This is a genomic window from Bradyrhizobium dasycarpum (assembly GCF_042019905.1).
GTDB classification, from domain to species: Bacteria; Pseudomonadota; Alphaproteobacteria; order Rhizobiales; family Xanthobacteraceae; genus Bradyrhizobium; species Bradyrhizobium japonicum_B.
Genome location: NZ_CP169574.1, coordinates 4005001 through 4060855, shown reverse-complemented (window position 1 = coordinate 4060855; position 55855 = coordinate 4005001). Strand labels below are relative to the sequence as shown.

Below are 55855 nucleotides of genomic sequence, written 5' to 3'. Positions count from 1 at the left end.
GGCGCTGCTGATCGCCATTCCCGTCGGCGTCTACGCCGCGACGAAGCCCTATTCGCTGTTCGACCAGGTCGCGAACACGCTCGCCTTCGTCGGTTTCTCGCTTCCGACCTTCTTCACCGGCATTCTGTTCATCCTGATCTTCTCGATCACGCTGGACTGGCTGCCATTCGTCTACACCACCGACATCAAGGCGACCGGTATCCGCTGGGTGCTGGAAATGATCCGCCAGGCGATTATGCCGGTGGCGGTGCTCGGCCTGTTCCAGGCGGCGTCGATGACGCGCTTCGTGCGCTCGGCGATGCTCGACGTGATCCGTCTCGATTATGTCACCACGGCGCGCGCCAAGGGCCTCGGCCAGGCCAAGGTCATCGTCAAGCACGTCATGCGCAACGCCATGATCCCGGTCGTGACCCTGATCGCCTTGCAGATGCCGGCGGTGTTCGGCGGCGCGATCGTCACCGAGCAGATCTTCCGAATCCCCGGCATCGGCTCGCTGCTGATCTCTTCCATTCTTTCCAACGACACGCCGGTTGTGATGGCCGTCACCTTCGTCTTCGCGTGCCTCGTCGTTCTGTTCAACCTCATCGCGGACGTGCTCTATGGCTGGCTTGACCCTCGCATCTCCTTCCGCTGAGCGGCGCGTCTACTCGCCCTGGCGCGAGACGTGGCGGCGCTATAGCCGGCACAAGCTTGCGGTGGTGAGTGCGGTCCTGCTCCTCGTTCTGATCCTGGCAGTGGTGCTCGGCCCCTTCGTCTGGCGCGTCAAGATGGACGACATCGACATCGTCGCGGGCATGCAGGGGCCCTCGCTGGCCCATCCCTTCGGGACCGACGATCTGGGGCAGGACATCCTCGCCCGCATGATCTATGGCGGGCGCATCTCGCTGGCGGTCGGACTTGCCGCCATGCTGGTCTCGGTCCTGGTCGGCGTGCTGATCGGCGCGCTCGCCGGCATGTCGCGCGGTGCGCTCGGTCATGGCCTGATGTGGCTGACCGACCTGTTCCTGTCGCTGCCGCAGCTGCCGTTGCTGCTGCTGCTGATCTATCTGTTCCGCGACGGGCTGAAGCAGGCGTTCGGACCCGAGGGCGGCATCTTCATCCTGATCGTGCTCGTGATCGGCGGCCTGCGCTGGATGCCGGTGGCCCGGCTTGTGCGCGCGCAGTTCCTGTCGATCCGCGAGAAGGAGTTCGTCGAAGCTGCACGCGCGCTCGGCGCCAGCCCGGTGCGGCAGGTGGTGCGCCACATCCTGCCCAATGCGCTCGGCCCCGTGATCATCGCCGGCACCATCGACGTCGCCGCCGCCATCATCGCGGAATCGACCCTCTCCTTCCTCGGCCTCGGCTTCCCGCCGGACACCCCGACCTGGGGCCGGCTGCTGTACGACGCCAAGGACTTTCTCGACATCGGCCCGCACTGGGCGCTGTTTCCGGGCGGCGCCATCTTCATCGCGGTGGTCGCCATCAACTTCATCGGCGACGGCCTGCGTGACGCGCTCGATGCGCGACGGGTGATCTGATGGCGCCGCTGCTCGAGATCAAGGGTCTGAAGACCCACTTCTCCACCGACGACGGCATCCTGCAGGCCGTCGACGGCGTCGATATCTCCATCAACCGCGGCGAGACGCTCTGCGTCGTCGGCGAGTCCGGCTGCGGCAAGACCGTCACCGCGATGTCGATCCTGAAGCTGATCGCGATGCCGCCGGGCCGGATCGCGGCTGGCCAGATCATCTTCGAGGGACGCGATCTGGTGCCGCTGACCAGCAATCAGCTGGACGAGATCAGGGCCAAGGAGATCGGCTTCATCTTCCAGGAGCCGATGACCTCGCTCAACCCGGTGCTCACCATCGGCGAGCAGATCGCCGAAAGCCTGCGCCGGCACGAAGCGCTGACCAAGAAGCAGGCGCTCGAGCGCACCATCGAGATGCTGAAGCTGGTGCAGATCCCGAACGCGGAAGGCCGCGTGCACAACTATCCGCATCAATTCTCGGGCGGCATGCGCCAGCGCGTGATGATCGCGATGGCGCTCGCCTGCAAGCCGAAGCTGATCATCGCCGACGAGCCGACCACGGCGCTCGACGTCACCATCCAGGCCCAGATCCTCGATCTGCTCCAGGACATGAAGGACCGCTTCGGCATGGCGGTGATGCTGATCACCCATGCCATGGGCGTCGTCGCCGAAACCGCCCAGCGCGTCGTCGTGATGTATGCCGGCAAGGTGGTCGAGGAAGCCCCCGTAGACGATCTCTTCGGCGATCCCCGCCATCCCTACACCCAGGGCCTGATCCGCTCGATCCCGCGCATCGATCTCGACAGCGAGCACAAGACGCGGCTGGAGGCGATCGGCGGCTCGGTGCCGATCCTGATCAATCCGCCGGTCGGCTGCCGCTTCGCGCCGCGCTGCAAGTTCGCCATGAATGTCTGCACCGAAAAGGAGCCGCTGCTGCGCGAGATCGCGCCGGGCCACCGCATGGCCTGTCACTTGGGAGATCTGAGCGTGGGAGCTGCGTCATGAGCGAACCCTTGCTCCGCGTCAGCGGCCTGAAGAAACATTTCCCCGTGCTCGGCGGCCTGTTGTCGCGTCAGGTCGGCACCGTCTATGCGGTCGACGGCGTGTCGTTCTCGGTCAACCGCGGCGAGACGCTCGGTCTCGTCGGGGAATCCGGTTGCGGCAAGTCGACCACGGGACGCTGCGTGCTGCGCCTGATCGAGCCGACCGACGGTGAGGTCACCTTCGACGGCCAGGACGTGCGCAAGCTGGGCGGCGATGATCTGCGCGCGATGCGGCGGAACATGCAGCTGGTGTTCCAGGATCCGTTCGCCTCGCTCAATCCGCGCATGACGGTCGGTGCGATTCTCGGCGAGGCGCTGGTCATCCACAAGCTCGGATCCTCGGCAAAGGAGCGCGAGGAGCGCGTCGCCAGCCTGCTGGTCAAGGTGGGGCTCAAGGCCGAGCACATGCGGCGCTATCCGCACGAATTCTCCGGCGGCCAGCGCCAGCGCATCGTGATCGCGCGGGCGCTCGCGGTCGAGCCGAAGCTGATCGTCTGCGACGAGCCGGTGTCGGCGCTCGACGTGTCGATCCAGGCCCAGGTCATCAATCTGCTGGAAGACCTCCAGGCTGAGCTGAACCTCACCTATCTCTTCGTCGCGCACGACCTCTCGGTGGTCGAGCACATCTCCGACCGCGTCGCGGTGATGTATCTCGGACGCATCGTGGAGCTGGCGAAAGCCAGCGATCTCTACCGCAATCCGCAGCATCCCTACACCAGGGCGTTGTTGTCGGCGGTGCCGGTGCCCGATCCCAAGCTGAAGCGCGAGCGCATCCGTCTCAAGGGCGACGTGCCGAGCCCGATGAAGCCGCCCTCGGGCTGCCACTTCCACACCCGCTGCCCGATCGCCCAGCCGCGCTGTGCGGAGAGCGCACCGGCGCTGAAGGAGGGGGCGAACGGTCACCTCGTGGCCTGCCACCTGGCGTGAAGGTGCGGCGCGACTGCCTTGCGGGGACGAACCTGCGATGGCGCTCAGCGAGGCGTGCCGTTCGTCGTCCGCAGTGACTGGACGAAATCGATCACCGCCAGGATCACCACGCCCACCACAATGACGATGAGGGGAACGGCCTTGATCCAAACCAGCAGGATCCCAAGAAAGGTGATCATGAGCGCGAGGCCGATGAGTCCAGTGATCAGATTGGTCATCGCACGTTCCTTTTCTCCGCGCGGGGAGTCGAATTCGTCCCGGCGCCCGGCACGTTGCGCCGAGCGCTGCCACGCGTGCGCCCGATCGTCTTGACGAGCCAGCGCGCCGTGCGCAAGAGGCGGGCATCGTTGCCGCGGCGGCCGACGAGCTGCACGCCCAGCGGAAGGCCGGCTTCGGAACGCATCAAGGGCAGGCTGATGGCGGGCACGCCGAGATAGGTCCAGAGCGTGCAGAAAACCGGGTTGCCGGTCGTTTCAATGCCGGGCGCCGCACCCGGCGCCGCAGGCGTCAGGACGGCGTCGTATTCGTCGAAAACATGGTCCAGAGCCTGGTTGAGCGGCGCAATCCCGGCCAGAGCGCCGCAATAATCCACCGCAAGATGCGCGCGGCCGCGCTCGATCGCCTGGCGCAGGCGCGTGCTCAGTTTGTCGCCGCCTCGCTGATAGTCGCGCCGCAGATTGTGCGCCATATCGGCTTCCATGATGATGCGGTGCATATCGACGGCTCTGTCGAAGCTCGGCCCGAGCTCGACTTCGCTGCACGCCTCGCCCAAAGCCTCGACAAGCTCGGCAAAGGCCTCACCTGTCGCCGGCTCGGCCTGATCCCAGACCGGAGAGCGCACGAAGGCAAATCGCGGCGGCAACGGCGGCTCGCTCGCCGCTACCGCAGAGAATGGCGGGCGCGCAACAGGCCGCGTGTCCAGATCCTCCGGGTCGAGGTCGACCATGACCTCGGACAGCAGGGCCACGTCCTCCACGCTGCGCCCGAACACGCCGACATGGTCGAGCGTGCGCGACAATTCGAGCGCGCCGCTGCGCGGGATGAGGCCATGCGAGGGCTTGAAACCGACCACGCCGCAGAAGGCGGCAGGACGGATCACCGAGCCGTTGGTCTGCGAGCCGACAGCACCCGGTACCATCAGCGCCGCGACGGCCGCGGCCGAGCCCGAGGACGATCCGCCGGGCGTGTGATCCGGGTTGTGCGGATTTCGGGTCTTGCCCGGATTGTAGTACGCGTACTCGGTGGTCACCGTCTTGCCGAGGATCACGGCGCCGGCCGCCCGCAGACGCGCCACGGCCGCCGCATCGCGCCGCGGCGTGCGTCCGGCCCACAGCTCCGATCCGAACTCCGTCGGCATGTCGCCGGTGTCGAATATGTCCTTGATGCCCACGGGCACGCCATGCAGCGGGCCTATGGCCTTGCCGTGCTTGCGATGATCGTCAGCAGCCTCGGCCTGCCGCATCGCGTGGTCGCGATCAAGAAACGCCCACGCCTGGATATCGCGATCGACCGCGTCGATGCGCCTCGAGGCAGTCGCCGACGAGCTCTTCCGAACTGAATCGGCCGTCGCGGATGCCGGCCGCGGCTTCGATGAGGCCGAGCGCGCTGAGACTCATGCGCGGCCTCTCGGCGGTCTGCCAGGCGCGCTCATCGCGATCCATAGAGATAGGTGGGCAACCACAATGCGATCCCCGGGAAGATGTAGACCAATGCCATGGTGAGGAAGACCAGGCCGACGAAGGGGAGCGCGCCGGAGAAGATGTCGGTCAGCTTCACCTGAGGCGGTGCCACGCCCTTCAGGTAGAAGGCCGCCATCGCGACCGGCGGCGTGTTGAACGCCGTCTGCGTGTTCAGGGCCACCAGGATGCCGAAGAAGATCGGATCGATGCCGTATTGGGGCAGCAGCGGCAGGAAGATCGGCACGAAGATGATGATGATCTCGGTCCATTCCAGCGGCCAGCCGAGCAGGAAGATGATCACCTGGGTCAACAGCAGGAAGCCGATCGGCGACAGGTTCAGCGCGGCGAAGAACTGCTCGACCACGGTCTGTCCGCCGAGGACGGCAAACACTGCCGAGAACGTCCACGATCCGATGAACAGGTAGCAGACCATCGCGGTGGCACGCACGGTCAGATAGACCGATTCGCGCATCATGGTGAAGTTGAGCGAACGATAGGCGGCGGCCAGAACGATGCTCATGAGGGCGCCCACCGCGGCTGCCTCGGACGGCGTCGCCAGGCCGAACAGGATCGCGCCGAGCACCGAAACGATCAGCAGCGCCAGCGGCAGGAACGATGTGGCGAGCGCCCAGATGACCGTGCTGAGCGGCACGTTGGTCTGCTCAGGGGGCAGCTTCGGCGCCAGCGCGGGATTGATGATCGCGCGCGACATCGCATAGAGGACGTAGAGTCCGGCCAACAGGAACCCCGGAAAGAAAGCGGCCGCATAAAGTTTGACCGCCGAAACGCCGGCGGTTGCCGCATAGACGATCAGCAGAATGCTCGGCGGAATCAGAATGCCGAGGCAGCCGCCGGCGCAGACGACGCCTGCCGACAGCTTGGTGTCGTAGCCGGCGCGCAGCATCGCCGGCAAGGCCAGCAGGCCCATCAGCGTGACGACGGCGCCGACGATGCCGGTCGCGGTCGCGAACATCGCGCAGGTGATCAGCGTGGCCACCGCCAGCGCGCCCGGCACGTTCTTCATCGACAATTGCAGCGAGTAGAACAGACGATCGAGAATGTTCGCGCGCTCGATCAGATAGCCCATGAACAGGAACAGCGGAACCGCAACCAGCACATCGCTGGACGTGACCTCGAACGTCTTCTGCACCAGAAGCGTGAAGATGCGGTTCTGGAAGAAGTCCTGGCCGGGGGTGTAATAGGCGTAGTAGCCGAACGAGACGCCCATCGCCATCAGCGTGAAGGCGATCGGGAAGCCGAGCATGATGATGAAGATGAAGAGGCCCAGCATCAACATGCCGAGTTGAGGATCGGTCATGCGCCTGGTGCCTTCTCGCTCTGCGGCTCGGCCGCGTGCTGCTGATGTTCGCGGATGACGAGGCTCTCGGTCTCCTCCACGTCGTGCAGGCGTTGCGGCCATCGGCCGGTGCGGATGCACAGCACACAGCGAATGATCTCAGCGACCCCTTGCAGAAACAGGAGGAAGCCGGTGAGCGGAATCAGCGCCTTCAGCGGAAACACCGGCACGCCGGCCGGACTGAAGATGCTGACCTCGCGGAAGCGCACCGACATCTGGGCGTAGTTCCAGCCCGAATACATCAGCGCGGCGATCGCCGGCAGGAAGAACAGGATATACAGGACGAGGTCCATCGTCGCCTGGGTGCGCGGCGACCAGAGGCGGTAGACCACGTCGGCACGCACATGGCCGTTGCGCGAGAGCGTATACGCGCCGGCCATCAGGAACATCGCGCCATAGGTGATGTAGCTGATATCGAAAGCCCAGGTGGTCGGCGCACGCAGCACGTAGCGCACGAAGACCTCGTAGCTGACACCCAGTGTGAGGACGAGAATCAGCCAGGCGAACGCCTTGCCCACCCACGTGCTGAGCTCATCGATGAAGAACAGGAATTTCGTCATGCGAGCTGAACTCGCTGCGAGCAGACCATCCGGATGTCCCCCTCCCAAGTCGCGGGCGGCGCTTCAATTGCGCCGCCCCTCACGATACGGCCCGATGCGATGCGCTGCGACAGCGGTCAGACCTTGAGCACGCCCGGGAAGTGATGCTCGAAAGCGCCGCGGTAATCCGTCGCGTTGTTCATGTTGTAGTAGACGACGCGGCGCACCCATTCCTTCTGCGAATCCATCACCTTCTTCATGAACGGATCCGAGCCGAGCTGGGCAATCAGGCCGTCCCAGGCCTTGATCTGCGCGTCGAACACCGACTTCGGCGTCCGCTGGACGTTGACCTTGTCCTTGTTGATCAGCTCCTGCAGGTCCTTGGAATAATAATCCATGGCCTTCCATTCGTTGGCGGAGGACACGGCTTCGGCGGCGTATTGCAGGATCGCCTGCTGTTCCTTCGGCAGCGCGTTGAACTTGGTTCGGTTGAACATGATCTCGAAATATTCCGTCGCCTGATGGTGGCTGCCCATCATGTAGTTCTTGGCGACGTCCTGTGCGCCGAAGCGCCGGTCGGAGGTCGGATTGTTGAACTCGAACCCGTCGATCACGCCGCGCTCCATCGCGGGCACGATCTCGCCGCCCGGTAGCTGCGCGACGGATGCACCCATCGCCTGGAAGAGATCGGCGGCAAGGCCGACCGTGCGATATTTCAAGCCCTTGAGATCGGCGTCGCTGGTGATCGGCTTCTTGAACCAGCCGAGCGGCTGGGTCGGCATCGGCATGGCGAAGAAGCTCTTGATGTTGACGTTCATGATCTTGGTCTGGAGCTCCTCAAACAGCTCCTTGCCGCCGCCGTTGTGGATCCAGCCGAGGCCTTCGTTGGCGTTAAAGCCGAACACGGGACCTGTCCCGAACAGCGACGCTGCCTTGTGCTTGCCGTACCAATAGACCGTCACCGTGTGGGCCGCGTCGATCTGGCCGCCATGAACGCCGTCGAACACCTGGAACGGATGCACGACCGACCCGCCGACCAGATAGTCGATGCGGAGCCGGCCCCCGGCCATCTCGTTGACGCGCTTCACATAATCTTCGGCCATCTCGTTGAAGACATCGGCCTTGCCCCACGAGCCCTGCATCTTCAAGGTCGCTGTCTGCGCCCGGCTCACTTGGGGCATGGCGATGGCAGCAGCGCCAGTCGCGCCGGCGGTCAGCAGGAATTTGCGACGAGTCGTTCTGGTCTTTTCAGACTTAGCAGTCATGGACGTCCTCCCTGGCGGCCTGGATTGTTCGAATGCGCTTGGTGCGCTTCGTTTATGACCGCTGGAGGTATGCCGCATTCCAGCGACTTTGATCACAGTTTGGACGCAATGCCGGCATCCGACAAGCTGCGCGATGTCGCATTTTGGATGTCGGCGAGATTTTTGTTTGCGGGAGCCGCATATTCGTCGCGTGTCGCAGCGCAGCAAATGCAGACGCTCTCTCAGGCCCGGGAGAGGTCTTCGGCTTGGAGACGTCTCAGACTTGGAGACGTCAGACTTGGAGACGTCAGACTTGGGAAAGCTGCGTGTGCACCGCCGAAACGGACCAACGGAGGGTCGATGGCAATGACGTTCGAAGGCGAGCCCTTCAGCGTCACCCGCAGCTGCGCCGGCAAGGGCAGCATTCGCTTCGGCCGGTGAGCGTCGTCATTCCTCCAGCGTGAAGCCGACGCGCAGCGTGACCTGATAATGGCCGACCGCACCGTTTTCGATATGGCCACGAGTCTGCACCACCTCGAACCATTTCATCTCGCGAATGGTCTTCGAGGCGCGGCTGATCGCGTTCTGGATTGCGTCCTCGATCGAGGTCTCCGACGATCCGACCAGATCCAGAATCTTATAGACATGATCTTTTTCAGCTGCAGCCATGATGGCCTCCAAGGGTTGTGCTGCGGCACGCATCGATGCGTGAGCTCAATTTGAACGACCGCCAGGCGGTCCGGTTCCGTTCTGCGCGATGGCCCGCATGCGCCGGCCGAGGTGGAGCGGGCCGCGCCGGGCTGCTAAGCGGTACCGATGGATCCGGCACGACGCGACAGGACGATCGGCTCTCTCTGCCTCGGCGTGACGGCGTTCGGCTGGGCATTGAACTGGCCGCTGATGAAGCTGCTGCTCCAGCAATGGCCGCCCTTGTTCGCGCGCGGGCTTGCGGGCGTTTGCGCCTCGCTCATTCTCGGTACCCTGGTGCTGAGCCGGAAGGAATCGTTCGCCGTTCCGCGCGAGGCGATTCCGCGGCTGGCGTTCGCGACCTTCACCAATGTCTTCGCATGGATGGGCCTCGGCACGGTCGCGATGAAATATGTGACGGTGAGCGAGGGCGCTCTGCTCGCCTACACCATGCCGATCTGGGCGATGCTGTTCGCCTGGCCGGTGCTGCACACGCGGCCGACGCCGCGCGATATGTTCGGGCTGGTCCTCGGCGTTGCCGGCGTCACGCTGCTCTTGAGCGGCAACGGTTTTGCGTTCAGCGCCGACAAGCTGATCGGGATTGCGCTGGCGCTGCTCTGCGCCATCCTGTTCGCGCTCGGCAACGTGCTCAATCGCAAGCCGCTGCCGATGCCCCCGCTGGTCGTGGTCGCCTGGCAGGTCGGCCTCGGTTGCGCCGCGATGCTGGTCCTCGGCATGCTGTTCGAGGGTCCCGACGTCACCGCGATCACCCCGCTGGGGCTCGGCTGCTTTGTCTACATGACATTGGTGCCGATGGGCGTCTGCTACGTCACCTGGTTCGAGACGCTGCGCCGTCTGCCGCCGACCACGGCTTCGACCGGCATGCTGATCGTTCCCGTGATCGGCGTGGTCTCCGCCGCGATCATTCTCGGCGAGCCGCTGGGCTACCGCGAATGGGCGGCGATGGCGCTCACGCTCGGCGGCGTGACGCTGGCCTTGCAGCGAGGATGAGGCGAGAACTGGCGCCCCTTACGGATCCAGTTCCGTATCCCAGTACAGATAGTCGAGCCAGCTGTCGTGCAGGTAGTTCGGCGGAAACAGGCGGCCGTTGCGGTGGAGCTGGTGCACGGTCGGCGCGAATGCGTTCTGGCGCGGAAACATCTTGGCTTGCGCCGGCGTCAGGTTGCCCTTGCGCAAGTTACAGGGCGAGCACGCCGCGACCACGTTCTCCCAGGTGGTCTGGCCGCCTTTGCTGCGCGGGATGATGTGATCGAAGGTGAGGTCCTCGGGCGAGCCGCAATATTGGCAGGCGAAACGATCGCGCAGGAAGACGTTGAACCTGGTGAAGGCGGGGTGGGTGGTCGGCTTGACGAAGGATTTGAGCGAGACGACGCTCGGCAGCTGCATCTGCAGGGTGGGACTGTGGACCGCCTGGTCGTAGTGAGCGACGATGTTGACGCGGTCGAGGAACACCGCCTTGATCGCGTCCTGCCACGACCAGAGAGACAGCGGGTAGTAACTCAGCGGCCGGAAGTCCGCATTCAGCACCAACACCGGCCAACTGCCTTGCGAGACATGTGCGTTCAAGTAACGCTCCCGGCCTCCAATATACGCTGCGAAGCAGCATGTGTTGACATACTACATGCAGCGTGACGGGATTGTGAAGCCTGTTGAGCGACTTATTCAGGCGCAAGCAATGCGGCGCCGGGGTGGCAAAGGCGCTCAAAACGCCGCGATCTGGGGCGAGCACGGAACTGCTTTTGTCCCCGAAGGCGTGGCGTGCCGCTGCGGCTACTCCCGTACCCGCTCCAGCTTCTGCAAGCACCGCGTTGCGCGCACGACGGCCGGCATCTCCTGGTCCGGAAAGCTGGTCTTCCAGTCGGTGACGCCGACCTCGCCGACATAGATATCGCCCCGCGAATCCAGCGCGATGCCATGGGGCGCCAGGAATTTGCCGCTGGCGACGCCCGGACCGGCCTCGCCGCCGAGCCGCGCGATGCGCTCGCCCCTGTCGTTCACGATCGACAGCCGCGGGCCGAGATTGGGCACCTTGCGGTTGACGGCCAAGCCGGGGCCGAGTTCGCCGATCACGAAAGTCGGGTTCTTCGCCCCGCCGCAGCAGCAAAGCGCACAGGGCCGGTGAAGGTTATTCCACTGCGTCTCGTACCTGCCCTCGCCATCGAACACCTGGACGCGATGGTTCTCGCGGTCGGCGACATAGACCCAGCCGTCGGCGTCGGTGGCGATATTGTGCACGATGTTGAACTGGCCGGGATCGGTGCCGGGCTCGCCCCAGCTCTTGATGAGCTTGCCGTCCGGCGTGAATTTGTGCACGCGCGCATTACCATAGCCGTCGGAGACGTAGATCTCGCCCTTCGGCGATAGCGCCGTATGCGTGCAGCGGTGGAACGGCTCGCCGCTCATGAACGGCGACGGCTTCTCGGGAATGCCGATCGTCAGCAGCACCTTGCCGTCGGTGGTGCATTTGCGCACGGTGTGGTCGCCGTCATCGGTGCAATAGAGATTGTCGTCCGCATCGATGTGCAGGCCGTGCGCGCGCGTGAACAGGCCTTCGCCAAAACTGCGCAGGAAATTGCCCTCGCGGTCCAGCACCACCATCGGATGGGCGCCGCGGTTGAAGACGTAGATGCGATCCCTGCTGTCGACGGCGACCGACGCGACGTCGGTGAGCTGCCAGCCGTCAGGGAGCTTTGCGAAGTTTTCGACGACGCGATAGCGGTGCTCGCCGCTGCCGAGAATCGCTGGCATCAATCTCTCCTCCTGTCATTCCGGGGCGCGACGAAGTCGTGAGCCCGGAATCCATCGGGCCGCGGGTTCCGGAGTTGCATGGATTCCGGGTTCGCGCTGACGCGCGCCCCGGAATGACGATTGTGGTTACGACCCGCCCAAAATCCCTTCCTCGATCGCCTTGATCTGCAGCGCCAGATATTTCGAGTTGATGCGGCACTGCGCCAGGCTGCCGGCGATGAACCAGAGCCCGGGCTGCCTGGTGCGCGCATACATGTTGCGCAGCTCGAAGCCGTCGCCAAAGCCCCAGATCGGTCCGACGCGGTCGGCCACGGCATCGCCGAACAGCTTCCGAACGAGATATTCCTGCGGCTTGTAGCCGGTGGCGAGCACGATGAGATCGGCCGCAATGGTGGAGCCGTCCTTCATCCGTGCACCTTCCCTGACGAAGTTTTCGATGTCGTCGAACTGCCTGAGCTTGACCTTGCCCTCGACGATCAGGTTGGAGCAGCCGACGTTGAAATAATAGCCGCCGCCGCGGGTGAGATATTTGAATTGCCAGCCGGTGCCGGCCTCGCCGAAGTCGAGCTTGAAGCCGACGCGGGCAAGGCCGTCGAGCAGCTCCTTGTCGAGCTGCTTCGATTGCTCGGTCAGCATGACATGCGTCTTCTTCGCGAGCGGTGTCGGCATCGAGGCCGCGATCAGGTCGTTGTCCTCGAGCGTGCCTTCATTGTAGGTCGCATAGGCGAGCTGCGCCGAGGGCTCGATATTGGTGACGAGTGTGGGCGAACGCTGCACCAGCGTCACCTCGGCGCCGCTGGAATACAGATCCTGGGCGATGTCGTGACCACTGTTGCCGGTGCCGATGACGATCGCGCGCTTGCCGGCCCAGCTCTCGCCGTCCTCATAGCGGCTGGAATGCAGCAGCGTCCCCTTGAAATTGGCGAGGCTCGGAATCTCCGGAATGTTGGCGATGCCGCTGACGCCCGTCGCCATGATCACGTGGCGCGGATGCATGGTCTGCTCGCTGCCGTCGGCGCGGCGCAGCGTGACGGTCCAGCGTCCCTTCGCCTCGTCATAGGCGCCGCCCTCGAATTCGGTGCCGGTCCAGAAGTTCAGCTCCATCGCATCGACGTAAGCCTCGAACCAGTTGGCGAGCTTGTCCTTGGGAATATAGGTCGGCCAGCTCGGCGGAAATGGCATGTAGGGCAGGTGATTGACCTGCACCTGGTTGTGCAGCGTCAGCGCATGATAGCGCTTGCGCCAATTGTCGCCGATCCGCGTCTCGCGATCGACGATCAGCGTGTCGACCTGCAACTGCTTCAGCCGCGCTGCAATCGCAAGTCCGGCCTGGCCCCCGCCGACCACCAGCACGGCCGGATCACGGTCAGCATAATCGCGCGAGGCGTTGCGCAAATCGAGCCAATTCGGTCCGCGGAAATCGCGCGAATAGGCCTGGCCGCGCGGGCGCGAGGTGCCGAGCTGCTCCTCGAAGCCCTTGAGTTCATCGAGCGCAGTCAGCAACGTCCAGGCTTTCAGACCGTCGTCGTCGGTGCCGTCGGGTGCGAGCCGGACGATGCCGCTGCCGCGCCCGATCGCGGTTTCGAAATCGAAGATCACCTCGACGCAGTTGCGGCCGGCGCGCGTGACCCAGCGCGGCGGTGCGCGGTGGGGCGCGATCTTGAAATTGGCTGGTGCCGCCTTGGGCGCGAGTACGGCCAGCGCTTGGGCAATCGGGTCGCGGCCGGCGAGCGTCTGCAGGTTCCAGCTCAGCGCCAGCACGTCGCGCCAGAAGCTGTCGGCGAGGAAGAGATGGTCCAGCGCGGCGGGCTCGGGCTCGCTCAGCGTTCGCTCGAACGCGTCGAGCCAGCCCTGCGCGGATGCGGCAATATCCTTCGTCCTGTCCAGCATGCGCGACCTCGTGGCCGTCTTCGCGGCGTTTCCTCTGGTCGAGGCTATACGCTTTCGCAGACCGCCGACAGCCGGTCACCCGAGCAATGGCGGCATATCGCCCTGCCTGGACGGAATAGGCCGCTGACGCTTGAATCCACCTTAGAGGGCTGCCGGAGGCGGTCCACCCGGCTTGCCGTCGGTCCAGTAGGGATCGCGCAGCTTACGCTTGAAGATCTTTCCGGTCGCCTCGCGGGGCAGCGCATCCAGGAACTTGATCTCCTTCGGCACCTTGAAGTTGGCCAGCCGCTCGCGCAGGAAGGCCTGCACAGCACCGGCGGAGAGCTGCGCGCCGGTGTCGGGCTCGATGCAGGCGCACAGTCGCTCGCCATATTCCGCGTCGGGGATGCCGAACACGGCGCAATCGCGCACACCAGGCATTCCAATCATCACGCTCTCGATCTCGGCGGGATAGATGTTGACGCCGCCCGAGATCACCATGTCGCGCTTGCGGTCGCACAGGAACAGATAGCCGTCCTCGTCGAGATAGCCGACGTCGCCGACGCTGACGAGGCCGTCGCGCCCCGCCTCCGCTCGGGCCTGCGCCTTGCCGTGATAGTCGAAGTCGGGCACCGCGGTCTGTCGCATGAAGATCTCGCCGACCTCGCCAGCGCCGCAGCGGCTGCCGTCGTCGCGAAAGATCTTGACGATGCCGCCCTCGATGGCGCGGCCGACCGTGCCGGGCTTCTTCAGCGCCTCCTCGGCCGAGTGCCAGACCGGGATGCCGGTCTCGGTCGAACCAAAATATTCGTTGATGACCGGTCCCCACCATTCGATCATGGCCCGCTTGATCTCGGGCGGGCAGGGCGCGGCGCCGTGCACCACGAAGCGCAGCGACGACAGGTCGTAGCGCTGCCTGACCGTTTCGGGCAGGCGTAACAGGCGGACGAACATGGTCGGCACCATGTGGATATGTGTCACACGGTGGCGCTCGATCAGCGCCAGCAGTTCCTCGGCGTCGAAGCGCGGCTGAAGCACGATGGTGCAGCCGTTGCGGAAGGCCATCATGCCGTAGGAATGCGGCGCCGAGTGATACATCGGCCCGTTGATCAGCACGACCTGGTCCTCGCGCGGCTTGATGCCGTAGGCGATCGCGCCGACCCGCTCGGAGGCGGCAGCCTGCTCCGGCTGCATCGGCATGCGCCGCACACCCTTCGGCATGCCCGTGGTCCCCGACGTGTAGATCATCGCCGCGGCCCGGCGCGGCGGCTCCTGCGTTTCCGGATGGCCGTCGCGCCAGTGGTCCCAATCCATCAGTCCCGAGGGGATTTCCGTCAGCGCGGCGGGCAGGGCGAACGTCGCCGCGAGTTCGGGCGGCGTTCGGACCACGAGAAGACCGACCTCCTCCGGCACGCCGGAGCAGAATCTGCGGCAGCAGGTCGGCGTGGCAGACCAGGATCTTCGCGCCGCTATCGGTCAGGATATAACGGACCTCCTCCGCCTTGAGATGCCAGTTGATCGGCACCACCGGGCTGCCCAACGCGGCCGAGGCCGCAACCACCTCGAACAGCGCGAAGTCGTTGCGCAGCATCATGGCGACCGGGGCGCCCTCGACGAGACCGAGCGCGCGAAACCCGCTTGCCGCGCGTCTGATGCGCGCCTGGATCTCGTCATAGCCGATCCGGCGTTCGCCGCTGATGATCATGGTCTGTCCTATTCCGTTCGAAGCTAGCGATCGTCCAGCACGTCGCCGAAGCCCACCCAGCTCTTGCCGTTGAAGCGCCGGAGCTGAAGCTGCTGGAATGGCAGATAGTCGTCTGGCCCGGTCGAAACGGTGATGCCCGGCAGCAGCAGCGGCAGCTTCACGTCCTTCAACGAGGCCGCCTGGCGCATGATATTGTCGCGGCTGAAATCACCCTTGCAGGCCTTCAGCACGGTCATGAGCAGCGTCGCGTAGTGGTAGCCGGCCCCGTAGTTGGAGTTGGAGAGGTCCGCGTTCGGCATGTATTGCTTCATGAAGGCGAAATACTCCTTCACGCCGGGATCGCTGGCCCATTGCGGATCCATCGTGTCCTTCTGGTTGCTCGACGAGATCAGGCCGACGGCGTTGTCGAGCCCCGCCGGCTCCAGGAACGAGATCGACGAAGCTGACGTCGGCACGAAGAACAGATCGGGCTTCCAGCCGATCTCGGCCACGCCCTTGATCATCTGCGAGGTGAACTTGCCGAGCACGACGCCGAACAGCACGTCGGCGCCCGATGCCTTCAGGGTCGAGAGCTGCGAGCTGATCGTCGGCGCGCTGGTCTCGTAGGTCTGCTCCGCGACGATCATGCCAGCGGCCTTGTCGCCGAGCGCTCGCTTGAAGCCGGCGACGTAGTCGCGGCCGAAATCGTCGTTCTGGGACAGGATGGCGATCTTCGCGCCGGGCTTGGTCCGCAGCACGTGCTTGGCGTAGACCACGCCCTCGGATTCGTAGGCGGCCATGCCGGGCATGGTCCACGGATATTTCTGCGGATCGGCCCATTTCGTCGCGCCCGAGAGCACGAACAGCTGCGGCACCTTCTTGCCGTTGAGGTAGCGCTGCACGGCGCTGTTGGTGGCGGTGCCGAGCGAGCCGAACATCATCAGCACCTCGTCCTGCTCCACCAGCTTGCGGGTCTGCTCCACCGTCTTCGGCGGCGAGTAGGCGTCATCGAGCGTGATGAACTTGATCTTGCGGCCGTTGATGCCGCCTTCGGCATTCACCTTCTCGAAGAACGCCTCCTGCGTCCGTCCGATCGCGCCGAAGCCGGACGCCGGACCGCTGTAGGGCAGGGTCTGCCCGATCCGGATCTCATCGCTGCCTTCGGCATGGGCGCTGCCGGTGGCGAGCGCCAGCAAGGATAGGCCGATCAGTGCGGCTGCCAGCTTCATGGTGTCCTCCCGTTGTCGTTGTCAGTCCAGTCTCGTCGTCGGACCGCGCCGTCAGGCGCTCGCGCGCATCAGGAAATCCTGCCGGGCCTGGTCGAACTCTCCTTTCATCCGGTCCACGAGCTCGGCGACCGGCGGGGCATCCAGGATCTGACCGATGCCCTGGCCCGATCCCCAGATGTCGCGCCACGCCTTCGACTTCATGTTGCCGCCGGAGCCGAAATTCATCTTCGACTTGTCGGCGACCGGGAGATTGTCCGGATCGAGCCCGGCGGCGGCGATCGAAGGGCCGAGATAATTGCCGTGCACGCCGGTGAACAGGTTGGTGTAGACGATGTCGTGCGCGGCATGTTGCGTGAGCGCCGACTTGTAGGCTTCGTCGGCGTTGGCCTCCTGCGTGGCGATGAAGCGCGTGCCCATATAAGCGAGGTCGGCGCCGAGCGTCAGCGCCGAGGCGATGCCGAAGCCGTCGCTGATCGCGCCCGACAGCAGGATCGCGCCGCCGAACCATTGCTTGACCTCGCGCACCAGCGCGAAGGGCGACAGCGTGCCGGCATGTCCGCCGGCACCGGCGCAGATCAGGATCAGGCCGTCGACGCCCTGCTCTGCGGCCTTGCGCGCGTGCTTGACGTTGATGACGTCGTGGAACACGAGGCCGCCATAGGAATGCGCGGCCTCGACGATCTCGGCCGGCGGCCGCAGCGAGGTGATGATGATGGGCGCCTTGTGCTTGACGCAGGTCTCCATGTCCTTCATCAGCCGGTCGTTGGAGGCATGGCAGATCTGGTTGACGGCGTAGGGCGCGACCTTCTTGCCGGGATTGCGCGATTTGTATTCGCCGAGCTCGTCCTCGATCCGGCTGAGCCACTCGTCGAGCTTCTCGACCGGACGGGCGTTGAGCGCGGGAAACGAGCCGACCACGCCCGCCTTGCACTGGGCGATCACCAGCTCCGGGCCGGAAACGATGAAGAGGGGTGAGCCGACGACGGGTAGCTCGAGCGAATCCTTCAAGAGAGTGGGCAGCGCCATCATGTCCTCCTGAAACGCGGCCCCGCCGGCGGGCGGATGACGAGGCGTTTCCCTGTTGATTGTCGCGCGGCCGGATGGCCGCCCGCGTTCGTGGATTTGATCCCACTATAAGGTTGGACGGCGCGCTCCGGCCGTTCAATAATGAACGGATCGTCATTCAGATGTGAACAGGGCGTCCGATGGACTGGGACCTTTGCAAGACCTTCGTCGCGGTGGCCGATACCGGCAGCTTCACCGCCGCCGCCCGCCGGCTGCACACCAGCCATCCCACCGTCAGCCGCAAGATCGCGGCGCTGGAAGCCCAGCTCGGCACCCGATTGGTGGCGCGCGCCGCCGATGGCCTGGCGCTGACCGCGGATGGACGGACGTTGCGTGAGCACGCCGAGGCAATGGCGGCCGCGGCGCTACGGGCCGAGACCGCGGTCGCGGCGGGAGGACACAAGGCGCGGGGCATCGTCAAGCTGTCGATCGGCGCGACGCTGGCCTCGCATTGGCTGATGCCGCGCCTGCCCGCCTTCCTGCGTGCGCACGATCATATCCAGCTCGAGATCATCACCCATCCGTTTCCGGCGAGCGTGCGCCGTCGCGAGGCGGACGTGGTGCTGCGGCCCTTCGACAGCGGTGAGGAAAACCTGGTCGGCCGCAAGATCGGCCGTCTCGGTACGGGATTCTATGCCTCGCGTGACTATGCCGCCGGCCGGTCCTTGCCCGAACGGCGTGGCGAGTGGAAGGAGCACAGCGTCATAGGCTTCGCCGACCAGACGTCCAATGCGCAGCTCGCGCGCTGGAGCGACGTCGTCACGCGGCAGGCGAGGGTGGTGATGCGCTGCTCGTCCCAGGGAGACATGCTGGCGGCGGTCCGCGCCGGGATCGGAATCTCCGCGCTCTCGTGCTTCGTCGCCGAAGCCTATTCCGATCTCGTTCGCGTCGCCCCGCAGAAGCTCGCCAGCGTCGCGGATCTATGGCTGCTGGCCCATCCCGACCTCGTCGAGCTTTCCGGCGGTGCGCGCCGTGGTAGACTTCGTCGCCGAATGCGCCCGGGCCGACCGCGCGAGGCTGCGCGGTTAGGGTCTCGTGCCCCGAACGCAGCCCAGCACGCAGTGTTGCGCTGCTGATCCGGGGCCCATGCATCCACTTCGCGATGCTCATGGGTCCCGGCCCTGCGGCGCGTCACTTCGTGCCGCACCGCGTCCGGGACACCGCATCTGTCATGATCACGCTTGGCCCGCGAGCACGCCCTCGCGCTTCTTCACCGCGCGATAATAGCTCCACCACAGATGCGCCGCCGCGCCGCGCAGAGGCCGCCAGGGCTCGGCGAGCGGCGCCATCTGCTTTTCCGTCGGCCGCGTCTTGAGGCCGAGGCCGATCCTGATGCCCTCCTGCACGGCGAGGTCGCCGGCCGGCCAGGCATCGCCGTGGCCGAGGCAGAACAGCAGGTAGACGTCGGCGGTCCAGGGGCCGATGCCGGGCAGCGCGATCAACGTGTGATGGGCGGCATCGGCATCTTCCTCCGCGAGCACGTCGAGGTTCAGCCGCTCGGCGGCGATTTCGCGCGCCAGATGCTTCAGCGTCTTGATCTTGGCAGCCGAGAGGCCGAGCCGCCCCAGCCGGTCGGCGCGGGCGCGGCGCACCGCGTCGTGGTCGAACGGATCGAAGGCCGCCGACAGCCGACCCCAGATCGCCGCGGCGCTCGCGGTCGAGAGCTGCTGTCCGCAGACGATGTGGGCAAGCCCCGCAAAGCCCGGCTCGCGCCGCCGCAGCGCCGGCATGCCCGCGATCTCGAGCACCGGCTTCAGCCGCGGATCGCGCTTGATCAGCGCATGGACGGCCTCTTCGAGATCGGATTGGGTTTCGAGGTGGAGGGTCATGGTGGTCGGCAATCTCTCTCCGGCGTCCTGCGCGGGCTTGACCCGGTACTGAATATCTTACTCCGTCATTGCGGGGCGAGGCGACGGGTCGCATGAAGCGCGACCCGGAACATCGAACCCGGAATCTCGAGATTCCGGGTTCGGTCCTTGACCGCCCCGGAATGACAGCCGTGCGGTTAAGCCCGGCCATGACGAGATCTATCAGATGGCACCACCCGTTTTCCGATTTGCCCCCAGCCCCAACGGCCACCTGCATCTCGGCCACGCTTTTTCCGCGCTGCTCAACTTCGAGCGCGCGCGGGAGACGGGCGGGCGGCTGCTGTTGCGGATCGAGGATATCGACGCGACGCGTTGTCGGCCGGAATATGAGGCGGCGATCTACGAGGATCTTGCCTGGCTGGGGATCGACTGGGAGACGCCGGTGCGCCGGCAGTCCGAGCATCTTGCCGATTATCGCGCCGCGCTGGAAAGGCTCTCCGCGCTCGGCCTGGTCTATCCCGCCTTCGAGAGCCGGGCAGAGATCGCAAAGCTCGTTGCTGTGCGCGAGGCCAACGGACCGTGGCCGCGCGATCCAGACGGCGCGCCGCTTTATCCTGGCGATGCCAGATTATTGTCGGCTGACGAGCGGTCGCATTTGATCGCATCAGGCGCGCCCTATGCACTTCGACTCGACATGCAGGCCGCCTGCCGCCGTGCCGCCCGTCTGAGCTGGAACGAGCTGGGCGAGGGGCCCGACGGCGAGCGCGGCACGGTCCCGGCGCGACCGCAGGCCTGGGGCGACGTGATCCTGGCCCGCAAGGAGATTCCGACCAGCTACCATCTGTCGGTCGTCGTCGACGACGCGCTTCAGGGCGTCAGCGAGATCGTGCGCGGCCAGGATCTGTTTCACGCAACGTCCGTCCATCGCCTGCTCCAGGTGCTGCTTGGCCTGGGCGAACCGGCCTACCGCCATCACCGGCTGATTTGCGACGGCGAGGGGCGGAAGCTGTCGAAATCGAGCCGCTCGACCGGTCTGCGCGCCTTGCGCGCGGCCGGCGTCACGCCTGCCGGCATCCGCCAGCTGGTGGGATTAGGTTAAGTTTCTCTGGGGGTTAGCGAAACGTCGCCGTGACCCGGGTGTTTCGCCGTGGCATGCTCGGCAACAGCCCGGCGGTCCGAAGGGGATACTTCGAAGGGGATTCATGGCGGCCAAGAAGCGCCCAGCGCGCACCACGAAGACGTCCAGGCGACCGCCTCGGAAGCGGTCCGGGGCGACTGGGCAGGTGCGCAAGCGCAGCACCAGGACGGTCGCGCCTGATGTGGTCCAGGCGGCGCTCGCCGCCTTTGCACATGAGGTTCGCACGCCCCTGACCGGCATCCTGGCTATCAGCGACCTGCTCGCGACTTCCGATCTCGGCGAACGGGAGCGGCGCTGGGCCGACACCATCAAGGCCGGTGCCGAGCATCTGGCGAGCCTTGCCACGCTGTTCGTGGATGCTGCCAGAAGCGGGAAGGGGGCCGTGAAGGGTGGCAGCACGCTGCGGCAGGACCTGTTCGATCTGCGCACGCTCGCCCGCAGCGCCGGCGATTCGCTTGCGGGGCGCGCCGCGGCCAAGGGTCTCCAGGCCCAGGTCGAGATCTCCGACAAGCTTCCCGGCCTCGTGGTCGGCGATCCCGTCCGCCTGCGCGCGGCACTCGAGAACCTGATCGACAATGCCGTCAAATTCACGGACCAGGGCGCCGTGGCGCTCGCGGTCGCTCCCACCTTGGGCAAACAGAAGGGCAAGGCCAAAGGCAAGGACAGGGTCGCCGTTGCTTTCGCGGTGTCCGACAGCGGCATCGGCCTCACCATGGGCGAGATCAAGCGGCTGTTCCGCCCGTTCACGCAGGCCAATGTCACCATCGCCTCACGCTTCGGCGGTGCTGGCCTTGGCCTATCCTCGGTCAAGCAATTGGCGCGGGCGATGGGCGGCGACATCACCGTCGCGCCGCGGCGCGGTGGCGGCGCCACCTTCACCCTGACGATATCGCTGGATGCCACCGGACCGGGCAATTCCAGCAAGGCGAAGGACGAAGCCGGGACAGATGCGGCCGCGGCGCTGCGCGTCCTCAGCGTCGAGGACAACCCGTTCGGCCGTGTCGTGCTCAACACCATCCTGACCGAGCTCGGCCATCATGCCGAGTTCATCGGGCGCGGCGAGGACGCCGTCGGCCGGCTGGCGCAAGGCGCGTTCGATGCGGTGCTGATGGACATGGTGCTGCCGGGCATCGACGGCGTCGAGGCCATCAGGCGCATCCGCACCATGGACGCGCCGTTGGCTCAGATCCCGATCATCGGGGTGTCCGGCCGCGGCGAGGACGAAGCGGCCTCGCGCGAAGCCGGCGCCGACGCCTTCCTGGTCAAGCCTGTGTCTCCGAGGGCTTTAGCGACTGCGCTGCTTGAAGCGACACGCCGTGAGGAAGCCGCGACTTGATGATCGCGGCGTTGAGCTCGCCGCCGTAAACGAAGATCGCGGCGATGAAGTACAGAAACACCAGCGCGATGATGACCGAGGCAAGCCCGGCATACATGGTCACGTAATTGTTGGCGAAGCGCGCCAGATATTGTCCGAACACGATGCTCGAGATCAGCGATGCCACGATGGTGAAGACGATGCCCGGCAGGATCTGGAGGAAACTGCGGCGCCCCGCCGGCAGCCAGGCGTGCAGGATGAGCAGCGCCACCACCAGCGCGCCGATGGAGATGCCGTAGCGCACCCAGGTAAGAATGCTTTCGTTGGATTCGACGAACAGGGGAATGTGGCGCCGCGCCGCCTCGATGATGAGCGGGCCGAGCACGATCAGGAACGCCATGGCAAGGGCAGTGAAGGCCGCGATGATCGTATAGGCAATCGATTCCAGCCGGAGCCAGTACCAGCTCCGCATCTCGACCACCGCATAGGCACGGTTGAGTGCGACCCGCAGCGCCTCGACACCGTTGGAGGCGAAATAGACCGACAGCGCCGCGCCGATGGTGAGCAGTCCGGTCCGGGTCGTCGTCAGCACGTCATGGACCTCGCCCGAGATCGAATCGGCGACCTGCTTGGGCCAGACCTGGAGCATCAGGCTTGCGGCCTGGTCGGCGAGCTCCTTGGAGCCGAAGAAGCCGGCCAGCGAGGTCAGCACGATCAGGAACGGGAACAGCGCCATCAGCGTCGACAGGGCGATGTGGCTTGCGATCGCCCAGCCGTCGTCGGCCAGGAACGTGTAGAACGCATCCTCCAGGACGCAGTAAATGTAGCGGACGGCTTTCACTGGATGCCCCGTACTGCTCCCGCACCCCGCAGGCGGGGAGAGGGGGAGACGGTCGATGCCGGATGCAAATCGGAAATCATACAGCCAGCTTCTGACATTATCGGCTTAAAAGCCAGATCGCGAAGCGCCGCGCCGTCATCCCGGGGTCGATACGCCGCGCCTCGCTCCGCGGTCTCCGCGCATCGCCCCGGGATGACGAAACTGAGGAGATGGCGGACCGGCGCGCACGGTGTTATCACCCCCGATGGCATCTCTCCTGACGACTTTCATCCTGCCGGCGGCGGCCGGCGCCGTGGCTCTGGTGCTGCTGCTCGGCCTCATCAACATGATGCGCGGCGGCTCGCCCAACACCTCGCAGAAACTGATGCGCTGGCGCGTGCTGCTTCAGTTCGTGGCGATCATCATCGCGATGCTCGCGGTCTGGGCGATGGGGCGCTGACATGGTCACGTTGAACCGCATCTACACCAAGACCGGCGACGACGGCACGACCGCGCTCGGAACCGGCGAGCGCCGTCCGAAATACGATCTGCGCATCGAAGCCTATGGCACCGTCGACGAGACCAACGCCGCGATCGGCGTGGTCAGGGTCCATACGCAAGACCTGCCCGAGCTCGACGCGATGCTCGGCCGCATCCAGAACGATCTGTTCGATCTCGGTGCCGATCTCGCGGTGCCCGAGCGTGAAGGCAAGGCGGAGCGCCTGCGGGTGGTGGCGAGCCAGGTCGAGCGGCTCGAGCGCGACATCGACGCGCTCAACGACAAGCTTGCCCCGCTCACCTCCTTCGTGCTTCCCGGCGGCACGCCGGCTGCGGCCCATCTCCATGTGGCGCGCACGATATGCCGCAGGGCGGAACGGGTCATCGTGGAACTGGCGGCCCGGCCCGGCGAGCCGGTCAGCGCAGCTGGCATCCAATATATGAATCGCCTCTCGGACTTCCTGTTCGTGGCCAGCCGGACCGCCAACGGCAATGGCGCCGGTGACGTGCTTTGGGTTCCCGGCCAGAACCGTTGACCATCGCGCCGTCCGCATTTCAGGAGGCCAAATTTAGGCCCGTTCGCGCGTTGACCGGGGCAGATCAGGCCTTTAGGTTCCGCGCCAGTTGATAACCCCCCTCCCAAATTGAGTGAAAGAGGATCGATGAAGGTCTTAGTGCCGGTAAAGCGGGTGGTCGATTACAACGTCAAGGTCCGCGTCAAGGGCGATGGATCGGGCGTTGAACTCGCCAACGTCAAGATGTCGATGAACCCGTTCGACGAAATCGCGGTCGAGGAAGCGCTGCGCCTGAAGGAAGCCGGCAAGGCGACCGAAGTCGTGGTGGTCTCCATCGGGCCGGCGCAGGCGTCGGAGACGATCCGCACGGGTCTTGCCATGGGCGCCGATCGCGGCATCCTGGTGAAAGCGGAAGGCGCAGTCGAGCCGCTCGCGGTCGCCAAGATCCTGAAGAAGGTCGCCGAAGAAGAGCAGCCGGGTCTCATCATCCTGGGCAAGCAGGCGATCGACGACGATTCCAACCAGACCGGCCAGATGCTGGCTGCGCTGCTCGGCTGGTCGCAGGCGACGTTCGCCTCCAAGCTCGAGGTGGAAGGGTCCGACTTCAAGGTGACCCGCGAAGTCGACGGCGGATTGCAGACCGTGCAGCTGAAGGGACCGGCGATCGTCACCACGGATCTGCGTCTCAACGAGCCGCGCTACGCCTCGCTGCCCAACATCATGAAGGCGAAGAAGAAGCCCATCGCAGATAAGACCGTCGCCGATTACGGCGTCGACATTGCCGCGCGTCTCGAGGTCCTCAAGACGACCGAGCCGGCGGGCCGCAAGGCTGGCGTCAAGGTCAAGGACGTCGCCGAGCTGGTGTCGAAACTCAAGAACGAAGCCGGGGTGCTCTGATGACGACGCTTCTGATTGCCGAACACGACAATGCGTCGCTCAAGGATGCGACCAACAAGGCCCTGACCGCGGCGGCCGCGCTCGGCGCGGATGTCGAGGTTCTCGTCGCCGGCCAGAACGCCAAGGCCGCGGCCGATGCCGCTGCCAGGCTCGCCGGCGTGAAGAAGGTGCGGCTCGCCGACGGCGACCTCTATGCGCACGATCTTGCCGAGCCGCTGGCCGCGCTGATCGTCTCGCTGGCGTCCGGCTATGACGCGATCGTCGCGCCCGCGACCTCGCGCTTCAAGAACGTGATGCCGCGCGTCGCCGCGCTGCTCGACGTCATGCAGGTCTCGGAGATCATCAAGGTGGTCGCGCCCGACACGTTCGAGCGCCCGATCTATGCCGGCAACGCCATCCAGACGGTGAAGTCGAAGGACGCCAAGAAGGTCATCACGGTGCGGACCTCGACCTTCGCTGCTGCGGGCGAGGGCGGCAGTGCGCCGGTCGAGGCCGTTCAGGCTGCGGCCGATCCCGGCCTGTCGACCTTCGTCGGCGAGGAGGTCGCCAAGAGCGACCGTCCCGAGCTGACCTCGGCCAAGATCATCGTCTCCGGCGGCCGCGCCATGCAGAGCCGCGAGAATTTTGCCAAGTACATCGAGCCGCTCGCTGACAAGCTCGGGGCCGGTGTCGGTGCTTCTCGCGCGGCGGTCGATGCCGGCTATGCGCCGAACGACTGGCAGGTCGGCCAGACCGGCAAGGTCGTGGCGCCCGAGCTCTATGTCGCCGTCGGCATTTCCGGCGCCATCCAGCATCTGGCCGGCATGAAGGACTCCAAGGTGATCGTTGCGATCAACAAGGACGAGGATGCGCCGATCTTCCAGGTTGCCGATTACGGCCTGGTCGCCGATCTCTACCAGGCGGTTCCGGAGCTGACGGCCGAACTCGGCAAGCTCGGCAAGTAAAGACGTCGAAAACACCGGCCGGAGGTATAAACTCCCGCCGGTGTTGCTTTTTTGAGCCGTTTTCTTGGCGTGGGGCACGCCTTCGGCGCGATCCAATCTAGGTTTCGAGCCAAGGTTCTGATTAAATCGGACCTCCCGGCTCAAGGGGTAGTGGCAAGGGCGCGCGCGTCGCGCGGTTCCGGTGGATGACAATATGGCGGCAGTGATCAAGAAGGTCGGCGTGATCGGCGCGGGTCAGATGGGCAACGGCATCGCGCATGTCGCGGCGCTCGCCGGCTTCGACGTGGTGCTCAACGACATCTCGGCCGACCGCCTCAAGTCGGGCATGGCCACCATCAACGGCAATCTGGCGCGCCAGGTCTCCAAGAAGGCGGTTTCCGAGGACGACAAGGCCAAGGCGATGGCGCGCATCACGCCGGCCGAAAAGCTCGACGACCTCGCCGATTGCGATCTCGTGATCGAGACCGCGGTCGAGAAGGAAGAGGTCAAGCGCAAGATCTTCCACGAGCTCTGCGCGGTGCTGAAGCCGGAGGCGATCGTCGCCTCTGATACGTCCTCGATCTCGATCACGCGGCTTGCCGCCGCCACAGACCGGCCCGAGCGCTTCATCGGCATTCACTTCATGAATCCGGTTCCGCTGATGGAGCTGGTGGAATTGATCCGCGGCATCGCCACCGACGATGCGACCTTCGAGGCGTCCAAGGAATTCGTCGCCAAGCTCGGCAAGCAGGTCGCGGTCTCCGAGGATTTTCCGGCCTTCATCGTCAACCGCATCCTGTTGCCGATGATCAACGAGGCGATCTACACGCTGTATGAAGGCGTCGGCAACGTCGAGGCAATCGATGCTGCGATGAAGCTCGGGGCGCACCATCCGATGGGCCCGCTCGAGCTCGCCGATTTCATCGGGCTCGATACCTGCCTCTCCATCATGCAGGTGCTGCACGAGGGCCTCGCCGACTCCAAATACCGCCCGTGCCCGCTGCTGGTGAAATACGTCGAGGCGGGCTGGCTCGGCCGCAAGACCCAGCGCGGCTTCTACGATTACCGCGGTGCCAAGCCGGTGCCGACGCGCTGACTGCGACAATTCATGTCCCATTAACCCCTCGCCCCTAGGTTACGACCGGTACGAGGGTTCGCGTAATGGATATGATGGCTATGGTCAGCAGCATGCTGGCCGCTCAGCAAGGCGCGCTGCAGTCGAATATCGCGGCGACGCTGACCAAGCAGAACGCGGATATGGAGAAATCCACCGTCCTGACGCTGCTTGGCGCCGGCCAGCCCTCGCTCGCCAATGTCGGCCCTGGCGTCGGCGGCAATCTCAACGTCACCGCCTGACACCAATTAGAGCGCTGCGGCGGCCTTGCCCGTCGCCGCCCGGATCAGCTTGAGCGCGTCCTCGCTGGCCCATTCCGCCGGCCCCGCGATCGTCGCGATCTCACAGCCCTGCGGATCGACCAGCACCGAGGTCGGCATGCCTAGGGCCCGGCCTATGCCCTTAAGATCCTGAAAAACCTTGGCTTTCTGATCGCTAAAATAGCTGAGCCTGACCAGGTTGGCCTCTTTCAGGAAGTTTTTCGGCTTCTCGGGGTCGCGGGTGTCGATATTGATCGCCACCACCTCGAAATTCGGGCCCGACAACTTGCCCTGCAGTTCGTCCAGCGCCGGCATTTCCTTCCGGCACGGCACGCACCAGGTCGCCCAGAGGTTCACCAGCAGCGTCTTGCCGCGGAAGTCTGACAGCTTCTTGGGCTTGCCATCGGCGTCCTCGAAAGCGAGGTCGGGCAGCTTCAGCGGCGCGCTCGCCATGGCCAGCGCCGCCACCTCGCCATGGGCGAGCGGGGCGATTTTCTGCGCCGTCGCCACCGCCGGCCGACAGGTCGGATCGCCTGCGGGCGACCGGCCGAGGCCCAGCCCGTACAGCGCGGCAAAGCCGGCCAGGCCGCCGATCGCCACGATGGCGATCACGAGGGGGACCCGGCGCGTGGCGGAGGGCTTCTGGTCGAGCATATCGTTTGTCATCCGGTCGCAGATATGGCTATCAGGGGCCTCTTAATACGGCTGGCTGCGGCCGGCAAACGTGCGGCAAATCGAGGCGTGAGCAGGGGATCATGAGCAACAAGATGTGGGGCGGCCGGTTCTCGGAACGTCCCGACGAGATCATGGAAGAGATCAACGTCTCCATCGACGTCGATCGTCACCTCTACGCCCAGGACATCGCCGCGTCCAAGGCCCACGCTGCGATGCTCGCCAGCCAAGGCATCATCACGGGTTCTGATGCGAAAAATATCGCCAGGGGTCTAGACACGATTTTGTCAGAGATCGGCAAGGGCGGCTTCGAGTTCAAGCGCGCGCTCGAGGACATCCATATGAATGTCGAGAGCCGCCTGTCCGAGCTGATCGGCCCCGCCGCCGGCCGCCTGCACACTGCGCGCTCGCGCAACGACCAGGTCGCGACCGACTTCCGTCTCTATGTCCGTGACATCGTCGACGAGACTGATGCGGCGCTCGCGGCGTTCCAGCAGGCGCTGGTCGAGCGTGCGCTGGAGCACGCCGCAACCGTGATGCCCGGCTTCACGCATCTGCAGACCGCACAGCCGGTGACCTTCGGCCATCATCTGCTCGCCTATGTCGAGATGGCTGCGCGCGATCGCGGCCGGTTCCAGGATGCGCGCAAGCGTCTCAACGAATCGCCGCTCGGCGCGGCTGCGCTCGCCGGCACCTCGTTCCCGATCGACCGCCACGCAACTGCGAAGGCGCTTCTGTTCGACCGTCCGATGGCGAATTCGCTCGATGCCGTCTCCGACCGCGACTTCGTGCTGGAGACGCTGTCGGCGGCCTCGATCTGCGCCGTGCACATGTCGCGCTTTGCCGAGGAGATCGTGATCTGGACCTCGCCGCTGGTCGGCCTTGTCAGGCTCAGCGACAAGTTCACCACGGGATCCTCGATCATGCCGCAGAAGCGCAATCCGGATGCCGCCGAGCTCGTGCGCGCCAAGACCGGCCGCGTCATCGGCGCGCTCAACGGCCTGCTGATCGTGATGAAGGGCCTGCCGCTCGCCTATCAAAAGGACATGCAGGAGGACAAGCAGGGCGCCATGGAGGGCTTTGCCGCGCTGTCGCTCGCGGTCCGCGCCATGACCGGCATGGTCCGCGACCTCGTTCCCGACGAAGCCAAGATGAAGGCCGCTGCCGGCGAGGGCTATGCCACCGCGACCGATCTCGCCGACTGGCTGGTGCGGACGCTGAAGATGCCCTTCCGCGAGGCCCATCACGTCACCGGTCGCATCGTCGCCAAGGCGGCCGAGGGCGGCGTGGCGCTGCACGAGCTGTCGCTGAGCGAGATGCAGGCCATCGAGCCTGAGATCACCAGAGACGTGTTCGGCGTGCTCTCGGTCGAATCGTCGGTGAAGAGCCGCACCAGCTTCGGCGGCACCGCGCCGAAGAACGTGGCGTCCCAGGCCAAGGCTTGGGCGAAGCGGCTGGAAAAAGAGCGAAAATCGGGCTGAGGATAAAATTTCGCTGATGTTTCATGGTCATCCGGCTCTCGCCAGAGCGCGCCAATCTCTGTATGGTGCGGCCGCGTAGTGGGGATTTCGTCGTGACGTCAAAGTTTCGCCCGGCCGGTTCGGGGTGGGCCATCATTGTCTTGAGCCTGACGGCGCTCGCGCTTGCCGGCTGCGGCCGCAAGGGACCGCTCGATCTGCCGCCGACCGCCAATGCCTCCACGGTCAACGGTGCCGCGCCGGTTGATACCGAGACCGAAGCCCAGAGGACGCCGAGCGTGTTCAACCCCACCTCCGGTGCGGATGCCGCGCCCGCGGCGGCCAAGGGCCGGAAGAAATCGTTTATTCTCGACCCGCTCCTGGACGAACCTCCCGGCAAGAAATGAGCCGGGACAACCGAGCCTAAGCCATGAACCATTTCGACTACCGCAACGGCGTGCTGCACGCCGAGGCGGTGAACCTGTCCGAGCTGGCAGCGACCGTCGGCACGCCGTTCTATTGCTATTCGACCGCGACGCTGGAGCGGCACTATCGCGTCTTCGCGGATGCCTTCGCCGGCGAGAAGGTACTGGTCTGCTACGCCATGAAGGCGAACTCGAACCAGTCGGTGCTGCGCACGTTGGCCAAGCTCGGAGCCGGCGCCGACGTGGTCTCGGGCGGTGAGTTGAAGCGCGCGCTGGCCGCCGGCATTCCCGCCAGCAAGATCGTGTTCTCCGGCGTTGGCAAGACCGAAACGGAGCTCCGCGCTGCGCTCGCCGCCGACATCCTCTGCCTCAACGTCGAATCCGAACCCGAGCTCGAGCTGCTGTCGCGGCTTGCGACCGAGATGGGCAAGACCGCGCGGATCTCGCTCCGCGTCAACCCCGATGTCGATGCCGGCACCCACGCCAAGATCTCCACCGGCAAGTCCGAGAACAAGTTCGGCATCCCGATCGTGCACGCCCGCGAGGTCTATGCCCGCGCCGCCAAGCTGCCGGGCATCGAGGTGACCGGCACCGACGTGCATATCGGCAGCCAGATCACCGACCTCTCCGGCATGGAGACCGCGTTCCGCATCCTCTCCGAGTTCGTGCAGACGCTGCGCGCCGACGGCCACGACATCTCACATGTCGATTTCGGCGGCGGCCTCGGCATTCCCTACGACATGAACCGCGAGGCGCCGCCGGAGCCGGCCGCCTATGCCGCCATGGTCAAGCGCGTCAGCCACAATCTCGGCTGCACGCTGATGTTCGAGCCGGGCCGCATGATCGTCGGCAATGCCGGCATCCTGGTCGCCAGGGTGATCTATGTGAAGCACGGCGACGGCAAGAATTTCGTCATCATCGACGCTGCGATGAACGACCTCATTCGCCCGACGCTGTACGAGGCGCATCACGACATCCTGCCGGTGAAGCAGCCCGCCAGAGGCGCCGCAACCATCATCGCCGACGTCGTCGGCCCGGTCTGCGAGACCGGCGACTATCTCGCGCTCGACCGCACGCTGCCGACGCCCGCGCCCGGCGATCTCCTCGCCATCATGACCGCAGGTGCCTATGGCGCGGTGCAGGCCGGCACCTACAATACCCGGCCGCTGGTGCCGGAGGTGCTGGTGAAGGACGATCAGTACGCCGTGGTGCGCCCGCGCATCGAGGTCGAGCAGCTCATTGCGATGGACAAGCCGGCGCCGTGGCTGTGAGGCGGTGATCGTAGCCCGGATGGAGCGCAGCGAAATCCGGGTTCTGGTCGAGCCGTAACAATCCCGGATTACGCTGCGCTCCATCCGGGCTACGGGATCTGCGTTATTTTTTTCCGCCCACCACGACCCCCGCCTTCGTCTCGATCGGCTTGATCGCCGCGGTGAAGTCGGATTCGGCACCCTCCGCGCTGATGATCGTCTCCCACAACCGCCCGACCGCGTCGGCGACCTCCATCGACAGGCCGAGCTGCTTCATCTCCTCCAGCGCCAGCCGCACGTCCTTCACCATCAGTCCCGTGGCGAAGCCGAAATCGAAGCTGCGCGGCAGCACCGAGCGCGGAAACTTGTCGCGGCTGGCCGTGTTCATGCCCGAGCCGGCATTGATGACGTCGATCATCACGGCGGGGTCGAGCCCGGCCTTGACGCCCATCACCACGGCCTCCGACGTTGCCACGATCGCAGTGGCCGACAGCAAATTGTTGGCGAGCTTCATGGTCTGTGCCGACCCCGGCTTCTCGCCGATGAAGAACACTTTTCCGATCACGTCGAGGACGGGCTTGAGCAGCTCGAACTCCGCTTTCGGGCCCGATACCATCACCGCCAGCGTGCCCTTCTCGGCGCCGCCGACGCCGCCGGAGACGGGGCAGTCGATCTGCACGATGTTGCGCTTGGCGAGCAGGCCGTGAATCTTCACGGCCATCGCCGAGCCGACGGTGGAGAGGTCGACGAAGCGTTTTGCCCGGCTGCCCTCGATCACGCCGTTGGCTCCCGTCGCAACCTCGAGCGAAGCCTGCAGCGAGGGCAGGCTCGCCATCACGGTCTCGACCTGATCGGCAACGTCCTTCGGCGATGTCGCGGCCGTCGCGCCGAGGGCCACGAGCTTGCCCGCGACCTCGTTGCGCGTGTCGAACACGACGAGCCTGTGCCCTGCCTCGATCAGGCGTCGCGCCATCGGGAAACCCATGTTTCCGAGGCCGATGAATCCGATGTCCATGGTGCTTCCTTATTTTCTTTCTTTTTTGGTGTCGGGAAAGTGCTCGTTCCATCCCCGCTGTCGTCCCCGGGTTCGCGCTCCGCGTGCCCCGGGACGACAGCGGAGATTGGCGCTGCATCTCACGCCTTGCCGTCGATCTCCGCGAACACCTCGCGCGCGATGCGGAAGCTGTCGACCGCGGCGGGCATGCCGCCATAGATCGCCACCTGCATCAGGATCTCGCGGATCTCCTCGCGGGTGACGCCGTTGGTCAGCGCGCCCTTCAGATGGGCGCGGAATTCGTGCTGGCGGTTGAGGATCGCGATCATGGCGATGTTGAGCATGCTGCGGGTCTTGCGCGGCAGCTCCTCGCGGCCCCACACCGTGCCCCAGCAATATTCGTTCAGCATCTCCTGGAACGGACGGTTGAAGTCGTCGACGTTCTTCAGGGCGTTGTTGACATAGGCCTCGCCCAGCACCGCTTTGCGGACTTCCAGGCCCTTGTCGTGCATCTTCTTGTCCATGGCGTTTCCCTTGCTTCCCTTGTGTTCCCTGAGCTGGCGCGCGGAAATTACGGGGTTGGGCCGGGCCAGTCACGTCCTCGTGTTATGCGGGAAAAGGGGTATCTCCCGTACCGGAACGGATGCCTCAGTGCTGCCGTTGTGATAGGCTCCTCTCTACCGGGCAACCTGGAGAGTTGATTGAACGGCGTCACCCCCGACCCGTCAGACCCGATCCGCAACAGTGATGCTCTGTCGCGGCTGAAGCTGGCGCAGGCCCTGGACCGGGCCCTCTATGCCATCGCGTGGGAGCGTGCTTGGCCACATCTGGCGCGGCTTCTGACCGTCGTCGGCCTGTTCCTGGTGGTGTCCTGGGCCGGCCTCTGGCTCGCGCTGCCCTTCATCGCCCGTGCCATCGGTCTCGTCGTTTTCGGCGGCATTGCGATTGCGGTGCTGTTGCCCCTGATTCGCTTCCGCTGGCCGAGCCGCGAAGAGGCATTGAGCCGGCTCGACCGTGGCTCCGGTATCCGTCATCGCCCGGCCACGACGCTGACGGACACGCTGTCCTCGCAGGATCCGGTCGCACAGGCGCTGTGGCAGGCGCAGCGCGAACGCACGCTGGCATCGATCAAGCGCATCCGCGCCGGTCTGCCGCATCCGCGGCTCGCGCTGCATGATCCCTGGGCGCTGCGCGCGCTGGTCATGGTGATGCTGGTCGCGACCTTCTTCGCCGCCGGCGACGAGCGCGCGATGCGGCTCGGGGCCGCCTTCGACTGGAATGGCGTGCTGGCGCCCGCCAATGTTCGCGTCGACGCTTGGGTGACGCCGCCGCTCTACACCGGCAAGCCGCCGGTCATCCTGTCGGCCGCCAACAAGGAGGCCGCGGCCCTGCCCGCCTCCGGTCCGCTTGCCGTTCCCGCCGGCTCGACCCTGATCGTGCGCTCCTCCGGCGGCAGTCTGGACGTCACCGTCTCCGGCGGCCTCAAGGAGGTCGCGCCTGCGGAAGCCGCGCCCAAGGGGACCAACGAGAGGCATTTCACCATCAGCGCCGACGGCACCGCGCATGTGCGCGCGCCCTCCGGCCAGCCGCAATGGGCGTTTGCGGCCACGCCGGATCGTGCGCCGACGATCGTGCTCGCCAAGGATCCCGAGCGCCAGGCGCGCGGGGGCCTCCAGCTCTCCTACAAGATCGAGGACGATTACGGCGTGACCGGCGCCGAGGCGCAGATCGGCTTGCGCCCCGACGACGCCAAAAATGCCGTCAAGGATGGCAGCAAGGATTCCGACAGCAAGGCCGCGCCGCGGCCGCTGTTCCAGCCGCCGCAATTCCCGCTCGTGCTGCCGAACGCGCGCACCCGCAACGGTGTCGGCCAGACGGTGAAGGACCTCAGCGAGGATCCCTATGCCGGCGCCGACGTCACGCTGACACTCACCGCCAAGGACGAGGCCGGCAACGAGGCCAGAAGCGAACCGTTCAACATGCGCCTGCCCGAGCGTCTTTTCACCAACTCGCTGGCGCGCGCACTGATCGAGCAGCGCCGCATCCTCGCGCTCGACGCCAACAGGAATTCGGACGTCTACACCGCGCTCGACGCCCTGTTGATCGCACCCGAATTGTTCACGCCGGACGCCGGCTGCTATCTCGGCCTGCGCAGCCTCGCGACCCAGCTCGAGGCCGCCCGCACCGACGATGCCCTGCGCAACGTGGTGGCGAGCATGTGGGCCTTCGCGGTCACCATCGAGGACGACGGTGTCGCCGGCAGCGTCAACGCCGCGCTGCGCTCGGCGCAGGATGCGCTCAAGGCGGCGCTGGACCGCGGTGCCAGCGAGGATGAGATCAGGGTGCTGACGCAGAAGCTTCGCGAGGCCATGGCCGGCAAGGTGCGCGATCTCGCGCGGCGCGCCGAACAGAATCCGCTCGGTGCGCGGCAGCCGTTCCCCGCCGAGGTCCAGCTCATCCTCGACAAGGCGATCGAGCTGCGACAGAAGACCCAGAATGCGACGCCCGAGCAGCTTGCAGACCTGGCGCAGCAGCAGGACACCTTGCGCGAGCAGCTTCAGGCCTATCGGAAGTCGGCCAACAGCCGTGCCAACAAGGCGGGGGACGACAGGACCAACCAGTTTACGCGGGACCGGAAATGCGGAAGCTAGCACGCGTGCCAGTCTTGCAGGCGATATCGGTCGCCTGCCTCGCCTTCCTGTTGGGAAGCGTGACTCCCGTCGTGGCCCAGCAGGACCAGGATCCCGATGCTCTGCTCGACAGCGCCGAAAAGGCGATGCAGGAGTCCGGCGACAGCCTCAGGCAGAGGGAATCCGGCAAGAGCCTGAGCAATCAGTCCGACGCCATTCAGAAGCTCGAGGAATACAAGCGGGCCACGGAGAGGAGCCAATCCTCCAGTCGCGATCGCTCCGTCATCACGCAGCGGGATCTGGACGACCTCCTGCGGCAGATCGAGAAGGCAGCGCGCGAGGGCAATCGCGAGGCAGCGCAGCGCATGCTCGAGCAGCTCGCGCAGATCATGGAAAATCTCCAGATGGCGCAGCCGGGGCAATCCGGCGAGAGCGAGATGGAGCAGGCGCTCAACGAGCTCAGCGACATGATCCGCAAGCAGCAGCAATTGCGCGACAAGACGTTCAAGCAGGGTCAGGATTCCCGGCGTGACCGTTCGCGCGGCAAGCAGCAGGGCGATCAGTCGATGTCGGACCTCCAGCAGGATCAGCAGTCGCTGCGCGACCGCCTGAAGAAGCTGCAGGACGAGCTCGCCAAGCGCGGTCTCGCCCAGAAGGGACAAAAGGGCCAGAAGGGGCAGCAGGGCCAGAAAGGCCAGCAGGGCGACCCCGGTCAGAGCGGCGATCAGGACGGCGATCAGGGCGATGACGACGGCAGCCTCGACGCCGCCGACGGCGCCATGGGCGATGCCGGCTCGAAGCTCGGCGAGGGCAACGCCGACGGTGCCGTGGACTCGCAGGGCAAGGCCCTCGAGGCGATGCGCAAGGGCGCGCAGAAGATGGCCGAAGCGATGCAGCAGGGCGACGGCGACGGGCAGGGCGATGGCCCCGGCAATCGGGCCGGCCGTCAGCAGAGCGGCGGCAATCAGACCGATCCGCTGGGGCGCCCGCTTCACGGCCGCGATCTCAGCGACGACTACACCGTCAAGATCCCCGGCGAGATCGACGCCCAGCGCGTCCGGCGCATCCTCGAAGAGCTCCGCCGCCGCTTAGGGGACAGCTCGCGCCCGCAGATCGAGCTCGATTACATCGAGCGCCTGCTGAAGGATTTCTAGCGTTACACTCGGTGTCATCGCCCGGCTTGACCGGGCGATCTAGTATTCCAGAGGCCGCCTTGATTCAGCCGAGAGGCTGCGGAGTACTGGATGCCCCGGTCAAGCCGGGGCATGACAGGGGAATATGTGGCAACTGCCGCTACCCCTTCTTCGCCGCCAGCGCATCCGCCACGGCGGTGCGGATGTCGGCGACCGAGAACGGCTTTGTTACGACGTCGTGCACCAGCGCATTGAGGTTCGAGGCGCGCTCGCGCTGGTCGGCAAAGCCGGTCATCAGCAAGATGGTCAGGTCGGGAAAGTCGCGCGCGGCGGAGAGCGCCAGCGCGATGCCGTCCATGATTGGCATCTGGATGTCGGTGAGCAGCAGGTCGAAGGCGCCGTCCTCGCGGCTCAGGATCTCCAGCGCCTCGGCGCCGTCTTGCGCGGTGACGGTCTCGTGGCCGTCCATGGCAATGGCGCGCGCCACCAGCGTGCGCATTGAATCCTCGTCGTCGGCGATCAGGATTTTCGGCATGAGAGGAACCTTGGGATCAACTCCGCGCGGGCCTTGCGAGGTTGATTATACGCTGCCGCCGGCAATGTCGCGCCGGTTGAAGAAGCGGACGTCGATATTGCGGCCCTCCGGCGGCGGCGAGGCGAGACGCGAGCGGAAGAAGGCGCGCTCGCCGGGCCGCAGCACGGTCTGCTCCAGCACCGTATTCCAGGCGTAAATCTCCGCTCCTTGGGCGTCGCGCACGGCAAAGCGCAGCCGCGGGATGTCGAGCGGCTTCTTGCCCTCGCCGACGATCACGCCCTCGATCACCAACACCTGCTTACCGTCCACGGTCTCGCTGGACAGCTTCACGTCCTTGAAGGCGAGGCCCCGCAGGTTCACCTCGAGCCCGACCAGCTTGTAGAAGGCCGCCGTCTGCGGCAGCAGCCGCACCATGTCGCCGCGCCAGATCACCAGCGCCAGCACCAGCGCGCCCATGGCGGCACAGGCGGTCGGCAGGCCGAAATAGGATTTTCGCGGGGCAGCAGTGGCCACCGGGCGGCTGACCCGCGCACCGCGGCGGTGGAACAGGCCGCGGAACCAGGAATGGTGCTGCGCGCCGGCGACCTCTTGCTCGGCCTCCCGGGCCGCTGCCGACCACTCGTCCTCGGTTTCCCTGGCTTCTTCCTCAGGCCAGTCACTGGCGATCGAGGGGCTGTCGACGACAGGCGCATCGGTGGCGCTATCGTCCGTGGCATAGGAATTCCACTGCTCGGCGAGGTCGGACTGGTCATCAGCCTGGCTGGCTGCAGCCATGGCCGGGACGGACGCCTCCTCGATGGCATCCTCGGCATGGGCGATCCAGGTCTCCTTGCAGCGGGAACAGCGAACCGCCCGTCCGTTCGCCCCAAGGCTCGCGAGCTTGATGGCGTAGGATGTCATACAATGGGGGCAGACGATATGCATGGACGAGCCTTGATGCATGAACCAGGATTGAACGAGGTCTTGCCCCTGACCCCGCCGGAAGAACCGGGCGGCCAGGATGCTGCCAATATGCTACTGGCCGACCGTTAACGAACCGGAAACCATAACGGCGGCAAAACCCGTTGATCGCGCCGGCGGAGCGCAGCCACGCGACCCGCGCCCCCTCTCGAACGGAGCTGAACTTGGTTCGGTTCGAAAATGTCGGATTGCGTTACGGCCTGGGGCCGGAGATCCTGCGCGACCTCAGCTTCCAGATCCCGGCGCACTCGTTCCAGTTCCTCACCGGCCCGTCGGGTGCCGGCAAGACCTCGTTGCTGCGCCTGTTGTTCCTGTCGCATCGACCGACGCGGGGCCTCGTCAATCTGTTCGGCCACGACATCTCGCAGCTCGGCAAGGACGAGATCGCGGATTTGCGCAAGCGCATCGGCATCGTGCTCCAGGATTTCCGCCTGCTCGATCACATGACGACCTATGAGAACGTCGCGCTGCCGTTCCGTGTCATGGGCCGCAGCGAGTCGAGCTATCGCAAGGAGGTGATCGACCTGTTGCGCTGGGTCGGGCTTGGCGACCGCATGGACGCGCTGCCGCCGATCCTGTCGGGCGGCGAGAAGCAGCGCGCAGCGATCGCGCGCGCCGTGATCTCGCGGCCGCAGCTGCTGCTCGCGGACGAGCCGACCGGCAGCGTCGATCCGACGCTCGGACGCCGCCTGCTGCGGCTCTTCATCGAGCTCAACAAATCGGGCACCGCCGTCATCATCGCGACCCACGACATCGGCCTGATGGACCAGTATGAGGCGCGGCGGCTGGTGCTGCACCAGGGACGGTTGCACGTCTATGAGTAGGACCGACGAGCGCGGCGTGATGGTCGACCTCGGGCAGGAGCGTCCGCAGCTGCCGGCCAAGGCGCGCAACATGTCGCCGATCGTGCCGCGCGCCTCGATCCAGGGCCGGGCCCTGGTCGCCGTCGTCGCCATCATGACCTTCCTCGCGTCGATGGCCACGGGCACCGTGCTGCTGGTCAGCGCCTCCGCCGCGGAATGGCAGTCGGACGTGGCGAGCGAGATCACCATCCAGGTTCGTCCGCAAACCGGGCGCGATCTCGAACGCGACACCGCAGCGGTGACGGAGGCGATGCGCGCGCAAGCCGGCGTCGTCGAGGTCAAGCCGTTCAGCAAGGAGGAGAGCGGCAAGCTGCTCGAACCCTGGCTCGGCACCGGGTTGTCGATGGACGATCTGCCGGTGCCGCGCATGATCATCGCGCGCGTGCAACCCGGCACGCCGCTCGATCTCGAGGCCTTGCGCGCGCGGGTGAACCAGGTCGCGCCGGGCGCCAGCGTCGACGATCACCGCGCCTGGATCGAGCGCATGCGCTCGATGACCAACGCCACCGTGCTCGCCGGCCTCGGCATCCTCGCGCTCGTCATCGTCGCGACGATCATCTCCGTCTCGTTCGCGACCCGCGGCGCCATGGCGGCGAACCGCCCGATCGTCGAGGTGCTGCACTTCGTCGGCGCCGGCGACCGCTACATCGCCAATCACTTCCTGCGTCATTTCCTCAGGCTCGGCCTCGAGGGCGGGGTGATCGGCGGCGGCGCCGCCATGCTGGTGTTCGGCTTCTCCGAGTCGATCGCCGGCTGGTTTTCCGGTACCCCCGTCGGCGACCAGTTCGCCGCGCTGCTCGGCACCTTCTCGCTGCGGCCATCCGGCTACATCGTGCTTGCGGTCCAGGCCGTGCTGATCGGCGCCATCACCGCGGTGGCCTCGCGCCAGACGCTGTTCGCGACCTTGAACGACGTCGACTAGGGTTGAGATACCGGACTCCACTTCGCCTCAAAACATCCTAAAATCAGTCAGGGAAGGGATCACCGACATCGCATGACCTCGCCGACCGACGATCGATCGCCGAAACTGCCGCGCGGCTGGCTGCGCGCGGCAATCGTGTCGGCGATTGCGCTGGCCTTCGTCGGCGCCGCGGCGGGCTTCGTCGCGTTCCTGTCGCAATTGCGCGGCGCCGAGATCGCACCGAGCCGCAAGGCTGACGGCATCGTGGTCCTGACCGGCGGCTCCTCACGGGTCTCGGATGCGATGGCGCTGCTCGCCGCTGGTTACGGCAGGCGACTATTGATCTCCGGCGTGCACCCGACCTCGACGGCGAACGACATCTCCAGGACGTTGCCGGAGAACCAGTCCTTCATGACCTGTTGCGTCGATCTCGACCGCACCGCGCTCTCGACCCGCGGCAACGCGGCGGAGGCGCGGCGCTGGGCCGAAGGGCGCCGCTTCAAGTCGCTGATCGTGGTCACTTCGAACTACCACATGCCGCGCGCGCTGGTGGAATTCTCGCATGCGATGCCGGAGACGGCGCTGATCCCGTTCGCGGTGGTCGGCGACAAATGGCGCGAGGAACCGTGGTGGACCTCGGCGTCCACCTTGCGGCTGCTGCTGTCGGAATATGTCAAGTACCTCGCGGCCGAGCTCAGGGTGCGGCTGGAGGATTTCGGGATTGACCTTTCGCCCGAGATATCGGAGCAGCCTGCAGGTCGGCAGCCAAAGCGGCCCGCCACCGCCCAAGCCAATTGACGTGCCAATTGAGACGCCAGTTGACCGGCAAATTGATGGACCATCGATGTTCCTGATTTTCCTGCGCTCGCTCGTGTTCAACGTGCTGTTCTACGCCGTGCTGGTATGCCTTGCGATCGTGGCGCTGCCGACCTTCGCATTGCCGCCACGCGCCATGCTGACGGTCGCCGAATGGTGGGCGAAGGCGACGCTGGTCCTGATGCGGGTGGTCTGCAACATCAAGGTGGAATTCCGGGGGACGGAGAAGATCCCGCAGGGGCCGTTGGTGATCGTGGCGAAGCACCAGTCGTTCTGGGAGACCTTCGTGCTGCCCGGCTTCTTCGACCGCCCGATCTTCATCCTCAAGCGTCAGCTGATGCAGATTCCGGTGTTCGGTCAGTTCCTGGTCAAGACCGGCATGATCGCGATTGATCGCAATGCCGGCGTGAAGGCGCTCCTGGACATGACCCGGCGGGCGCGCGAGGCGGTGCGCAGCGGCCGGCAACTCGTGATCTTTCCGGAAGGCACGCGCCGCGCGCCCGGCGCGCCGCCGGATTACAAGACCGGCTTTGCGCAGATCTATTCGTCCTGCGGCGTGCCGTGCCTGCCGGTCGCGCTCAACTCCGGCCTGTTCTGGCCCCGCCGCACCTTCCTGCGCTATCCCGGCACGCTCGTGGTGGAGTTCCTCGATCCGTTGCCGCCGGGCCTGCCGAAAGACGAGTTTCTCTCCCGCGTGCAGACGGCCATCGAGGATGCGACCGGCCGCCTCGTCGAAGCAGGCCGGAAAGAGCAGGAGCAATTGATCGGCTCGGCGCCGAGCTACAGGCCGGCAGAGGGCTAGCGGCTTTCGCGGTCTTCGTTTTGACCCGCGTGCAGGGAATGCGCATCGCCATGCAGCATCAATGCAAGCTGGTGCAGCTGCGTGTCGCGAAAGCCTTCGGCTTCGATCGCCTTCACCGTCGCGGTCACATAGTCGCGGTTGGCGCCCGACTGGCCATGGCCCTGGAGGACATGGCGGTGCTGCTCGGCGAGCGAGAGGCGGCCGGCATATTGCGCATGGCCGCGGTCGACGACATAGGTGAGCGCGGAGACGCGCTGGCGCGCGTCGTTCTCCAGCCACACCGAGCGCATCACCTCGCGATAGACCGAGGTGACCTGCTCGCGCGCGCGCAAGTAAGCGACGACCTCGGTGCGATTCCTTTCAGCGACGCGGAAGGCGATGCCGCGGCAGGCGCCGCCGCGATCGAGCCCGAGCACCAGGCCCGGCTTCTCCGGCGTCCCGCGATGCACGAAGGAATAGACGCAGAGCGCGCGATGCTCGCCGACCAGCCGCGCCGGGACGCGCTCCTCGAAGTCGAAGCCCGGCCGCCACATCAGCGAACCGTAGCCGAACACCCAGAGGTCGCCTTTGGCGGTGGTGACGGAGGGGAGGGTGATTTCCGACATTTCGGGCACGGCTACCAGAATGAAGGTCCCAAGCGAAGCGAATTCTCCGCCTTTCGCCGCAGCCGCACCACGCTTACATTTGCCTGAATCTGGGATCAAAGGGTCGCCGCATGTCCAATATGACCGTTGCCGCAGGCCGCCGCTCCCGTTGGGGCCTTTTCGTCGCCCCCATTCTCGTCGTGATCCTCGCCGTCGCGTGGAGCTGCTTCTGGTTCTATGCGGCCTCGCAGGCCGAAACGGCCGCAGACGCCTGGCGGGCGCAGGAGGCAAAGTCCGGCCGCATCTATGATTGCGCCAAGCGCTCGATCGCGGGCTTCCCGTTCCGCTTCGAGGTCCAGTGTTCCGGCGCCAGCGTCGCCCTGGTGTCGCAGAACGCAAGCAGGACGCCGTTCACGGCGAAGCTCGACAACATCCTGGTCGTCGCCCAGGTCTATGATCCCAAGCGCGTCATCGCCGAGTTCTCCGCGCCTGCGACGCTGACCGACGGCATCACGCAAAACACCTTCGTGGTGAACTGGAGCAAGGGCCGCGCCAGCGTGGCCGGTCTGCCTGCCGTGCCGGATCGCGCCTCCATCGTGTTCGACGACCCCGCCCTCAACCGTGTCGACGGCAGCGTGCAGGTGCCGCTTGCGCGCGCCAAGCAGGTCGAGCTGCACGGCCGACTCGCGGATGGATCACCGTCCGATCACCCCGTGATCGAGACCGTGGTCCATGTCGCGCAGGGCAGCATCCAGGGCGTTCATCCCCTGCTCGCCGAGCCGTTCGAGGCAGACACGCGCGCCAAGGTCACCGGCCTCTCCGACCTCACGCCAAAGCCGTGGCCGCAGCGCTTCCGCGAGATCCAGGCCGCCGGCGGTCACATCGAGATCGTGCAGTCGCGGATCCAGCAGGGCGAGATGATCGCGATTGCGGCCGGCACGCTCGGCCTTTCGGCGAGCGGCCGGCTCGACGGCGAATTGCAGATGACGGTGACCGGCCTCGAACGCGTGATCCCCGCGCTGGGAATCGAGAAGATGCTGGAGGAGGGCGTGCCGCAGGCAACGCTCGACCGCGTCGCGCCCGGCGTGAAGTCGCAGGACCTCACCAATCTGTTCGGCGCGCTCGATCGCGCCGTTCCAGGCCTCGGCAAGGTCATCAAGCAGAACGCCAATGCCGGTGTCGCCGCCGGCATCAACTCGATCGGTAGCGAGAGCACGCTCGAAGGCAGGAAGGCGCGCAGCTTCCCGCTGAAATTCGTCGACGGCGCCGTGCTGCTCGGCCCGGTCAAGGTCGGCCAGATCCCGCCACTGTATTGACTTGCGTCATTCCGGGGCACGCGTAGCGTGAACCCGGAATCTCGCGCATCAATTTCGGGATTCCGGGTTCGACGCTGCGCGTCGCCCCGGAATGACGGAAGATGAGGAGGCGCCTCTACGGCTTCTTCAGCGCCGCCAGCGGCCGGCCGAAATCCGGCGCGGCCGAGTCCTGGCCGATCTCGACGATGCCGCGGCGGATGGCGCGGGTGCGGGTGAAGTGGTCGAACAGCGCCTCGCCGTCGCCGCGACGGATCGCGCGCGTGAGCTTGGCGAGATCCTCGGTGAAGGTGCCGAGCATCTCCAGCACGGCCTCCTTGTTGGCGAGGAAGACGTCGCGCCACATCGTCGGATCGGAGGCCGCGATGCGGGTGAAATCGCGGAAGCCGCCGGCGGAAAACTTGATGACCTCCGATTCCGTCACCTGCGCCAGCTCGTCGGCGGTGCCGACGATGGTGTAGGCGATCAGATGCGGCAGATGGCTGGTGATGGCGAGCACGAGATCGTGATGGTCCGGCGTCATCACCTCGACCTTGGCACCCATCGCCGCCCAGAACGCCCGCAGGCGATCGGTCGCCGCGGCATCGACGCCTTCGGGCGGGGTCAGGATGCACCAGCGGTTGATGAAGAGCTCGGCGAAGCCTGAATCCGGCCCCGAATGCTCGGTGCCCGCCACCGGGTGCGCCGGCACGAAATGAACGGTCTTCGGCAGATGCGGCGCCATGTCCCTGACGATCGCGCCCTTGACCGAGCCGACGTCGGAGACAACAGCGCCCGGCTTCAGATGCGCGGCAATCTCCTGCGCCACCGGCCCGCAGGCGCCGACGGGAATGCAGAGGATGACGAGATCGGCATCCTTCACCGCTTCCGCATTGGTCGCCACCACCTTGTCGACGATACCGAGCTCCATCACCCGCGCGCGCGTCTTCTCCGAGCGCGCGGTGGTGACGATCTCGCCAGCCAGGCCCTGGAGCTTCGCAGCGCGCGCGATCGAGCCGCCGATCAGGCCGAAGCCGATCAGCGCCACGCGCTGGAAGTGCGCCTGCTCGCTCATTTGCCGGCCATGAAGTCGCGCAAGCCGTCGACCACGAGGCGGTTGGCCTCCTCGGTGCCGATGGTCATGCGCAGCGAATGCGGCAGGCCGTAGTTCTTCAGGCCGCGCAGCACGAGGCCGCGCCTGGTGAGGAAGGCGTCGGCGTCGTCGGCGGTCCTGCCCTTGTCGGTCGGGAAATGGATCAGCACGAAATTGGCGACGCTCGGCGTCACCTTCAATCCGAGCTTGCCGATCTCCTCGGTCAGCCAGTTGCGCCAGGTCTCGGTGAACTGCTTCGACATCGCCTGGTGCGCGGTGTCCTCGATCGCGGCGACCGCGGCATACATCGCCGGCGTCGACACGTTGAAGGGACCGCGGATGCGGTTGACGGCGTCGATGATGTGCTCGGGGCCGAACATCCAGCCGATGCGCAGCGCGGCGAGACCGTGGATCTTGGAGAAGGTGTGCGTCACCACCGTGTTCTCGGTGGTGGCGACGAGCTCGATCCCCATCTCGTAGTCGTTGCGCGAGACATAGTCGCAATAGGCGGCATCCAGTACCAGCAGCACGTGCGACGGCAGCCCGGCGCGCAGCCGCTTGACCTCGTCGAACGGGATGTAAGTGCCGGTCGGATTGTTGGGGTTGGCGAGCCAGACCAGCTTGGTCTTCGGCGTCACCGCCTTGAGGATGGCATCGACGTCGCAGGTGAGATCCTTCTCCTGCGCGATGACGTTCTTGGCGCCGACCGCCATGGTCGCGATCGGGTAGACCAGGAAGCCGTGCGTGGTGGAGATCGCCTCGTCGCCGTGGCTCAGATAGGTGTGGGCGAGCAGATTGAGGATCTCGTCCGAGCCGGCGCCGCAGATGATGCGGTTGGGGTCGAGCCCGAAGGAGCGGCCGATCGCCTCGCGCAGCACGCGCGAGGTGCCTTCCGGGTAGTCTTCCAGGTGGTCCGCCACGCGCTTGAACGCCTCGATCGCCTTGGGCGAGGGCCCGAACGGCGTCTCGTTGGCCGAGAGCTTGAACACCTTGCGGCCCGGTTCGGCGACCGGGCTCTTGCCGGGCGTATAGGGCGCAATATCGAGAATGCCGGGATTCGGCACGGGGCGGGACATCTTGAACTCCGAAAATGGCAGGGCGTGGCGCGTGGTTTACGATTTCGCCCCGGTCGGGGGCACCGTATAGCGCGTTGCGTGGCTGCCGACGAGGGCCACGGAGCGCACCGAGGCCCCCGCCTCGATCAGGGCAGCCCTGATCTTGTCGATGCTGGTCGCGCCGGTAACCGAGACCAGCAGCGCCGCGCCGTCGAAGGCCGTGTCGGGCACCGCCACGATCTCGGCGAGCGGCGACAGGGCGCGCGCGACCTCGGCGTTCCAGCCCGACACACGCACGCTGAAGGTCTCGACCTCCGTCACCAGGGCGCTGTCGGGCACACGCGAGACCGCGAACACCGGCATCGCCGCCGGATGGTCGGCACGCTCGACGAAGGGCATCCGCGCGATGATCTTCGGCGCGCCGGCGGCTTCCAGCTCCAGCCACCACGGCGTGCGGCTCGACGTCGCCGAGACCAGCGCCAGATCGCCCTTGGATCTCGCCACCGCCTCGACCGCGGCCTGCGCGCTGAAATGCGCGACGTAAGGCACCGTGAAACCGAAATGGAAGCGCGCGGAATCGCGCATCGCCGGCTCGCTCACCGAGATGTCGGCATGCACGGAGAACGGCGCCTGCACATAGGTGAAGGTCGAGATGATGACGCGCCAGATGCTCTCGACCGTGTCGAGCGGCAGGATGCCGCGATGACGCTGCACGATCTCGCGCATCATGGAGGCCTCGCGCGCCGGGCGGAACGCGGAGCCGACCTCCTGGGTCTGCTTCACCTGGATCAGGCGGTCGATGATGTCGCCGCGCTGCATCAGCAGGCGATGCATGGCCTCGTCGATCGCATCGATCTCCTTGCGCAATTCCTGCAATGATGGCGGCGCGGGCGGACGTTGGGACATGTCTGACTGTCGATCGTTCCGATGGGGGATGCCCTGATTAGGCAGTCGAGGCGGCGAAAGCAAAGAGAAATGACGTCCTTCCCGGGCGACGCGGCAGAGGCGAATTGAGCCGATCCGGGCCGCGACTTGACGAAAACCGCCCAAGACGGTAGCTTTTGCCCGTTCCGTGGTCATTTGAGCCGGCCGGCTTGCAGCCACGTTAAAAAACTCGCTAAACAGGCCGGGGACGCTTCCGATCCCGGCCGAACCTATCGTTCAGGCCGGGTTTTTCATGGCCTGATGCAAGTGGCGGTCAGCGTTTGATCGCAAACGAGGTCGATGGTCAGATGGGTGGCGTCAAGTCGATACCGAGTCCTGCGATCAGCGCCGACGAGCGGTCGCATGAGGTGGATCATCCGAGCTCGCAGGTTGCGCATTTCGGCGCCGAGCAGCCGCTGCGGCTCGATTGCGGCGTCGATCTCAGCCCGTTCCAGATCGCCTACCAGACCTATGGCGAGCTCAATGCCGATCGCTCCAACGCGGTCCTGATCTGTCATGCCCTGACCGGCGATCAGCATGTCGCCAATGTCCATCCCGTCACCGGCAAGCCCGGCTGGTGGGAAACCCTGGTCGGCCCCGGCCGTCCGATCGATCCCAAGCACTACTTCATCATCTGCTCCAACGTGATCGGCGGCTGCATGGGCTCGACCGGGCCGGCGTCGATCAATCCCGCCACCGGCAAGGTCTGGGGGCTCGATTTTCCCGTCATCACGATTCCGGACATGGTGCGCGCACAGGCCATGCTGATCGACCGGCTCGGCATCGACACATTGTTTGCGGTGGTCGGCGGCTCGATGGGCGGCATGCAGGTGCTGCAATGGACCGCGGCCTATCCTGCCCGCGTGTTCTCCGCGCTGGCGATCGCCTGCGCGACGCGGCACTCGGCGCAGAACATCGCCTTCCACGAGCTCGGCCGCCAGGCCGTGATGGCCGATCCCGATTGGCACGGCGGCGGCTATGCCGATCACGGCATCCATCCGCATCGCGGGCTCGCGGTGGCGCGCATGGCGGCGCACATCACCTATCTCTCCGACGCGGCGCTGCATCGCAAGTTCGGCCGGCGCATGCAGGATCGCGAGCTGCCGACCTTCTCGTTCGACGCCGACTTCCAGGTCGAGTCCTATCTGCGCTACCAGGGCTCCTCCTTCGTCGAGCGCTTCGATGCCAATTCCTATCTCTATCTGACGCGCGCGATGGACTATTTCGACATCGCCGCCGACCATGGCGGCGTGCTGGCGAAAGCGTTCGCCGACATCAAGACCCGCTTCTGCGTCGTCTCCTTCACCAGCGACTGGCTGTTTCCGACCTCGGAATCTCGCGCGCTGGTGCATGCGCTGAACGCCTCGAGTGCGCGGGTGTCGTTCGCGGAGATCGAGACCGATCGCGGACACGACGCCTTCCTGCTCGACGTGCCCGAATTCTTCGACATCTCCCGCGCCTTCCTGCAATCGGCAGGCAAGGCGCGCGGGCTCACCGGCAGGAAGGACGGCTAGCGATGTCTGTACAGGAAGTGCTGCCGCTCGGCGGCCTTGCGGCGAGGCAGTCCGGCCAGTTTCGCGCCGATCACCTCCTGGTCGCCGAGATGGTCAAGCCGGGCTCGAAGGTGCTCGACGTCGGCTGCGGCGAGGGTGACCTGCTGCAGCTGCTGGAGACGCGCGGCATCGACGGCCGCGGCATCGAGCTGTCGCGCGAGGGCGTCAACCGCTGCGTCGCCAAGGGCCTCGCGGTGGTGCAGGGCGACGCCGACACCGACCTCGTCAATTATCCCGACGACGCCTTCGACTACGTGATCCTGTCGCAGACGCTGCAGGCAACGCGGCAGCCGCGGGTGGTGCTGGAAAACCTGCTGCGCATTGGCCGAAGAGCCATCGTCTCGTTCCCGAATTTCGGCTTCTGGAAGATGCGGCTCCAGCTGCTGGTCGGCGGCCACATGCCGCGCACCGAGAACCTGCCGGCGACCTGGTACGACACTGCCAACATCCATTTCTGCACCATCAAGGATTTCGTGCAGCTCTGCGACGAGATCAACGTCAAGATGGAGCGCTCGGTGGCGCTCGATCTCTACGGCCGCCCGGTGCCGCTGAACCTGCCCTGGTGGGTGTGGAACATGTTCGGCGAGCAGGCGGTGTTCTTGCTGAGCAGGGGCGGGGGGAAATGAACTCTCTCCGTCATTGCGGGGCGATGCGAAGCATCGAGCCCGGAATCCATCGCGCCACAGTTTGCGGCCCCATGGATTCCTGGGCCTGCGCCTTCGGCGCATCCCGGAATGACAGCTAGTGTGGAGCTAAAGACCGCGGATCCCGCGCCGGCCAGCGCCCCGCTTCCACCAGCGTCACGAACTGCTCGACGCTTTCATTGAACAGCGCGGGCTCTTCGAGATTGAGCACGTGGCCGGACTTCGGAAACATCGCGAGCCCCGCCGCGGGAAGGTGCTTCTTCAGGAACAGGCTCGGGCCCACGCACGGATCGTCCTCGTCGCCGCAGATAATCAGTGCCGGCGTCGTCGCCTTCCTGATCGCATCGGTCATCGTGTAGATCGACGGCCGCCCACCCTGGAAGCCGCGCATCGTGCGCGCCGAACCCTGGGCGTCGTGACGCGCCAGCGCGGCGTAGAAATCGGCGTGGCCGCGCGGATCCTTCACCAGGAAGGGAATCCGGCTCGGCGCCTCGCGCGTGACTTTGGCGACCTCGGCGGAGCCCAGCGTCTCGAACTGCTCGGCATTGGCGCGGCACTGCTGACGCCAGGCCGCCAAATTCTCCAGCTCCGAGCCCGAGCCGACGCCGGCCAGCGTCATCGAGAGCGCGCGCTGCGGCGCATTCAATCCGATCTGGAGCGACGAGTAGGCACCCATCGACAGGCCGACGAGATGCGCGCGCTCGATTCCGAGATGATCGAGCACCGCGAGGGCGTCGCTGTAGAAATGCGTGTAGCTGTAGACCTCGCCCGCGGGCACGTCCGACGGCGTGTAGCCGCGCGCCGAATAGGTGATGCAGCGGTGGCCGCGCGAGAAGTAACGCATCTGCGGCTCCCAATTGGTGTAGTCGGCCGCGAACTCGTGCAGAAAAATGATTGGCGTTCCCTGACCCGCCTCTTCGAAATAGATGCGGACGTCGTCCCTGGTCGTGGCGTGGGGCATTAACCGTTTCCCTCTGTTCAAGCCGCCTTTGCAGGATTGCAGTTAATGCTGTTGTCCGCAATGCGGCAAGCATCGGACCAGTGTCGGCGCAAAATCATCGCAGCTATTCGCGGGTTATCGGCGTCTTTTTCTCGCCACATCGGGCGGCTTAACGGCCGGACGGATGTCGGCTCTTGCACGAGCCGGCGGGAAGTGGGGTGTCAACGAAGGATGAAGAATGTTTGAGTTGTTTGCGTCTCGCCTGTCGCGTTGTGTTGTTGCGCTGGCGATCTTCTCCGCGGCTCTTGCCGCATTCGGTTCTCCGGCCTCAGCGCGGCCGCATCATCGTCATAGCGCAGAGCGGCACGCTCACGTGCACCACGCCAGACATCATCATCACCGCCACCATGCACGCAGTTCGCGCTTCGAGCGCAGCGCTGCGCAGCTGCAGGCGAGTGGCTTCGGCAACAGTTTCGCAGCCTATGACCCGAACGCCAATGGCGGCACGGCCAGCAACGGCATGTCCAATTCTGCCACGAGCAGCGGCGGCTTCGGTGGCGGCTCGGGCCTCGTGTCCGAGGCGCGCCGCTACATCGGCGGCAATCCGACCGGGCGCGGCAGGCTGTGGTGCGCGCGCTTCATGAACATGGTGCTGCAGCACACCGGTCATCAGGGCACCGGATCGGACATGGCGAGCTCGTTTGCGCGCTACGGCACGCGCGTCTCCGGTCCGCAGGTCGGCGCCATCGCGGTGATGTCGCGCGGTCGCCGCGGCGGCCATGTCGGCATCGTCACCGGCATCGATGCGCAGGGCAATCCGATCATGATCTCCGGCAACAACGGCAACCGCGTTCGCGAGGCACCGGTCTCGCGCGGCCGCATCTATGCGTATGTGATGCCGAATTGAGGTAACGACAGCGACGGTCTCGTAGGGTGGGCAAAGCGAAGCGCGTGCCCACGGCTTCTGCCAGCTGAGAGAAGTGGTGGGCACGGCGCCAGGGCGCCTTTGCCCGCCCTACGGCGGTGCGTAGGGTGGGTTAGCTAGCGGGCGCGCGAAGCGCGGTCCGCTGGCGTAACCCACCTCTTCGGCTTCTGCGGTGACAGACGATGGTGGGTTACGCCTTCGGCTAACCCACCCTATGAAGCTCACAGCAGCTTCGGTTGCTCCACCGCGATCGCATCGCCGATACCGACCTCGCCACCTTCGATCACCTCGGCATAGATGCCGCAGTCCATGTGGCCGAGATGGCGCGAGAGCGTCGGCGGGATCCTCGAGATCGCGCTTGGCCGTCACCGGGTCCACATTGGTGGCGGGGCAGCGGACGATGCGCTTGACCACCTTCAGCCGCGCCGGTCCGATCGCAAGCGTCTGGCCGACGAGATCGAGTTCCGACCAGGCCGGCCAGCCTTTCACGTAGAGATTGGCGCGGAAGCGCAGCGGATGCACGGCGGTGCCGCCCAGCATGGCCTCGATGGCGCGGACACTGCCGAGATTGATGATGGAAACCACCTTGCGGGCGACGTCGGAGAAGCTGTGGTCGCGGCCGGACAGCAGTTTCGGCGGGCCCTTGAGTTCCGGCTGAAAGTTCTCCGCGACGTAGCGCTCGATGGCCGCCCGCCCGGCCGCGGTCTCCAGGTCCCCGCTGGCGACGACCTGACCATCCCTGCGGATGGTCAGGACATTGCTGGCGTCGTCGAAATGGCTGTCGAGCTCGGCCAGCCGCTCATTGCGTGCCAGCATCAGGAACTGGATCTTCGGCTTCCATTCGGGCGCTTCAGGATCGAAACCGCTCGGGCCGTTCTCGATGGCGTAGCGGCGGTCGGCGGGCAGGGTCTGGCCCGGTCGCAAGGGGACGCGGCGCAGCGGCTCCGGCGTCAGGCCCTTGACCGGGTAGCGGTAGAGGCCGGTGATCTCGGCGGTCTGGCTGGCTGTCATGCCGTTACTTAGAGGATTCGGCCGGCCCGCGCCAAGCAGCCGAGAAGCGCACGAAATTGTGAACGCGCCTCTTTCCTTCCACCGGACCGCTTCCCACATCTGCCTCAGGCCGGCGCCAAGCCGGCAAAAGACCATCGTTCCCGCTTGAGAATCCTCAATGCGGTCAGTCGAAACCCAATGAAGATGCCGTATTGGGGTGCCTGAGAGGGCCCCAAGGGCAGGCCGAGGGACAGAAAAGATGAATATCGAGAAATATACCGAACGCTCCAGGGGCTTCATCCAGTCCGCGCAGTCGCTTGCGATGCGCGAGGGGCATCAGCAGTTTTCGACCCTGCACATGCTGAAGGTCCTGCTGGACGACAATGAGGGGCTGGCTGCCGGCCTGATCGACCGCGCCGGCGGCAATTCCCGTGCAATTCTGAAGGCAACCGAGGACGCCCTCGGCAAGGTGCCGAAGGTTTCCGGCGGCGGCGCCGGCCAGATCTACCTCGCACCCGAGCTCGCCCGCACCTTCGACGCCGCCGAGAAGGCCGGCGAGAAGGCCGGCGACAGCTTCGTTACCGTCGAGCGGCTGCTGCTCGGCCTCACGCTGGAGAAGTCCAGCGAGGCCGGCACGATCCTGAACAAGGGCGGCGTCACCCCGCAAAACCTCAACGCGGCGATCGAGGCGCTGCGCAAGGGCCGAACCGCGGACTCCGCGACCGCCGAGAACGCTTATGATGCGCTGAAGAAATATGCCCGCGACCTGACCCAGGCGGCGCGCGACGGCAAGCTCGATCCGGTCATCGGCCGCGACGAGGAGATTCGGCGGACCATCCAGGTGCTGTCGCGCCGGACCAAGAACAATCCCGTCCTGATCGGTGAGCCCGGCGTCGGCAAGACCGCCATCGCCGAAGGCCTCGCCCTGCGCATCGTCAACGGTGACGTGCCCGAGAGCCTGAAGGACAAGAAGCTGCTGTCGCTCGATCTCGGCGCGCTGATCGCCGGCGCGAAATATCGCGGTGAGTTCGAGGAGCGGCTGAAGGCCGTGCTGCAGGAGGTCACTGGCAGCGAGGGCACCTTCATCCTGTTCATCGACGAGATGCACACGCTGATCGGCGCCGGCAAGGGCGACGGCGCGATGGACGCCTCCAACCTACTCAAGCCGGCGCTCGCGCGCGGCGAGCTGCACTGCATCGGTGCGACCACGCTCGACGAATATCAGAAGCACGTCGAGAAGGACGCCGCGCTGGCGCGGCGCTTCCAGCCGATCTTCGTCAGCGAGCCCTCGGTCGAGGACACGATCTCGATCCTGCGCGGCTTGAAGGACAAGTACGAGCAGCACCACGGCGTGCGGATCACCGATTCCGCGCTGGTGGCGGCGACGACCCTGTCCAACCGCTACATCACCGATCGCTTCCTGCCCGACAAGGCGATCGACCTCATGGACGAGGCCGCGGCCCGGCTGAAGATGCAGGTCGATTCCAAGCCGGAAGAGCTGGATTTGCTCGACCGCGAGATCATCCGGCTCAAGATCGAGCAGGAAGCGCTGAAGAAGGAAACCGATCCCGGCTCCAAGTCGAGGCTCCAGACGCTGGAGAAGGACCTGGTCGAGCTCGAGGAGAAGTCGGCTGCGCTGACGTCGCGCTGGAGCGCGGAGAAGAACAAGCTCTCCGACGCCCAGAAGCTGAAGGCCGAGCTCGACGGTCTGCGGGTCGAGCTCGCCAACGCGCAGCGGCGCGGCGAATTCCAGAAGGCGGGCGAGCTGGCCTATGGCCGGATTCCGCAACTGGAGAAGCAGCTTGCCGATATCGAAGCCAAGGAGAACTCCGGCGAGATGGTGGAGGAGGCGGTCACCGCCAACCACATCGCGCAGGTGGTCTCGCGCTGGACCGGCGTGCCCGTCGACAAGATGCTGGAAGGCGAAAAGGAGAAGCTCCTCAAGATGGAGGAGCAATTGGCGCAACGCGTCGTCGGCCAGGCCGAGGCCGTGCGTGCGGTCGCAACCGCCGTCCGCCGCTCGCGCGCAGGCTTGCAGGATCCGAACCGCCCCACCGGCTCGTTCATGTTCCTGGGGCCGACCGGCGTCGGCAAGACCGAGCTGACCAAGGCGCTCGCCGAGTACCTGTTCAACGACGAGACCGCGATGGTCCGCCTCGACATGTCCGAATACATGGAGAAGCACTCGGTCTCGCGGCTGATCGGCGCGCCTCCGGGCTATGTCGGCTATGACGAGGGCGGCGCGCTTACCGAAGCGGTGCGGCGCCGGCCTTACCAGGTCGTGCTGTTCGACGAGATCGAGAAGGCGCATCCTGACGTCTTCAACGTCCTGTTGCAGGTGCTTGACGACGGCCGCCTGACCGACGGCCAGGGCCGCACCGTCGACTTCCGCAACACGCTGATCATCATGACCTCGAACCTCGGGTCGGAGTATTTGGTGAACCAGCCCGAGGGCGAGGACACCTCGGCCGTGCGCGAGCAGGTGATGGGAATGGTTCGCGGGCATTTCCGCCCCGAATTCCTCAACCGCGTCGACGAGATCATCCTGTTCCACCGGCTGCAGCGCAGCGAGATGGGCCGGATCGTCGAGATCCAGTTCGCGCGGCTGCAGAAGCTGCTGACCGATCGCAAGATCACGCTGACGCTCGACGCGGCCGGCCGCGACTGGCTCGCCGCCAAGGGCTGGGATCCCGCCTACGGCGCACGTCCGCTGAAGCGCGTGATCCAGCGCCACCTCCAGGATCCGCTCGCCGAGATGATCCTGGCCGGCGACGTCAGGGACGGCGACAGCGTCGCGATCTCGTCCGAAGGCAACGTGCTGACCTTCAACGGCAAGGCGCCGCAGACAGCCGAGATCACGCAGTTCGAGGCGCCCGTGGCGAAGCGCAAGCTGAACTGAGGGTTGGCCTTCGAAAGCAACCGGACGCCCCGGAGAGGTCAACCTCTCCGGGGCGTTTGACGGGTCAGACGGCCCTCCGGTTAACCGAGTGCTGATGCGGAGCCGGGATCGACAGGGCCCTGCTCCTCGTCGTCTTCATCGAGATCGGAGAGAATATCGACAAGCTCGCGAACGCGGCCCTGCGCCAGCGGCCGCAGATCGTTGATCATCGGCTCGTCGTTGGCGAGCCAGGCCCTGGCTTCTGCAAGCTCCTCGGCGGTTGCGCCGGTTCCGATAATCCGGGCAATGGTGACATCGTCTGCGCCGTCTACCGCCTTGGCGACATCGTCGCGTGAGAGGTGCGTCATGGGCAGCCCTCCTGTTGTCGGCTTCGTCAGCCTCCAACCGAGAACCGGCCCACCGGTTCCCGGGCAACGCGTGCAATCCAAGCCTACTTCTTGGCGACCTTGTAGATCGCGTTTTCGACGTCCGAGCTGAAGTAGATGATTCCCGACGCCCCGACCGCAACACCCGTCGGAATATTGCTCGGCAATCCGCCGGGCGTCCCCGGGAGGCCGATCGGGAGGTTGGCCGCGATCTCCGTCACCGTGCCGCTCTCCGGCGCGATCGCGATCAGCCGCTTGGCGCCGACTTCCGCTACGATCAATTGGCCATCGGGACTGCGCGCGATGCCTTCCGGCATTTTCAGCTCCTTGGCGAGCACCGTCTTCCCGCCCTTGCTGTCGATCCGGGACACCGTGCCGGCAAAGGCCTCGGTGACGTAGACCTCGTCGGTCTTGCCGCGAACCAGCCCGACCGGGCCTTCGAGGTCGCCGATCAGCGTCGCACGGTCCTTGCCGTGCTCGCCGCTCACCTTGACCAGCGACTTGGTGCCGAGCTCGGCGACCAAAATGCTGCCGTCCGCGAACACCATCGCGTCATGCGGCGCCTTGAAGCCATGCAGCATGTCGCGCGTGGTGCCGGTCTTGGCGTCGATCACCTGCACGGTGCCGGTGAACCAGCTCGACAGCACCACGTCGTTGCCGTTCGCCGTCGCGCTCATCGGATATTCGAGCGTGGTGCCCGCGGCGTGCATGCGCGCCTTCTCGGTGACCTCGCCGGTCGTCCCATTCACCGTGCGGTAGGCGAACACGTCGGCGACGTGGATCGTATCCTTGCCGTTCTCCGAGGTGACGCCGATGCCGCCGGGCAAAGCCAGCTTGCCGATGATGATCTGCTTGGCTTGGCCGGTCGCGGGATCGACCTCCTGAATGCCATTGTCGGCCATGTTGGAGACGTAGATACGGTCCTTGTCGTCGATCGCGAGATTGTCCAGCGATGGTTTCAGCTGCGCGACCGTGGACTTGGCGCCCGATTTGGGATCGACCCGGACGAGCTGGCCGAGCGCGGTGTCGATCACGAAGAGATTGCCCTTGGAATCGAAGTTCACCGCGGCCGGGATCTTGAAACCCTCGGCGACGACGGTGAGCTCGGCCTTGTCGACGTCGACCTTTGCGACCTGGCCCTTGAACCAGAGCGGACCGTAGAGCTTGTCGTCGGGACCGAACTCGAAGCCGTTGAGGCCGCCCATTTTCTCCATGATCTGGCGCGGCGGCTTCACACCCTCGACGTCGATCTCGTAGAGCGCGTCGCCGAGAAAGACGGTGGTGGCGTAGAGCCGGCCGTCCTTGCGAAAGGCGAGCGAGTTGATGCCGGGAAGGCCGGATGCGAGCTTCTTGATCGGGCCGTCGCCTTTGCGGGAATAGAGATCGCCGGTCAAGAATCCGGTCCAGGCCATGGTGCCGTCGGGCGCGAGCGCGATGTCGTCGGCCATGCCCACTGGGGAGGGGATTGCAACCTTGGCGCTACCGGCAGAGATGTCGACCTCGTAGAGCGCCGCGCCGGCGACGCTGCCGGCGAACAGGTGGCCGGCTTTGTCGACGCCGAGCCCGTGGACGCCATGGAATGCCGAGCCAGGAACGAGCTTCGTGACCTCCCAGCTGTCCGCCGACGCGCTCGTGGTGGCGAAAAGCGCGGCGATCAGGGCTGCGCAGGCGAGCCTGTTGTTCATGGCGAGACCTCCCGTTTTTTGGAAAGTATTCGCCGCTCACGCCGCTTTGGCAAACGAAACTTGGCGTTGTGAGGCCGCGACGCGGCCTCGCTGCGCAGCGTCTGTGTTTGAAATTCTGTTTGAAAATGTCCGGCCGATGAAGGCCGGTGGCGGTTAGCGGTTGGTGACCTGCAGCGGGCCGCCGGTGGCGTCGGATATGCGCGCGATGGCGCCGCCGCGGCCGCTCATCATGCCCTCGAGCCGGTCGCGCTCCTTCTCGAAGCTTGCGAGCATCGGGCCCTCGAGCGAACGGCCGCGCGGCAGCTTCACGCGCATCGGGTCGACGAAGCGGCCGTTGACCAGGATCTCGTAATGGACATGCGGGCCGGTCGATTGGCCGGTCGAGCCGACGAAGCCGATCACCTGGCCCTGGCGCACCTTCTTGCCCGCCTCCATGCCCTTGGCGAAGGCCGACATGTGACCGTAGGCGGTCTCGTAGCCGTTGGAATGCTTGATGCGGATGTACTTGCCGTAGCCGCCCTCGGGGCCGGCCTTCTCGATCACGCCGTTGCCGGAGGCGAAGATCGGCGTGCCGTAGGCGG

53 protein-coding genes, 3 pseudogenes and 1 riboswitch (2 of these 57 running past the window's edge) are annotated in these 55855 nt (G+C 65.8%); of the genes and pseudogenes, 28 read left to right on the top strand and 28 right to left on the bottom strand.

All coding sequences use genetic code 11. From position 1 onward, the window contains the following. The 4 genes in view from ACETMP_RS19580 to ACETMP_RS19565 are tightly spaced (each overlapping or abutting the next) and all read left to right on the top strand, a layout consistent with a single transcriptional unit that may run on beyond the window. A protein-coding gene (locus ACETMP_RS19580; RefSeq protein WP_028134105.1) for an ABC transporter permease crosses the window boundary here: on the top strand, window positions 1-634 show its 3' portion. It extends 326 nt beyond the left edge of the window; the window shows 634 of its 960 coding nt (coding positions 327-960); the start codon falls outside the window, past its left edge; the stop codon is at window positions 632-634. Next, on the top strand, window positions 600-1517 hold the full coding sequence (locus ACETMP_RS19575; protein WP_028134106.1) for an ABC transporter permease: 918 nt from the start codon (window positions 600-602) through the stop codon (window positions 1515-1517). Before ACETMP_RS19580 ends, ACETMP_RS19575 begins: the two co-directional genes overlap by 35 nt. Beyond that, the gene (locus ACETMP_RS19570) at window positions 1517-2512 is read left to right on the top strand and encodes an ABC transporter ATP-binding protein (protein WP_375157464.1); all 996 of its coding nucleotides are present in this window, start codon (window positions 1517-1519) and stop codon (window positions 2510-2512) included. The genes ACETMP_RS19575 and ACETMP_RS19570 overlap by 1 nt, the downstream gene beginning before the upstream one ends. Next, window positions 2509-3477 carry an ABC transporter ATP-binding protein gene (locus ACETMP_RS19565; RefSeq protein ID WP_375157463.1) on the top strand — a complete coding sequence of 323 codons (969 nt, stop codon included), beginning with the start codon at window positions 2509-2511 and terminating at the stop codon, window positions 3475-3477. Before ACETMP_RS19570 ends, ACETMP_RS19565 begins: the two co-directional genes overlap by 4 nt. 44 nt (window positions 3478-3521) lie before the next feature. Here the strand turns inward: ACETMP_RS19565 and ACETMP_RS19560 are convergent, their stop codons facing one another. The 6 genes from ACETMP_RS19560 to ACETMP_RS19535 all read right to left on the bottom strand — a co-directional run bounded on the left by ACETMP_RS19560 (window position 3522) and on the right by ACETMP_RS19535 (window position 8965). Further along, window positions 3522-3695 carry a hypothetical protein gene (locus tag ACETMP_RS19560; protein ID WP_375157462.1) on the bottom strand — a complete coding sequence of 58 codons (174 nt, stop codon included), beginning with the start codon at window positions 3693-3695 and terminating at the stop codon, window positions 3522-3524. After that, on the bottom strand, window positions 3692-4975 hold the full coding sequence (locus tag ACETMP_RS19555) for an amidase (protein WP_375161938.1): 1284 nt from the start codon (window positions 4973-4975) through the stop codon (window positions 3692-3694). The genes ACETMP_RS19560 and ACETMP_RS19555 overlap by 4 nt, the downstream gene beginning before the upstream one ends. A gap of 149 nt (window positions 4976-5124) precedes the next feature. Next, a complete protein-coding gene (locus ACETMP_RS19550; RefSeq protein ID WP_375157461.1) occupies window positions 5125-6474 on the bottom strand; it encodes a TRAP transporter large permease subunit in 1350 nt (449 codons plus the stop codon). Next, window positions 6471-7073 carry a TRAP transporter small permease subunit gene (locus tag ACETMP_RS19545; protein WP_375157460.1) on the bottom strand — a complete coding sequence of 201 codons (603 nt, stop codon included), beginning with the start codon at window positions 7071-7073 and terminating at the stop codon, window positions 6471-6473. Before ACETMP_RS19545 ends, ACETMP_RS19550 begins: the two co-directional genes overlap by 4 nt. A gap of 116 nt (window positions 7074-7189) precedes the next feature. Then, the gene (locus ACETMP_RS19540; protein ID WP_375157459.1) at window positions 7190-8317 is read right to left on the bottom strand and encodes a TRAP transporter substrate-binding protein; all 1128 of its coding nucleotides are present in this window, start codon (window positions 8315-8317) and stop codon (window positions 7190-7192) included. Between the two features lie 426 nt (window positions 8318-8743). After that, on the bottom strand, window positions 8744-8965 hold the full coding sequence (locus ACETMP_RS19535) for a dodecin (RefSeq protein ID WP_028134113.1): 222 nt from the start codon (window positions 8963-8965) through the stop codon (window positions 8744-8746). Between the two features lie 147 nt (window positions 8966-9112). On the opposite strand from ACETMP_RS19535, the gene ACETMP_RS19530 reads away from it, so the two are divergent. Further along, on the top strand, window positions 9113-9994 hold the full coding sequence (locus tag ACETMP_RS19530; RefSeq protein WP_375157458.1) for a DMT family transporter: 882 nt from the start codon (window positions 9113-9115) through the stop codon (window positions 9992-9994). 18 nt (window positions 9995-10012) lie between these two features. Here the strand turns inward: ACETMP_RS19530 and ACETMP_RS19525 are convergent, their stop codons facing one another. The 6 genes and pseudogenes from ACETMP_RS19525 to ACETMP_RS19500 all read right to left on the bottom strand — a co-directional run bounded on the left by ACETMP_RS19525 (window position 10013) and on the right by ACETMP_RS19500 (window position 17560). After that, entirely contained in the window at window positions 10013-10570 is a 558-nt protein-coding gene (locus ACETMP_RS19525) for an HNH endonuclease (protein WP_028134115.1), read from the bottom strand. Between the two features lie 204 nt (window positions 10571-10774). Further along, window positions 10775-11752, bottom strand: a complete 978-nt coding sequence (locus ACETMP_RS19520; RefSeq protein ID WP_375157457.1) for a peptidyl-alpha-hydroxyglycine alpha-amidating lyase family protein — start codon at window positions 11750-11752, stop codon at window positions 10775-10777. Window positions 11753-11878: 126 nt separating this feature from the next. Further along, window positions 11879-13642, bottom strand: coding sequence for a flavin-containing monooxygenase (locus ACETMP_RS19515; protein ID WP_375157456.1), 1764 nt, complete (start codon window positions 13640-13642; stop codon window positions 11879-11881). 141 nt (window positions 13643-13783) lie between these two features. Further along, window positions 13784-15326 (bottom strand): annotated as a pseudogene (locus ACETMP_RS19510) (acyl-CoA synthetase). A 23-nt stretch (window positions 15327-15349) separates the two neighbouring features. Beyond that, window positions 15350-16534 carry an ABC transporter substrate-binding protein gene (locus ACETMP_RS19505; RefSeq protein WP_375157455.1) on the bottom strand — a complete coding sequence of 395 codons (1185 nt, stop codon included), beginning with the start codon at window positions 16532-16534 and terminating at the stop codon, window positions 15350-15352. 51 nt (window positions 16535-16585) lie between these two features. Then, window positions 16586-17560 (bottom strand): NAD(P)H-dependent flavin oxidoreductase, encoded by a 975-nt coding sequence (locus ACETMP_RS19500; RefSeq protein ID WP_375157454.1) that lies wholly within the window; start codon window positions 17558-17560, stop codon window positions 16586-16588. Window positions 17561-17739: 179 nt separating this feature from the next. Between ACETMP_RS19500 and ACETMP_RS19495 the strand changes: the two are divergent. Next, a pseudogene (locus tag ACETMP_RS19495) lies at window positions 17740-18628 on the top strand (LysR family transcriptional regulator). A 146-nt stretch (window positions 18629-18774) separates the two neighbouring features. On the opposite strand, the gene ACETMP_RS19490 reads toward ACETMP_RS19495, so the two are convergent. Continuing rightward, complete coding sequence (locus ACETMP_RS19490) at window positions 18775-19428, bottom strand: DNA-3-methyladenine glycosylase family protein (RefSeq protein ID WP_375157453.1); 654 nt, start codon at window positions 19426-19428, stop codon at window positions 18775-18777. A gap of 205 nt (window positions 19429-19633) precedes the next feature. Between ACETMP_RS19490 and gluQRS the strand changes: the two genes are divergently transcribed. Next, window positions 19634-20506, top strand: a complete 873-nt coding sequence (gluQRS, locus tag ACETMP_RS19485; protein ID WP_375157452.1) for a tRNA glutamyl-Q(34) synthetase GluQRS — start codon at window positions 19634-19636, stop codon at window positions 20504-20506. Window positions 20507-20609: 103 nt separating this feature from the next. Further along, entirely contained in the window at window positions 20610-21881 is a 1272-nt protein-coding gene (locus ACETMP_RS19480; RefSeq protein WP_375157451.1) for an ATP-binding protein, read from the top strand. Here ACETMP_RS19480 and ACETMP_RS19475 read toward each other — a convergent pair. After that, window positions 21808-22701 carry a YihY/virulence factor BrkB family protein gene (locus ACETMP_RS19475; protein WP_028134125.1) on the bottom strand — a complete coding sequence of 298 codons (894 nt, stop codon included), beginning with the start codon at window positions 22699-22701 and terminating at the stop codon, window positions 21808-21810. The two genes, ACETMP_RS19480 and ACETMP_RS19475, sit on opposite strands and share 74 nt — an antisense overlap. Window positions 22702-22945: 244 nt before the next feature. Here ACETMP_RS19475 and ACETMP_RS19470 point away from each other — a divergent pair, with 244 nt between their 5' ends. The 6 genes from ACETMP_RS19470 to ACETMP_RS19445 all read left to right on the top strand — a co-directional run bounded on the left by ACETMP_RS19470 (window position 22946) and on the right by ACETMP_RS19445 (window position 26869). Further along, window positions 22946-23140: a twin transmembrane helix small protein gene (locus ACETMP_RS19470; RefSeq protein WP_028134126.1), complete on the top strand. Its 195-nt coding sequence runs from the start codon at window positions 22946-22948 to the stop codon at window positions 23138-23140. A 1-nt stretch (window position 23141) separates the two neighbouring features. Beyond that, a complete protein-coding gene (locus ACETMP_RS19465) occupies window positions 23142-23714 on the top strand; it encodes a cob(I)yrinic acid a,c-diamide adenosyltransferase (protein WP_375157450.1) in 573 nt (190 codons plus the stop codon). 126 nt (window positions 23715-23840) lie between these two features. Next, window positions 23841-24590 carry an electron transfer flavoprotein subunit beta/FixA family protein gene (locus ACETMP_RS19460; protein WP_375157449.1) on the top strand — a complete coding sequence of 250 codons (750 nt, stop codon included), beginning with the start codon at window positions 23841-23843 and terminating at the stop codon, window positions 24588-24590. Next, window positions 24590-25534 carry an electron transfer flavoprotein subunit alpha/FixB family protein gene (locus ACETMP_RS19455; protein WP_375157448.1) on the top strand — a complete coding sequence of 315 codons (945 nt, stop codon included), beginning with the start codon at window positions 24590-24592 and terminating at the stop codon, window positions 25532-25534. Before ACETMP_RS19460 ends, ACETMP_RS19455 begins: the two co-directional genes overlap by 1 nt. Before the next feature lie 193 nt (window positions 25535-25727). Next, a complete protein-coding gene (locus tag ACETMP_RS19450; RefSeq protein WP_028134130.1) occupies window positions 25728-26609 on the top strand; it encodes a 3-hydroxybutyryl-CoA dehydrogenase in 882 nt (293 codons plus the stop codon). Window positions 26610-26674: 65 nt separating this feature from the next. Beyond that, window positions 26675-26869, top strand: coding sequence for a hypothetical protein (locus ACETMP_RS19445; protein ID WP_025033571.1), 195 nt, complete (start codon window positions 26675-26677; stop codon window positions 26867-26869). Window positions 26870-26875: 6 nt separating this feature from the next. Here the strand turns inward: ACETMP_RS19445 and ACETMP_RS19440 are convergent, their stop codons facing one another. After that, a complete protein-coding gene (locus ACETMP_RS19440) occupies window positions 26876-27541 on the bottom strand; it encodes a TlpA disulfide reductase family protein (RefSeq protein ID WP_375157447.1) in 666 nt (221 codons plus the stop codon). Window positions 27542-27642: 101 nt separating this feature from the next. On the opposite strand from ACETMP_RS19440, the gene argH reads away from it, so the two are divergent. From argH to lysA, 3 genes are all read left to right on the top strand, one after another. Then, entirely contained in the window at window positions 27643-29040 is a 1398-nt protein-coding gene (argH, locus tag ACETMP_RS19435; protein ID WP_375157446.1) for an argininosuccinate lyase, read from the top strand. A gap of 92 nt (window positions 29041-29132) precedes the next feature. Beyond that, window positions 29133-29423, top strand: coding sequence for a lipoprotein (locus ACETMP_RS19430; RefSeq protein ID WP_375161937.1), 291 nt, complete (start codon window positions 29133-29135; stop codon window positions 29421-29423). 23 nt (window positions 29424-29446) lie between these two features. Next, window positions 29447-30712: a diaminopimelate decarboxylase gene (gene lysA / locus ACETMP_RS19425; RefSeq protein ID WP_257197762.1), complete on the top strand. Its 1266-nt coding sequence runs from the start codon at window positions 29447-29449 to the stop codon at window positions 30710-30712. A gap of 103 nt (window positions 30713-30815) precedes the next feature. Here lysA and ACETMP_RS19420 read toward each other — a convergent pair whose 3' ends face one another. Both ACETMP_RS19420 and ACETMP_RS19415 read right to left on the bottom strand, forming a co-directional pair. Continuing rightward, a complete protein-coding gene (locus tag ACETMP_RS19420; RefSeq protein ID WP_375157445.1) occupies window positions 30816-31706 on the bottom strand; it encodes an NAD(P)-dependent oxidoreductase in 891 nt (296 codons plus the stop codon). A 119-nt stretch (window positions 31707-31825) separates the two neighbouring features. After that, entirely contained in the window at window positions 31826-32209 is a 384-nt protein-coding gene (locus tag ACETMP_RS19415; RefSeq protein WP_028134137.1) for a carboxymuconolactone decarboxylase family protein, read from the bottom strand. A 177-nt stretch (window positions 32210-32386) separates the two neighbouring features. On the opposite strand from ACETMP_RS19415, the gene ACETMP_RS19410 reads away from it, so the two are divergent. Together ACETMP_RS19410 and ACETMP_RS19405 are read left to right on the top strand one after the other, a co-directional pair. Next, window positions 32387-34336, top strand: coding sequence for a TIGR02302 family protein (locus ACETMP_RS19410; protein ID WP_375157444.1), 1950 nt, complete (start codon window positions 32387-32389; stop codon window positions 34334-34336). Further along, a complete protein-coding gene (locus ACETMP_RS19405; protein ID WP_375157443.1) occupies window positions 34324-35469 on the top strand; it encodes a DUF4175 family protein in 1146 nt (381 codons plus the stop codon). The genes ACETMP_RS19410 and ACETMP_RS19405 overlap by 13 nt, the downstream gene beginning before the upstream one ends. Window positions 35470-35608: 139 nt before the next feature. Here the strand turns inward: ACETMP_RS19405 and ACETMP_RS19400 are convergent, their stop codons facing one another. Continuing rightward, complete coding sequence (locus ACETMP_RS19400) at window positions 35609-35983, bottom strand: response regulator (protein ID WP_375157442.1); 375 nt, start codon at window positions 35981-35983, stop codon at window positions 35609-35611. A gap of 45 nt (window positions 35984-36028) precedes the next feature. Next, window positions 36029-36907 (bottom strand): MJ0042-type zinc finger domain-containing protein, encoded by an 879-nt coding sequence (locus tag ACETMP_RS19395; RefSeq protein WP_375157441.1) that lies wholly within the window; start codon window positions 36905-36907, stop codon window positions 36029-36031. A 200-nt stretch (window positions 36908-37107) separates the two neighbouring features. Between ACETMP_RS19395 and ftsE the strand changes: the two genes are divergently transcribed. The 4 genes from ftsE (at window position 37108) to ACETMP_RS19375 (ending at window position 40325) form a co-directional block, all read left to right on the top strand. Continuing rightward, window positions 37108-37767, top strand: a complete 660-nt coding sequence (ftsE, locus tag ACETMP_RS19390; protein WP_018646542.1) for a cell division ATP-binding protein FtsE — start codon at window positions 37108-37110, stop codon at window positions 37765-37767. After that, entirely contained in the window at window positions 37760-38728 is a 969-nt protein-coding gene (locus ACETMP_RS19385) for a cell division protein FtsX (protein ID WP_375157440.1), read from the top strand. Before ftsE ends, ACETMP_RS19385 begins: the two co-directional genes overlap by 8 nt. 72 nt (window positions 38729-38800) lie before the next feature. Beyond that, window positions 38801-39505: a YdcF family protein gene (locus tag ACETMP_RS19380; protein ID WP_375157439.1), complete on the top strand. Its 705-nt coding sequence runs from the start codon at window positions 38801-38803 to the stop codon at window positions 39503-39505. A 46-nt stretch (window positions 39506-39551) separates the two neighbouring features. After that, the gene (locus tag ACETMP_RS19375; RefSeq protein ID WP_375157438.1) at window positions 39552-40325 is read left to right on the top strand and encodes a lysophospholipid acyltransferase family protein; all 774 of its coding nucleotides are present in this window, start codon (window positions 39552-39554) and stop codon (window positions 40323-40325) included. Here ACETMP_RS19375 and ACETMP_RS19370 read toward each other — a convergent pair. Continuing rightward, complete coding sequence (locus ACETMP_RS19370; protein ID WP_375157437.1) at window positions 40322-40930, bottom strand: gamma-glutamylcyclotransferase; 609 nt, start codon at window positions 40928-40930, stop codon at window positions 40322-40324. The two genes, ACETMP_RS19375 and ACETMP_RS19370, sit on opposite strands and share 4 nt — an antisense overlap. Window positions 40931-41040: 110 nt before the next feature. Between ACETMP_RS19370 and ACETMP_RS19365 the strand changes: the two genes are divergently transcribed. Continuing rightward, window positions 41041-42225: a DUF2125 domain-containing protein gene (locus tag ACETMP_RS19365; protein WP_375157436.1), complete on the top strand. Its 1185-nt coding sequence runs from the start codon at window positions 41041-41043 to the stop codon at window positions 42223-42225. A gap of 115 nt (window positions 42226-42340) precedes the next feature. Here ACETMP_RS19365 and ACETMP_RS19360 read toward each other — a convergent pair whose 3' ends face one another. Genes ACETMP_RS19360 through ACETMP_RS19350 form a run of 3 tightly spaced genes read right to left on the bottom strand, consistent with a single transcriptional unit; the run spans window position 42341 to window position 45255 of the window. Then, window positions 42341-43276 (bottom strand): prephenate/arogenate dehydrogenase family protein, encoded by a 936-nt coding sequence (locus ACETMP_RS19360; protein WP_375157435.1) that lies wholly within the window; start codon window positions 43274-43276, stop codon window positions 42341-42343. Further along, on the bottom strand, window positions 43273-44370 hold the full coding sequence (gene hisC / locus ACETMP_RS19355) for a histidinol-phosphate transaminase (RefSeq protein ID WP_375157434.1): 1098 nt from the start codon (window positions 44368-44370) through the stop codon (window positions 43273-43275). The genes ACETMP_RS19360 and hisC overlap by 4 nt, the downstream gene beginning before the upstream one ends. A 36-nt stretch (window positions 44371-44406) precedes the next feature. Beyond that, the gene (locus ACETMP_RS19350) at window positions 44407-45255 is read right to left on the bottom strand and encodes a chorismate mutase (RefSeq protein ID WP_375157433.1); all 849 of its coding nucleotides are present in this window, start codon (window positions 45253-45255) and stop codon (window positions 44407-44409) included. Between the two features lie 156 nt (window positions 45256-45411). Beyond that, a riboswitch (SAM riboswitch) is annotated at window positions 45412-45491 on the top strand. Between the two features lie 90 nt (window positions 45492-45581). On the opposite strand from ACETMP_RS19350, the gene ACETMP_RS19345 reads away from it, so the two are divergent. Beyond that, window positions 45582-46787, top strand: coding sequence for a homoserine O-acetyltransferase (locus ACETMP_RS19345; protein WP_375157432.1), 1206 nt, complete (start codon window positions 45582-45584; stop codon window positions 46785-46787). Between the two features lie 2 nt (window positions 46788-46789). After that, a complete protein-coding gene (gene metW / locus ACETMP_RS19340) occupies window positions 46790-47452 on the top strand; it encodes a methionine biosynthesis protein MetW (RefSeq protein WP_375157431.1) in 663 nt (220 codons plus the stop codon). Between the two features lie 115 nt (window positions 47453-47567). On the opposite strand, the gene ACETMP_RS19335 is transcribed toward metW, so the two are convergent. Continuing rightward, complete coding sequence (locus ACETMP_RS19335) at window positions 47568-48431, bottom strand: alpha/beta fold hydrolase (protein WP_375157430.1); 864 nt, start codon at window positions 48429-48431, stop codon at window positions 47568-47570. A gap of 217 nt (window positions 48432-48648) precedes the next feature. Here ACETMP_RS19335 and ACETMP_RS19330 point away from each other — a divergent pair, with 217 nt between their 5' ends. After that, on the top strand, window positions 48649-49317 hold the full coding sequence (locus tag ACETMP_RS19330) for a TIGR02594 family protein (RefSeq protein ID WP_375157429.1): 669 nt from the start codon (window positions 48649-48651) through the stop codon (window positions 49315-49317). Between the two features lie 239 nt (window positions 49318-49556). Here ACETMP_RS19330 and ACETMP_RS19325 read toward each other — a convergent pair. Then, window positions 49557-50346: pseudogene (locus tag ACETMP_RS19325) on the bottom strand (MOSC domain-containing protein). A 238-nt stretch (window positions 50347-50584) separates the two neighbouring features. Between ACETMP_RS19325 and clpB the strand changes: the two are divergent. Beyond that, on the top strand, window positions 50585-53224 hold the full coding sequence (gene clpB / locus ACETMP_RS19320) for an ATP-dependent chaperone ClpB (RefSeq protein ID WP_375157428.1): 2640 nt from the start codon (window positions 50585-50587) through the stop codon (window positions 53222-53224). An 80-nt stretch (window positions 53225-53304) separates the two neighbouring features. On the opposite strand, the gene ACETMP_RS19315 is transcribed toward clpB, so the two are convergent. From ACETMP_RS19315 to ACETMP_RS19305, 3 genes are all read right to left on the bottom strand, one after another. Next, entirely contained in the window at window positions 53305-53571 is a 267-nt protein-coding gene (locus ACETMP_RS19315) for a hypothetical protein (protein WP_375157427.1), read from the bottom strand. 83 nt (window positions 53572-53654) lie between these two features. Further along, window positions 53655-55274, bottom strand: coding sequence for a hypothetical protein (locus tag ACETMP_RS19310; RefSeq protein WP_375157426.1), 1620 nt, complete (start codon window positions 55272-55274; stop codon window positions 53655-53657). Between the two features lie 153 nt (window positions 55275-55427). Continuing rightward, on the bottom strand, window positions 55428-55855 hold the 3' portion of the coding sequence (locus ACETMP_RS19305) for a M23 family metallopeptidase (protein WP_375157425.1). 1636 nt of this gene lie beyond the right edge of the window; 428 of the gene's 2064 nt are visible here — the last part of the coding sequence; the start codon falls outside the window, past its right edge; it ends in the stop codon at window positions 55428-55430.

Coding starts and splice junctions, on each gene's coding strand:
- ACETMP_RS19395 (WP_375157441.1), bottom strand. CDS start 36,907: ATGCATATCGTCTGCCCCCATTGTATGACATCCTACGCCATCAAGCTC.
- ACETMP_RS19330 (WP_375157429.1), top strand. CDS start 48,649: ATGTTTGAGTTGTTTGCGTCTCGCCTGTCGCGTTGTGTTGTTGCGCTG.
- ACETMP_RS19470 (WP_028134126.1), top strand. CDS start 22,946: ATGGCATCTCTCCTGACGACTTTCATCCTGCCGGCGGCGGCCGGCGCC.
- metW (WP_375157431.1), top strand. CDS start 46,790: ATGTCTGTACAGGAAGTGCTGCCGCTCGGCGGCCTTGCGGCGAGGCAG.
- ACETMP_RS19350 (WP_375157433.1), bottom strand. CDS start 45,255: ATGTCCCAACGTCCGCCCGCGCCGCCATCATTGCAGGAATTGCGCAAG.
- ACETMP_RS19335 (WP_375157430.1), bottom strand. CDS start 48,431: ATGCCCCACGCCACGACCAGGGACGACGTCCGCATCTATTTCGAAGAG.
- ACETMP_RS19345 (WP_375157432.1), top strand. CDS start 45,582: ATGGGTGGCGTCAAGTCGATACCGAGTCCTGCGATCAGCGCCGACGAG.
- ACETMP_RS19310 (WP_375157426.1), bottom strand. CDS start 55,274: ATGAACAACAGGCTCGCCTGCGCAGCCCTGATCGCCGCGCTTTTCGCC.
- ACETMP_RS19565 (WP_375157463.1), top strand. CDS start 2,509: ATGAGCGAACCCTTGCTCCGCGTCAGCGGCCTGAAGAAACATTTCCCC.
- ACETMP_RS19450 (WP_028134130.1), top strand. CDS start 25,728: ATGGCGGCAGTGATCAAGAAGGTCGGCGTGATCGGCGCGGGTCAGATG.
- ACETMP_RS19400 (WP_375157442.1), bottom strand. CDS start 35,983: ATGCCGAAAATCCTGATCGCCGACGACGAGGATTCAATGCGCACGCTG.
- ACETMP_RS19520 (WP_375157457.1), bottom strand. CDS start 11,752: ATGCCAGCGATTCTCGGCAGCGGCGAGCACCGCTATCGCGTCGTCGAA.
- ACETMP_RS19570 (WP_375157464.1), top strand. CDS start 1,517: ATGGCGCCGCTGCTCGAGATCAAGGGTCTGAAGACCCACTTCTCCACC.
- ACETMP_RS19545 (WP_375157460.1), bottom strand. CDS start 7,073: ATGACGAAATTCCTGTTCTTCATCGATGAGCTCAGCACGTGGGTGGGC.
- clpB (WP_375157428.1), top strand. CDS start 50,585: ATGAATATCGAGAAATATACCGAACGCTCCAGGGGCTTCATCCAGTCC.
- gluQRS (WP_375157452.1), top strand. CDS start 19,634: ATGGCACCACCCGTTTTCCGATTTGCCCCCAGCCCCAACGGCCACCTG.
- ACETMP_RS19380 (WP_375157439.1), top strand. CDS start 38,801: ATGACCTCGCCGACCGACGATCGATCGCCGAAACTGCCGCGCGGCTGG.
- ACETMP_RS19445 (WP_025033571.1), top strand. CDS start 26,675: ATGGATATGATGGCTATGGTCAGCAGCATGCTGGCCGCTCAGCAAGGC.
- ACETMP_RS19515 (WP_375157456.1), bottom strand. CDS start 13,642: ATGCTGGACAGGACGAAGGATATTGCCGCATCCGCGCAGGGCTGGCTC.
- ACETMP_RS19455 (WP_375157448.1), top strand. CDS start 24,590: ATGACGACGCTTCTGATTGCCGAACACGACAATGCGTCGCTCAAGGAT.
- ACETMP_RS19500 (WP_375157454.1), bottom strand. CDS start 17,560: ATGGCGCTGCCCACTCTCTTGAAGGATTCGCTCGAGCTACCCGTCGTC.
- ACETMP_RS19375 (WP_375157438.1), top strand. CDS start 39,552: ATGTTCCTGATTTTCCTGCGCTCGCTCGTGTTCAACGTGCTGTTCTAC.
- ACETMP_RS19420 (WP_375157445.1), bottom strand. CDS start 31,706: ATGGACATCGGATTCATCGGCCTCGGAAACATGGGTTTCCCGATGGCG.
- ACETMP_RS19315 (WP_375157427.1), bottom strand. CDS start 53,571: ATGACGCACCTCTCACGCGACGATGTCGCCAAGGCGGTAGACGGCGCA.
- ACETMP_RS19440 (WP_375157447.1), bottom strand. CDS start 27,541: ATGCTCGACCAGAAGCCCTCCGCCACGCGCCGGGTCCCCCTCGTGATC.
- ACETMP_RS19365 (WP_375157436.1), top strand. CDS start 41,041: ATGTCCAATATGACCGTTGCCGCAGGCCGCCGCTCCCGTTGGGGCCTT.
- ACETMP_RS19480 (WP_375157451.1), top strand. CDS start 20,610: ATGGCGGCCAAGAAGCGCCCAGCGCGCACCACGAAGACGTCCAGGCGA.
- ACETMP_RS19540 (WP_375157459.1), bottom strand. CDS start 8,317: ATGACTGCTAAGTCTGAAAAGACCAGAACGACTCGTCGCAAATTCCTG.
- argH (WP_375157446.1), top strand. CDS start 27,643: ATGAGCAACAAGATGTGGGGCGGCCGGTTCTCGGAACGTCCCGACGAG.
- hisC (WP_375157434.1), bottom strand. CDS start 44,370: ATGTCCCGCCCCGTGCCGAATCCCGGCATTCTCGATATTGCGCCCTAT.
- ACETMP_RS19360 (WP_375157435.1), bottom strand. CDS start 43,276: ATGAGCGAGCAGGCGCACTTCCAGCGCGTGGCGCTGATCGGCTTCGGC.
- ACETMP_RS19505 (WP_375157455.1), bottom strand. CDS start 16,534: ATGAAGCTGGCAGCCGCACTGATCGGCCTATCCTTGCTGGCGCTCGCC.
- lysA (WP_257197762.1), top strand. CDS start 29,447: ATGAACCATTTCGACTACCGCAACGGCGTGCTGCACGCCGAGGCGGTG.
- ACETMP_RS19385 (WP_375157440.1), top strand. CDS start 37,760: ATGAGTAGGACCGACGAGCGCGGCGTGATGGTCGACCTCGGGCAGGAG.
- ACETMP_RS19560 (WP_375157462.1), bottom strand. CDS start 3,695: ATGACCAATCTGATCACTGGACTCATCGGCCTCGCGCTCATGATCACC.
- ACETMP_RS19460 (WP_375157449.1), top strand. CDS start 23,841: ATGAAGGTCTTAGTGCCGGTAAAGCGGGTGGTCGATTACAACGTCAAG.
- ACETMP_RS19535 (WP_028134113.1), bottom strand. CDS start 8,965: ATGGCTGCAGCTGAAAAAGATCATGTCTATAAGATTCTGGATCTGGTC.
- ACETMP_RS19405 (WP_375157443.1), top strand. CDS start 34,324: ATGCGGAAGCTAGCACGCGTGCCAGTCTTGCAGGCGATATCGGTCGCC.
- ACETMP_RS19550 (WP_375157461.1), bottom strand. CDS start 6,474: ATGACCGATCCTCAACTCGGCATGTTGATGCTGGGCCTCTTCATCTTC.
- ACETMP_RS19490 (WP_375157453.1), bottom strand. CDS start 19,428: ATGACCCTCCACCTCGAAACCCAATCCGATCTCGAAGAGGCCGTCCAT.
- ACETMP_RS19530 (WP_375157458.1), top strand. CDS start 9,113: ATGGATCCGGCACGACGCGACAGGACGATCGGCTCTCTCTGCCTCGGC.
- ACETMP_RS19415 (WP_028134137.1), bottom strand. CDS start 32,209: ATGGACAAGAAGATGCACGACAAGGGCCTGGAAGTCCGCAAAGCGGTG.
- ACETMP_RS19575 (WP_028134106.1), top strand. CDS start 600: ATGGCTGGCTTGACCCTCGCATCTCCTTCCGCTGAGCGGCGCGTCTAC.
- ACETMP_RS19370 (WP_375157437.1), bottom strand. CDS start 40,930: ATGTCGGAAATCACCCTCCCCTCCGTCACCACCGCCAAAGGCGACCTC.
- ACETMP_RS19465 (WP_375157450.1), top strand. CDS start 23,142: ATGGTCACGTTGAACCGCATCTACACCAAGACCGGCGACGACGGCACG.